42 protein-coding genes, 1 other RNA gene, 2 pseudogenes and 2 riboswitches are annotated in these 50,735 nt (G+C 67.8%); of the genes and pseudogenes, 13 read left to right on the plus strand and 32 right to left on the minus strand.

What is annotated here, in order from left to right; translation table 11 throughout:
• Together RYM47_RS16705 and RYM47_RS16710 are read left to right on the plus strand one after the other, a co-directional pair.
• Window positions 1-476: methionine adenosyltransferase domain-containing protein (locus tag RYM47_RS16705; protein ID WP_315389347.1), on the plus strand; the 476-nt coding region annotated here is incomplete at its 5' end.
• An 84-nt stretch (window positions 477-560) separates the two neighbouring features.
• A complete protein-coding gene (locus RYM47_RS16710; protein ID WP_315389348.1) occupies window positions 561-1,064 on the plus strand; it encodes an acyl-CoA thioesterase in 504 nt (167 codons plus the stop codon).
• 44 nt (window positions 1,065-1,108) lie between these two features.
• Here the strand turns inward: RYM47_RS16710 and ppc are convergent, their stop codons facing one another.
• Both ppc and RYM47_RS16720 read right to left on the minus strand, forming a co-directional pair.
• Window positions 1,109-3,820, minus strand: a complete 2,712-nt coding sequence (ppc, locus tag RYM47_RS16715) for a phosphoenolpyruvate carboxylase (protein WP_315389350.1) — start codon at window positions 3,818-3,820, stop codon at window positions 1,109-1,111.
• 96 nt (window positions 3,821-3,916) lie between these two features.
• On the minus strand, window positions 3,917-6,418 hold the full coding sequence (locus RYM47_RS16720; protein WP_315389352.1) for a prolyl oligopeptidase family serine peptidase: 2,502 nt from the start codon (window positions 6,416-6,418) through the stop codon (window positions 3,917-3,919).
• 127 nt (window positions 6,419-6,545) lie between these two features.
• A riboswitch (S-adenosyl-L-homocysteine riboswitch) is annotated at window positions 6,546-6,633 on the plus strand.
• 30 nt (window positions 6,634-6,663) lie between these two features.
• On the opposite strand from RYM47_RS16720, the gene ahcY reads away from it, so the two are divergent.
• The 3 genes from ahcY to ybaK all read left to right on the plus strand — a co-directional run bounded on the left by ahcY (window position 6,664) and on the right by ybaK (window position 9,153).
• Window positions 6,664-8,109 (plus strand): adenosylhomocysteinase, encoded by a 1,446-nt coding sequence (gene ahcY, locus RYM47_RS16725; RefSeq protein WP_315389354.1) that lies wholly within the window; start codon window positions 6,664-6,666, stop codon window positions 8,107-8,109.
• Window positions 8,110-8,285: 176 nt separating this feature from the next.
• Window positions 8,286-8,552, plus strand: coding sequence for a hypothetical protein (locus tag RYM47_RS16730; protein ID WP_315389355.1), 267 nt, complete (start codon window positions 8,286-8,288; stop codon window positions 8,550-8,552).
• Window positions 8,553-8,682: 130 nt separating this feature from the next.
• Window positions 8,683-9,153 (plus strand): Cys-tRNA(Pro) deacylase, encoded by a 471-nt coding sequence (gene ybaK, locus RYM47_RS16735; RefSeq protein ID WP_315389357.1) that lies wholly within the window; start codon window positions 8,683-8,685, stop codon window positions 9,151-9,153.
• Between the two features lie 14 nt (window positions 9,154-9,167).
• Here the strand turns inward: ybaK and RYM47_RS16740 are convergent, their stop codons facing one another.
• Complete coding sequence (locus RYM47_RS16740) at window positions 9,168-9,725, minus strand: DUF3228 family protein (RefSeq protein ID WP_315389359.1); 558 nt, start codon at window positions 9,723-9,725, stop codon at window positions 9,168-9,170.
• Window positions 9,726-9,850: 125 nt separating this feature from the next.
• Here RYM47_RS16740 and metF point away from each other — a divergent pair, with 125 nt between their 5' ends.
• Both metF and RYM47_RS16750 read left to right on the plus strand, forming a co-directional pair.
• Window positions 9,851-10,678, plus strand: coding sequence for a methylenetetrahydrofolate reductase [NAD(P)H] (gene metF, locus RYM47_RS16745; protein WP_315389411.1), 828 nt, complete (start codon window positions 9,851-9,853; stop codon window positions 10,676-10,678).
• Window positions 10,679-10,731: 53 nt separating this feature from the next.
• On the plus strand, window positions 10,732-11,319 hold the full coding sequence (locus RYM47_RS16750; RefSeq protein ID WP_315389361.1) for a DUF4124 domain-containing protein: 588 nt from the start codon (window positions 10,732-10,734) through the stop codon (window positions 11,317-11,319).
• Between the two features lie 42 nt (window positions 11,320-11,361).
• Here RYM47_RS16750 and RYM47_RS16755 read toward each other — a convergent pair whose 3' ends face one another.
• The 4 genes from RYM47_RS16755 to RYM47_RS16770 form a co-directional block, all read right to left on the minus strand.
• On the minus strand, window positions 11,362-12,315 hold the full coding sequence (locus RYM47_RS16755) for a Nudix family hydrolase (RefSeq protein WP_315389362.1): 954 nt from the start codon (window positions 12,313-12,315) through the stop codon (window positions 11,362-11,364).
• Window positions 12,316-12,384: 69 nt separating this feature from the next.
• A complete protein-coding gene (locus tag RYM47_RS16760) occupies window positions 12,385-16,050 on the minus strand; it encodes an autotransporter domain-containing protein (protein ID WP_315389363.1) in 3,666 nt (1,221 codons plus the stop codon).
• A gap of 252 nt (window positions 16,051-16,302) precedes the next feature.
• Window positions 16,303-19,035 carry a preprotein translocase subunit SecA gene (gene secA / locus RYM47_RS16765; protein WP_315389365.1) on the minus strand — a complete coding sequence of 911 codons (2,733 nt, stop codon included), beginning with the start codon at window positions 19,033-19,035 and terminating at the stop codon, window positions 16,303-16,305.
• A gap of 237 nt (window positions 19,036-19,272) precedes the next feature.
• Window positions 19,273-20,229, minus strand: coding sequence for a M23 family metallopeptidase (locus RYM47_RS16770; RefSeq protein ID WP_049435611.1), 957 nt, complete (start codon window positions 20,227-20,229; stop codon window positions 19,273-19,275).
• Window positions 20,230-20,241: 12 nt separating this feature from the next.
• Between RYM47_RS16770 and RYM47_RS16775 the strand changes: the two genes are divergently transcribed.
• A complete protein-coding gene (locus tag RYM47_RS16775) occupies window positions 20,242-20,670 on the plus strand; it encodes a DUF721 domain-containing protein (RefSeq protein ID WP_315389367.1) in 429 nt (142 codons plus the stop codon).
• Window positions 20,671-20,951: 281 nt separating this feature from the next.
• Here the strand turns inward: RYM47_RS16775 and lpxC are convergent, their stop codons facing one another.
• From lpxC to mraZ, 15 genes and pseudogenes are all read right to left on the minus strand, one after another.
• Window positions 20,952-21,863, minus strand: a complete 912-nt coding sequence (lpxC, locus tag RYM47_RS16780; RefSeq protein ID WP_315389413.1) for a UDP-3-O-acyl-N-acetylglucosamine deacetylase — start codon at window positions 21,861-21,863, stop codon at window positions 20,952-20,954.
• A gap of 170 nt (window positions 21,864-22,033) precedes the next feature.
• Entirely contained in the window at window positions 22,034-23,260 is a 1,227-nt protein-coding gene (gene ftsZ, locus RYM47_RS16785) for a cell division protein FtsZ (RefSeq protein WP_315389369.1), read from the minus strand.
• Window positions 23,261-23,430: 170 nt separating this feature from the next.
• A complete protein-coding gene (ftsA, locus tag RYM47_RS16790) occupies window positions 23,431-24,666 on the minus strand; it encodes a cell division protein FtsA (RefSeq protein WP_005408083.1) in 1,236 nt (411 codons plus the stop codon).
• Between the two features lie 62 nt (window positions 24,667-24,728).
• A pseudogene (locus RYM47_RS16795) lies at window positions 24,729-25,406 on the minus strand (cell division protein FtsQ/DivIB); the annotation flags it as partial.
• Window positions 25,403-26,365: a D-alanine--D-alanine ligase gene (locus RYM47_RS16800; RefSeq protein WP_315389377.1), complete on the minus strand. Its 963-nt coding sequence runs from the start codon at window positions 26,363-26,365 to the stop codon at window positions 25,403-25,405. The pseudogene RYM47_RS16795 and the gene RYM47_RS16800, both read right to left, overlap by 4 nt.
• Window positions 26,362-27,798, minus strand: coding sequence for a UDP-N-acetylmuramate--L-alanine ligase (murC, locus tag RYM47_RS16805; RefSeq protein WP_315389379.1), 1,437 nt, complete (start codon window positions 27,796-27,798; stop codon window positions 26,362-26,364). The genes RYM47_RS16800 and murC overlap by 4 nt, the downstream gene beginning before the upstream one ends.
• 22 nt (window positions 27,799-27,820) lie before the next feature.
• On the minus strand, window positions 27,821-28,906 hold the full coding sequence (gene murG / locus RYM47_RS16810; protein WP_315389381.1) for an undecaprenyldiphospho-muramoylpentapeptide beta-N-acetylglucosaminyltransferase: 1,086 nt from the start codon (window positions 28,904-28,906) through the stop codon (window positions 27,821-27,823).
• On the minus strand, window positions 28,903-30,234 hold the full coding sequence (gene ftsW, locus RYM47_RS16815) for a putative lipid II flippase FtsW (RefSeq protein ID WP_315389382.1): 1,332 nt from the start codon (window positions 30,232-30,234) through the stop codon (window positions 28,903-28,905). The genes murG and ftsW overlap by 4 nt, the downstream gene beginning before the upstream one ends.
• A gap of 1 nt (window position 30,235) precedes the next feature.
• Window positions 30,236-31,321 (minus strand): phospho-N-acetylmuramoyl-pentapeptide-transferase, encoded by a 1,086-nt coding sequence (gene mraY / locus RYM47_RS16820; RefSeq protein WP_068849228.1) that lies wholly within the window; start codon window positions 31,319-31,321, stop codon window positions 30,236-30,238.
• Window positions 31,311-32,705, minus strand: coding sequence for a UDP-N-acetylmuramoyl-tripeptide--D-alanyl-D-alanine ligase (murF, locus tag RYM47_RS16825; RefSeq protein ID WP_315389384.1), 1,395 nt, complete (start codon window positions 32,703-32,705; stop codon window positions 31,311-31,313). The genes mraY and murF overlap by 11 nt, the downstream gene beginning before the upstream one ends.
• A complete protein-coding gene (locus tag RYM47_RS16830) occupies window positions 32,702-34,183 on the minus strand; it encodes a UDP-N-acetylmuramoyl-L-alanyl-D-glutamate--2,6-diaminopimelate ligase (protein WP_315389385.1) in 1,482 nt (493 codons plus the stop codon). Before RYM47_RS16830 ends, murF begins: the two co-directional genes overlap by 4 nt.
• Window positions 34,180-36,027 (minus strand): penicillin-binding transpeptidase domain-containing protein, encoded by a 1,848-nt coding sequence (locus tag RYM47_RS16835; protein WP_315389386.1) that lies wholly within the window; start codon window positions 36,025-36,027, stop codon window positions 34,180-34,182. The genes RYM47_RS16830 and RYM47_RS16835 overlap by 4 nt, the downstream gene beginning before the upstream one ends.
• Complete coding sequence (gene ftsL / locus RYM47_RS16840; RefSeq protein ID WP_068849221.1) at window positions 36,024-36,287, minus strand: cell division protein FtsL; 264 nt, start codon at window positions 36,285-36,287, stop codon at window positions 36,024-36,026. The genes RYM47_RS16835 and ftsL overlap by 4 nt, the downstream gene beginning before the upstream one ends.
• Complete coding sequence (gene rsmH, locus RYM47_RS16845) at window positions 36,284-37,252, minus strand: 16S rRNA (cytosine(1402)-N(4))-methyltransferase RsmH (RefSeq protein WP_315389415.1); 969 nt, start codon at window positions 37,250-37,252, stop codon at window positions 36,284-36,286. Before rsmH ends, ftsL begins: the two co-directional genes overlap by 4 nt.
• 14 nt (window positions 37,253-37,266) lie before the next feature.
• Window positions 37,267-37,713 (minus strand): division/cell wall cluster transcriptional repressor MraZ, encoded by a 447-nt coding sequence (gene mraZ / locus RYM47_RS16850; RefSeq protein ID WP_070207774.1) that lies wholly within the window; start codon window positions 37,711-37,713, stop codon window positions 37,267-37,269.
• A 325-nt stretch (window positions 37,714-38,038) separates the two neighbouring features.
• Here mraZ and RYM47_RS16855 point away from each other — a divergent pair, with 325 nt between their 5' ends.
• Window positions 38,039-38,830 carry an NRDE family protein gene (locus RYM47_RS16855; RefSeq protein WP_315389389.1) on the plus strand — a complete coding sequence of 264 codons (792 nt, stop codon included), beginning with the start codon at window positions 38,039-38,041 and terminating at the stop codon, window positions 38,828-38,830.
• Window positions 38,831-38,968: 138 nt separating this feature from the next.
• Here the strand turns inward: RYM47_RS16855 and rnpB are convergent.
• An RNA gene (gene rnpB / locus RYM47_RS16860) (RNase P RNA component class A) lies at window positions 38,969-39,324 on the minus strand.
• Between the two features lie 52 nt (window positions 39,325-39,376).
• Complete coding sequence (gene rsmI, locus RYM47_RS16865) at window positions 39,377-40,198, minus strand: 16S rRNA (cytidine(1402)-2'-O)-methyltransferase (protein ID WP_315389391.1); 822 nt, start codon at window positions 40,196-40,198, stop codon at window positions 39,377-39,379.
• Between the two features lie 68 nt (window positions 40,199-40,266).
• Between rsmI and RYM47_RS16870 the strand changes: the two genes are divergently transcribed.
• The 3 genes from RYM47_RS16870 to RYM47_RS16880 all read left to right on the plus strand — a co-directional run bounded on the left by RYM47_RS16870 (window position 40,267) and on the right by RYM47_RS16880 (window position 43,787).
• Window positions 40,267-41,985 carry a penicillin-binding protein activator gene (locus RYM47_RS16870; protein WP_315389393.1) on the plus strand — a complete coding sequence of 573 codons (1,719 nt, stop codon included), beginning with the start codon at window positions 40,267-40,269 and terminating at the stop codon, window positions 41,983-41,985.
• 7 nt (window positions 41,986-41,992) lie between these two features.
• Window positions 41,993-42,361 (plus strand): YraN family protein, encoded by a 369-nt coding sequence (locus RYM47_RS16875; protein WP_315389395.1) that lies wholly within the window; start codon window positions 41,993-41,995, stop codon window positions 42,359-42,361.
• A 76-nt stretch (window positions 42,362-42,437) separates the two neighbouring features.
• Complete coding sequence (locus tag RYM47_RS16880; RefSeq protein WP_315389397.1) at window positions 42,438-43,787, plus strand: FAD-linked oxidase C-terminal domain-containing protein; 1,350 nt, start codon at window positions 42,438-42,440, stop codon at window positions 43,785-43,787.
• Here the strand turns inward: RYM47_RS16880 and thiL are convergent.
• The 5 genes from thiL to RYM47_RS16905 form a co-directional block, all read right to left on the minus strand.
• On the minus strand, window positions 43,782-44,753 hold the full coding sequence (gene thiL, locus RYM47_RS16885) for a thiamine-phosphate kinase (RefSeq protein ID WP_315389399.1): 972 nt from the start codon (window positions 44,751-44,753) through the stop codon (window positions 43,782-43,784). The two genes, RYM47_RS16880 and thiL, sit on opposite strands and share 6 nt — an antisense overlap.
• 19 nt (window positions 44,754-44,772) lie before the next feature.
• Window positions 44,773-45,252 carry a transcription antitermination factor NusB gene (gene nusB / locus RYM47_RS16890; RefSeq protein WP_102946377.1) on the minus strand — a complete coding sequence of 160 codons (480 nt, stop codon included), beginning with the start codon at window positions 45,250-45,252 and terminating at the stop codon, window positions 44,773-44,775.
• Entirely contained in the window at window positions 45,249-45,716 is a 468-nt protein-coding gene (gene ribH, locus RYM47_RS16895) for a 6,7-dimethyl-8-ribityllumazine synthase (RefSeq protein ID WP_102946480.1), read from the minus strand. Before ribH ends, nusB begins: the two co-directional genes overlap by 4 nt.
• A 183-nt stretch (window positions 45,717-45,899) precedes the next feature.
• The gene (gene ribB, locus RYM47_RS16900; protein ID WP_315389401.1) at window positions 45,900-47,015 is read right to left on the minus strand and encodes a 3,4-dihydroxy-2-butanone-4-phosphate synthase; all 1,116 of its coding nucleotides are present in this window, start codon (window positions 47,013-47,015) and stop codon (window positions 45,900-45,902) included.
• A complete protein-coding gene (locus RYM47_RS16905) occupies window positions 47,012-47,623 on the minus strand; it encodes a riboflavin synthase (RefSeq protein ID WP_315389403.1) in 612 nt (203 codons plus the stop codon). The genes ribB and RYM47_RS16905 overlap by 4 nt, the downstream gene beginning before the upstream one ends.
• A 76-nt stretch (window positions 47,624-47,699) precedes the next feature.
• Window positions 47,700-47,844, minus strand: a riboswitch (FMN riboswitch).
• A 156-nt stretch (window positions 47,845-48,000) separates the two neighbouring features.
• On the opposite strand from RYM47_RS16905, the gene RYM47_RS16910 reads away from it, so the two are divergent.
• Window positions 48,001-48,633 carry an outer membrane beta-barrel protein gene (locus RYM47_RS16910; protein WP_315389405.1) on the plus strand — a complete coding sequence of 211 codons (633 nt, stop codon included), beginning with the start codon at window positions 48,001-48,003 and terminating at the stop codon, window positions 48,631-48,633.
• A 72-nt stretch (window positions 48,634-48,705) separates the two neighbouring features.
• On the opposite strand, the gene ribD is transcribed toward RYM47_RS16910, so the two are convergent.
• From ribD to glyA, 3 genes and pseudogenes are all read right to left on the minus strand, one after another.
• The gene (ribD, locus tag RYM47_RS16915; RefSeq protein ID WP_315389407.1) at window positions 48,706-49,788 is read right to left on the minus strand and encodes a bifunctional diaminohydroxyphosphoribosylaminopyrimidine deaminase/5-amino-6-(5-phosphoribosylamino)uracil reductase RibD; all 1,083 of its coding nucleotides are present in this window, start codon (window positions 49,786-49,788) and stop codon (window positions 48,706-48,708) included.
• Between the two features lie 62 nt (window positions 49,789-49,850).
• Window positions 49,851-50,372, minus strand: coding sequence for a transcriptional regulator NrdR (nrdR, locus tag RYM47_RS16920; RefSeq protein WP_145481508.1), 522 nt, complete (start codon window positions 50,370-50,372; stop codon window positions 49,851-49,853).
• A 148-nt stretch (window positions 50,373-50,520) separates the two neighbouring features.
• A pseudogene (gene glyA / locus RYM47_RS16925) lies at window positions 50,521-50,735 on the minus strand (serine hydroxymethyltransferase); the annotation flags it as partial.

Below are 50,735 nucleotides of genomic sequence, written 5' to 3' on the forward strand. Positions count from 1 at the left end.
GCCGCAAGATCATCGTCGACACCTACGGCGGCTGGGCCCGTCACGGTGGTGGCGCGTTCTCGGGCAAGGATCCGTCCAAGGTCGATCGTTCGGCGGCGTACGCAGCGCGTTACGTGGCCAAGAACGTCGTCGCGGCCGGCCTGGCCGACCGTTGCGAAGTGCAGGTCTCCTACGCCATCGGCGTGGCCGAGCCGACCTCGATTTCGGTCACCACCTTCGGCACCGGCAAGATCAGCGATGACAAGATCGAAAAGCTGATCCGCAAGCACTTCGACCTGCGTCCGTACGGCATCATCAAGATGCTGGACCTGATCCACCCGATGTACCAGCAGACCGCAGCCTACGGTCACTTCGGCCGCAAGCCGAAGGACTTCAGCTACCTCAACGCTGCCGGTGAAACGGTGAACGCCACGGCCTTCTCCTGGGAGAAGACCGACCGCGCTGCCGCCCTGCGTGCGGATGCGAAGCTGAAATAAGGGTAGAGCCGGGCTCTGCCCGGCATGCCTCAGGAAACGGCCCGCGAATGCGGGCCGTTTCCGTTTGGGCGTTACACTCCGACCATGGCTGACGACATCAAATCCCACCAGCTGACCATGACCGTGCTGATGGCACCGGAAATGGCCAACTTCTCCGGCAAGGTCCACGGCGGCGCCATCCTGCGCCTGCTCGACCAGGTCGCCTACGCCTGCGCCAGCCGCTACGCCGGCCGCTACGTGGTCACCCTTTCAGTGGACCAGGTGACCTTCCGCGAGCCGATCGCGGTCGGCGAACTGGTCACCTTCCTGGCCTCGGTGAACTACACCGGCACCTCGTCCATGGAAGTGGGCGTCAAAGTGGTGGCCGAAGACATTCTCAAGCGCAGCGTACGGCATGCCAACAGCTGCTTCTTCACCATGGTCGCGGTCGACGATGACGGCCGGCCGACGCCGGTACCGCCGCTGGAGCTGGAGAGCAGCAACCAGCGGCGGCGTCATGCGGCGGCGCTGCTGCGCCGGCAGCTGCGCGCGGAGATGGAGCAGCGCCAGCGCGAACTGCTGGCATCCAATCCGCCGACAGCGGAGTAGTGCCGGCCGCTGGCCGGCTCTTCATGATCCTGCCGGCAGCGGGGTCATCCGGTGTTCTGTACGCCTTGCGACACCCCGTTCACGCAGGCCACCAGCGCGCGCAGCACCTCGTCGTCTTCTCCACCACTCTCGCGCCAGCGGCGCAGCAGGTCCACCTGCAGGACGCTGATCGGGTCGATGTAGGGATTGCGCAGGCGGATCGACAGGGCCAGGCGCTGGTCGTGCTGGAGCAGCTCGTCCTGCCCGGTGATGGCCAGGATCAACCGACCGGTCAGCGCAAGCTCGCGCTGGATCTGCGGGAAGAACGTGGCATGCAACGGCCCGGCCAGCTGCGAGAACTGCTCGGCAATGGTGATGTCGCCCTTGGACAGCACCATCGCGATGTCGTCCAGGAACGTGCTGAAGAACGGCCAGTCGCGCGCCATTTCCTGCAGTGTGGCTTCATGGCCGGCATCGATCGCCGCCTGCAATCCGCTGCCCACGCCATACCAGCCCGGAATCACGGCGCGCGCCTGGCTCCACGCGAACACCCACGGAATCGCGCGCAGGTTGCCCAGCGCCGCGTCCTGGCCCAGCCGCCGTGACGGCCGCGAACCGAGTGTCATCCGCTCGATCACGTCGATGGGCGTGGCGCGGCGGAAGTACTGCATGAAGTCCGGCTGGCCGACGAAGGCGCGGTAGGCCTCGGCGCTTTTTCCTGCAACCAGGTCCATCACCGGCCGCCACTGCGCTTCGCGCGGCTCCGCCGCACGCGGACGCAGGCTCGACCGCAGCACCGCGCCGGTGGACTGCTCCAGCGAGCGCAGCGCCAGCGCGCGGATGCCGTACTTGCGGTGGATCACCTCGCCCTGCTCGGTGACCCGCAGGCGGCCGTCGATGCTGCCGCGCGGTGACGCGTCCACCGCGTCGGTGGTCTTGCCGCCGCCGCGGCTGATCGAGCCGCCGCGACCGTGGAAGAAGGTCAGCCGGATGCCGCTCTCAGCGGCCACCTCCAGCAGCTCCACCTGGGCACGCTGCAGGCCCCAGCGCGAGGCGGCGATGCCGCCGTCCTTGCCGCTGTCCGAATACCCCAGCATCACCATCTGCACGTCGTCGCGCGCGGCCAGGTGCGCGCGGTAGACCGGGTCGGCCAGCAGGTCGCGCAGGGTGTCGGTGCCGCGCTGCAGGTCGTCCACGGTTTCGAACAGCGGCGCGATATCCAGCGGCACCCCGCCGGCGTCGTCGACCAGCCCGCCGCGCCTTGCCAGCGCAAGCACCGCCAGCACGTCGCTGCGGTCGTGCGCCATCGAAATGATGTAACTGCCCAGTGCATCGGCACCGTGGCGGCGGCGCGCATCGGCCAGCGCCGCGAACACCGCGTCCAACCGCTGGCCACCCTCTTCCGTGCTGGGCGGCAGGGCCTGTTCGCCACTGGCGTACGGCGCCAGGCGGCGCGCACGGGCCACCGCATCGGCCGCGTCCCACGCGTCCTGCCCGTCCAGTACGCTGGCCAGCGCGCGGCCGTGCACGCTCGACTCCTGGCGGACGTCCAGCCGTGCCAGGTGGAATCCGAAGGTACGCACCCGCCACAGCAGGCGGCTCACCGCGAAGCCACCGGCGTGGTCGCCCTTGTGGGCGTGCAGGCTGTCGAGGATCAGGGTGATGTCGTCTTCCAGCTCCTGCGGCGAGGCGTACGCACCTTCCGCATCGTCGAGCGTGGCCTGCACGCGCGCGCGCATGCGGTCGTTGAGCAGGCGGTACGGCATATCGGCGTGGCGCGGGCGCGACACCACCTTCGGCAGCAGCTGCTGGTAATCCGCGACACGCGCCTGCAGCGCATCGCTGACCGCGATCCGTTCGGTGGACTGGCTGAGCAGGCTGGCCAGCTGCAGCAGGTCCTTCTGGTAGCGGCCGAGCACGGCCTGGCGCTGCGCATCGAGCGTGTTGCGGATGGTGGTGGCATCCACGTTCGGATTGCCGTCCATGTCGCCGCCCACCCAGGTACCGAAGCGCAGCAGTCGCGGCAGTGGGATGCTCTCGCCATAGGTGTCGAGCAGCGCCTGCTGCAGCGATTCGTACAGCACCGGGATCACCCGGTACAGGACCTGCACCAGATAGAAGCCGACGTGTTCGCGTTCGTCGTCAACGGTCGGGCGCACCGGCGACGAATCGGTGGTCTGCCAGGACGCGGTGAGCGCCATGCGGAAGCGCGCGGCATCGGCAGCGGCTTCGCCGGGGGTGCGCTGGCCGTCGAGATTGTCGACCAGGCTGGCCACCATCAGCTGCTCTTTTTCCAGCAGCGCGCGGCGCACCGCTTCGGTCGGGTGCGCGGTGAATACCGGTTCGATGTCGATCCGCGGCAGCCACTGCGCCAGTTCGTCCAGGCCCACGCCCTGCGCCTTCAGCTGCTGCAGCGCGTCCTGCAGGCCGTCGGGCTGCGGCGCAGCGGTGCCGGCACGCTGGTAGTCGCGGCGGCGGCGGATGCGGTGCACGCGCTCGGCGATGTTGACCACCTGGAAGTAAGTGCTGAACGCACGCACCATCGATTCGGCGCGTTCCGGCGGCAGCCCGGCCAGCGCAGCGTTGAGATCGGCGATCGGCGCATCGCTTTCGCGACGCGCGATGGCACGGGTGCGCACCTGTTCCACGTCATCGAAGAACTGCGTGGACACCTGCTCGGCGAGCAGGTCGCCGACCAGTGCGCCGAGACGGCGCACATCGTCACGCAGGGGAATGTCGGGGGTGGCAAAGACGATGCTGCTGCGGTACTCGTTCATCTGCGACGCACTGGCCTCGGGAACGGAATCGCATCAAGCCTAACCCAGAATGCGCGGCGATCCGTGCCGCGCAAATGGTTTCAATTGCATGTGTTGTCAGCGCGGCGCCTTGCCCGGCCCGATGGTCTGCTCCAGCCACCGCTCGCTCTCGGCCAGCATCGTCATCAACGACTCGCGCGCGCGGTAATGGTGCGACTCATTCGGCAGCATCACCAGCCGCGACGTGCCGCCCAACCCCTTCACCGCCGCGAACATGCGCTCGCTCTGCATCGGGAACGTACCGGAATTGTTGTCGTCCTCGCCGTGGATGAAGAGGATGGGATCCTTGATTTTGTCGGCGAAATTGAACGGCGACATCTTCAGGTACACGTCCTGGGCCTGCCAGAAATTGCGCTCCTCGGCCTGGAAGCCGAACGGGGTCAAGGTGCGGTTGTAGGCGCCGCTGCGCGCGATGCCGGCCTTGAACAGGCGGGTGTGCGCGAGCAGGTTGGCGGTCATGAACGCCCCGTAGGAATGCCCACCGATCGCGATGTGGTCGCGGTCGGTCACGCCACGCCGCACCACCTCGTCAACGGCGGCTTCGGCGTTGGCGACCAGCTGCGGCAGGTAGGTATCGTTGGGTTCCTTGTCGCCTTCGCCGATGATCGGCATCGACGGACTGACCAGCACTGCGTAGCCCTTGGCCAGGAAAACCTGCGGTCCCCAGTAGCCTATCGCGTTGAAGCGGTAGGGCGAATCGGTGACCTGGCTGGCCGCGGCGGCGGTCTTGAACTCGCCCGGGTAGGCCCACATCAGCATCGGCAGCGGGCCGTCCTTCTTCACGTTGTAGCCCGGCGGCAGCATCAGCGTGGCGGTCAGGTCGACCCCGTCGTTGCGCTTGTAGCGGATCTGCTCCTTGCTCACGCCGCGCAGCTTCGGCAGCGGATGCTCGAAACGGGTCAGCGCGCGCGGCGCGGCACCGGCATCGGCCAGCGACTGCACGAAGTAGTTGGGCGGCACGTCCGGCGACTCACGAGTCAGCAGCAGCGAGCTCCCTTCCTGGTCGAGCAGCGCCTGCGGCAGCGCGTAGTCCGGTGCCTGCGAATGGAACAGGCGGGTGGCCTGGCGGCTTTCCAGGTCGAAGCGGTCGACGAACGGGCGGTCGCCTTCCGGCGACGCGCCCTGGCCGAGCAGGAAGATGCTGCGCCCATCGCTGCTGGTCTGCAGACGCGCGCGACCGTTCACGTCGCGCACCAGCGCCGGACGCCCCGGGTCGTTGTAGCGGTCCTGCGAGGAGCGCTCGGCGAGCAGCTGCGGCGCCTGGTCGAGCTGGTCCGGCGCAATCCGCCACTGTTTGACCACGCGCGACTTCCACCACGACTCATTGAGCAGGGCCAGGTCGCCGCGGCCCCACTGGATGCCGGCATAGCGGCTGCCGAGCTGGGCCAGCGTTACCGGCGGCGCCTCGAACGGCGCAGCCTGCATCAGCACCGCGTCGCGCACCTTTGCCTCGCGGTTGGGGTCGCCGCCGTCCTGGGCCTCGGCCCAGACCAGGGTGGCCTCTGCATCCGCGCGCCAGCTCACATTGCGCACGCCGGTAGGCACCGCGTCATTGCCGGTCGGCAGGCCTTCCACCAGCGGCAGGTTGGCCACGGTGTGCTCGAGCTTGCCGTCGACCGCATTCCACACTTCGATGCGGCGCGCGAAATCATCGGCCGGCACCAGGTAGGAGTACGGGCGCTGCACGCGCTCGGCCAGCACGTGGCGGCCGTCCGGCGAGACATCCAGGTCGAGGTAGACCCCGGCGCTGGACAGCGCCGTGGTCGCGCCGTTGAGCGCAACGCGCACCGGCTGCGACGTGGCGTAATGGTCGAACAGGCGCGCGTCGGCCTCATTGCTCAACAGGTCCTGGTAGGTGCGGATCGCGCGCACCCCGGCGTCGGCCTGGGTCTGCTGGATCGCCGGACCGGTTGGGATGCCACCGGCCGCCGGTGCCGGACCCTGGCCCTTGGGCTGCAGGGTGACAAGCAGGCCGCGGCTGTCGGGCAGCCAGGCATAGCCATCGCCGAACACGCTGTTGAGGTCGCCCAGCAAGCGCCGCGCGCTGCCGCTGGCCACGTCCACGATCCACAGTTCATTGGTACCGCTGGCCGCATGCACCTGGTTGAAGGCCAGGTACTGCTGGTCGGGCGACCAGGCCAGCGAGGCGATCGACAGCGGCTGCGGCAGCCCGGTGATCTGGCGTTCCTTGCCGTCGGCAATCGTCATCAGCCAGAGCTTGTCGACGAAGCTGAAACGGCTGGCCGAATGGGTGGCCGGATTGATCCGCACCCCGGCCAGTTTCAGTTCCGGCTGGGCGACCGTTTCGATGGACGGCAGCGGCGGGCTCTGCAGCATGGCGGCGAGGTCGCGGCGCGGCGACAGGCTCAGGCTGGGCGCACGCGGCGCGTCGACCACGGCCTGAAGCGCGGCCGAGGGCAGCTGGTAGCCTTGCGCGACCTTGGCGGCGGCCACGGGCTGCGGCGCCTTGGCCGATGGCGTAGCGGCCAGCGCCAGCGGTGCGACCGCCAGCAGGGCCATGCCCACGATCAGTCGTGCGCTGCGGTGTGTGCCTGTCATGTTCGAGCCCCATCCTGTGCAAACCTTGGACCTTAACAGCGGGGCGCGGTTTGCCCCCCTGCCGATGGTTGGGTCGGGGCGCCGATTCATGCCCGGGCGGTGCGCCGCGATATACTGGGCATTCCCCTCCACCGAGGGGCGCTGCGACCGCTGCCGGACCCGATCCGCACGGCCAGGCTCGGTGGCAGGGCTGGTTCCAACGGCGCCCGGCGAAGACGATTCCATCGTCACATACCGGAGCTTTCATGAACGCTGTTGCCAAGACCTTCTCCACCGAAGGCGATTACAAGATTGCCGATATCTCGCTGGCCGACTGGGGCCGCAAGGAACTGGATATCGCCGAGCACGAAATGCCGGGCCTGATGTCGATCCGCCGCAAGCACGCCGCCACCCTGCCGCTGAAGGGCGTGCGCGTGACCGGTTCGCTGCACATGACCATCCAGACCGCCGTGCTGATCGAAACCCTCAAGGACATCGGCGCCGACGTGCGCTGGGCGTCGTGCAACATCTTCTCGACCCAGGACCACGCCGCCGCGGCGATCGCCAAGTCCGGCACCCCGGTGTTCGCCTGGAAGGGCGAAACCCTGGAGGAGTACTGGGACTGCACGCTGGACGCGCTGACCTTCACCCTGCCCGACGGCACCCTGACCGGCCCGGAGCTGGTGGTCGACGACGGCGGCGACGTCACCCTGCTGATCCACAAGGGCTACGAGCTCGAAAACGGCAGCACCTGGGTCGACGAAAAGGCGTCCTCGCACGAAGAGCAGGTCATCAAGAACCTGCTCAAGCGCGTCGCGAAGGAGCGCCCGGGTTACTGGGGCCGCGTGGTCAAGGACTGGAAGGGTGTTTCCGAGGAAACCACCACCGGCGTGCACCGCCTGTACCAGCTGGCCCAGGCCGGCACCCTGCTGATTCCGGCGATCAACGTCAACGACTCGGTCACCAAGAGCAAGTTCGACAACCTGTACGGCTGCCGCGAGTCGCTGGCCGATGGCCTGAAGCGCGCGATGGACGTGATGCTGGCCGGCAAGGTGGCCGTGGTCTGCGGCTACGGTGACGTCGGCAAGGGCTGCGCCGCCTCGCTGCGTGCCTATGGCGCGCGCGTGATCGTCACCGAGATCGACCCGATCTGCGCCCTGCAGGCGGCGATGGAAGGCTATGAAGTCAACACCATCGAATCGACCCTGGGCCGTGCCGACCTGTACGTCACCACCACCGGCAACAAGGACATCATCCGCATCGAGCACCTGAGCGCGATGAAGGACCAGGCCATCGTCTGCAACATCGGCCACTTCGACAACGAGATCCAGGTCGATGCGCTGGTGTCGTTCGCCGGCATCAAGCACGTCAACATCAAGCCGCAGGTGGACAAGTACATCTTCCCGAACGGCAACGCGATCTTCCTGCTGGCCGAAGGCCGCCTGGTGAACCTGGGCTGCGCCACCGGCCACCCGAGCTTCGTGATGTCCAACAGCTTCGCCAACCAGACCCTGGCACAGATCGACCTGTGGGCGAACAAGGACAGCTACGAGAAGAAGGTCTACCTGCTGCCGAAGAAGCTGGACGAAGAAGTGGCACGCCTGCACCTGGAGAAGATCGGCGTGAAGCTGACCACCCTCAGCCAGGAACAGGCCGATTACATCGGCGTGCCGGTGGACGGTCCGTTCAAGCCGGAGCATTACCGCTACTGATGGAGGTGCCGGGCAGAGCCCGGCACTACCGGATGTGCAACGGGCGCCTTCGGGCGCCTGTGTTCGTTAAGGAGCTTTCACCCGTGCTGCACCCGGCACTCACAACGACCTCGGGATCATCGGCGCGCGGGGGTTTCAAATGGATGCGCGTCGCGCGTCCCCAGTGGAGCATTGCCATGAACGGCAAATTCATCCTGTCCGCACTGCTGGCATTGAGCGCTGCGCCTGTCGCCCAAGCCGCCGACTCTACCTACTATTGCCTGGTGCACAACGAAGACGGCCAGATCGTCAATGCAGCTTCGGCCAAGGGTCAACTCTTCGTCATCAAAGCCGCCACACTGGACAAGGCCAAAGACGCGGCCCTTGCTGCGGGAAAGAAGAAGGATGCCAAGGCGGAATCCGCAGAGTGTTCGACCAGCGCCGATAGTTTCATGCATCCGTAACGGCGGCACCTGGAAGGAGAACGGGCACTGGATGTGCCCGTTTTTCTTCATGCACGACGTGACAACCCCGGCAACCCCAATCCGTGCGCCGGGATCGCTACGATGGGATATCCCGACAACGCGGCCTGCCATGACCCCGGCCATCAACCTGCTCAGCAAACACGGCATTGCGCACCGCGTGCTGTCCTATCACCACGATGCCAGTGCCGCCTCCTACGGCGGCGAAGCCGCCCAGCAGCTTGGGCTGGACCCGGCGCAGGTGTTCAAGACCCTGCTCGCCAGCACCGAGAAACACGAACTGCTGGTGGCGATCGTGCCGGTCAGCGGCACGCTGGACCTGAAGGCGTTGGCCGAAGCTGCCGGTTGCCGGAAGTGCGAGATGGCCGACGTGGCGGCCGCGCAGCGCGCGACCGGGTATCTGGTGGGGGGGATCAGTCCGCTGGGGCAGAAGAAGAAACACCGCACCTTCATTGATGCCAGCGCGCAGGCGCTGGACACGATGCATGTCAGTGCCGGGAGGCGCGGGTTGGAGGTGGCGTTGGCGCCGGGGGATCTGGTTGCGTTGACCGAGGGTCAATGGGCGGACGTGGGAAGGCGGTAGAGGCACGTCAGGATTCAGGGCCGCCAGTTCGCATTGTTCTCCCAGAACGCCACCGCCCGCTGGTACGCCTCGCGGTCCAGCGGTACGCCCGAACCGCCCTCCTCCACGCCCAGCGCGTTGCGCATCATCGTGATCGGCGCCATCGGCACCTCTTCCGGTTCAGCGGTGTAGATGCAGCCGACGATGCCCCAGTCCGCGTCGATGGGCGAGCCCTCCTTCGCCAGCTGTTCGGCGCTGTACAGGATCACCACCACGTAGTTCGCGCGCGGCGATTCCACGCCTTCGAACCAACGCACCAGCACCGGCAATTCGTCGCGGTTGCGCGCTTCGTAGCCACTGCGCAGCTGGTGCCGGTTGGCGTCGGTGACCGGCACGGTCAGGCAGCGGGTGCTGGTCCAGTTCTCGTACACGTGCAGCTTGCAGAACGGCGCGTAGCCCTCCAGCACCTTGAACGGCGCGTGCGCGTTGAGGTGCGCCTGGAACTGCTCGGCACTGCAGTCCTGGATGGTGTTGCCGCGCGGCACGCGCGGGAACAGGCGGGGGCGGGCGAAGTCGGTAAGGACGATGGTCATGGGGTCAGTGCTGGAGAACAGGCGCACAGGGTAACCGGTCGACCGCGCAGCGCATTCCGGCCCCCATTTTACATTCATCGCGATGAAGCGATATGATGACCCCACGCCCGCCGCCGCTGCTGCCCATGACCGCCCTCAGCTTCGAGTTCTACCCGCCCAAGACCGACGACCAGCGTGCCCAGCTCGACCGCACGGCCGCCAAGCTGACCGCCTACGCGCCCGAGTATGTGTCCTGCACCTTCGGCGCCGGCGGTTCGACCCTGAGCTACACCTCCGAAACCGTCCGCCACCTCAAGCAGCACCATGGCTTCGAAGCGGCACCGCACCTGTCCTGCGTAGGCGGCAGCCGCGAGGAGATCCGCGAGCTGCTCAAGCTGTACCGGGCGATAGGTTGCCGGCGCATCGTGGCGCTGCGCGGCGACCTGCCCTCGGGCATGGGCCACCCCGGCGACCTGCGCTATGCGAGCGAACTGATCGCCTTCATCCGCGCCGAGCATGGCGACGCGTTCCACATCGAAGTCGGCGCCTACCCGGAAACGCACCCGCAGTCGGACGACGCGCTGCGCGACCTGAAGTACTTCAAGGCCAAGATCGATGCCGGCGCCGATGCCGCCATCACCCAGTACTTCTACAACGCCGACGCCTATTTCCACTTCGTGGATGCCGTGCGCAAGCTCGGCGTGCAGGTACCGATCGTGCCGGGGATCATGCCGATCTCCAACTTCAGCCAGCTGCGTCGCTTCTCCGAACAGTGCGGCGCGGAGATCCCGCGCTGGATCGGCAAGCGCATGCAGGCCTATGGCGATGACGCCGATTCGGTGCGCGCGTTCGGTGCCGAAGTGGTCGCCCAGCTGTGCGAGCGGCTGGTCGCCGGTGGCGCACCCGGGCTGCATTTCTACACCCTCAACCTGGCAAAGCCGACCAGCCAGGTGCTGAAACTGCTGGGGCGCTGAACGCGGCACGCCCAATCGCTTGCAGATAACGCAGGCGCCGCTACGCTGCTGCAATGAAACTGGTCGCCCCGCTGCTGTTGTCGCTGTGTCTGCTGTGCCTTGCCCCTTCGGCGCAGGCACAGGCGCAGCGCGTGAACCGTTGCACCACTGCGCAGGGCGAAACCGTGTTCACCGACCGCAGCTGCGATTCGCTGGGCGCCAGCGCGCGGATGCCGCCGCGTGCGGCGTCGGTGGGCAACACCGGCATCTATCGCGCCGGCTGCGCACGTCGCCTGAGTGAATTGACCGGTCAGATCCGCGATGCGGTCAGCCAGCAGGACGTGAATCGGCTGTCCTCGATCTACCTGTGGGGCAGTGTTTCCGATGCCACCGCCAACAGCATCATCGGGCGGCTGGAATCGGTGGTGCAGCGGCCGCTGATCGATATCGCACCGGTCTATCCGGAGGTGGCGGCAGTGCCGACGCCGATACCGGTGGATCCGAATGCGAGCTTGGCCGAAGCGGTGCCGGCGGTTGCGCCAACCTCCCGCCCGCGACCGGTGGGGCTGCGATTGGAGCAGACGTTGGGGAACAGTGCGACGCCTGCGCGGACCGTGTTTGGGTTGCGGCGGGCGTATGGGTGTTTCTGGATTACGTTGTAGTTCGGTTTTTATGAGGGCCGGGCAGAGCCCGGCGCTACGTCGTCAGGTAGGCCACAGGGCGCTGATCGAGGCGATGCCCTGGGCACCGTGGCGGCGGGCCTGGGTGATGTCGTCGGGGGCCAGGCCGCCGAGGGCGTAGATCGGCAGCGACACCTGGGCACGCAGCGTCTCGAACGCCTCCCAGCCGATCAGAGCAGTGCCCGGGTGGCTGCTGGTGGCCTGGACCGGGCCGAGCACGGCGAAGTCGCAGCCCAGACGCTGCGCGGCCTGCAGCTGCGGCAGGTCATGGCAGGAGGCGGCCACCAGCTGGTCGGCGGGCAACGGCCGCGCCTCCAGCTGCAGCAGCTGCTCGCCGCCCAGGTGCACGCCCACGCCCAGCCGACGGGCCAGCTCGATGTCGCGGTTGAGCAGCCACTGCACGCCGCTGCGGTGGCGCGACACCGCCTGTTCGGCCAGCTGGATGCGCGCCGGGCTGGTCGGAGTACGCAGCTGCACCCGGCGCACGCCGGCGTCCAGCGCGCGCGCCAGGCGCGCGTACCACTCCTGGTGGGCGGCGTCTTCGTCGGTGTCCGGCTCGGGGGTGATCAGGTAACGGTCCGGGTGGCGCAGCGCGGCCACCACCGGCAGGTCGGCCGGCGGCATGGAATAGCGCACCAGCTTGTCCGGGGCCACCCAGGTGATCGCCTGGCCTTCGCGGCCGCGCGGCGAGCCCCTCCAGCTGCGCACATGCCGCACTTCCAGGCGCAGGTGCTTGTCCGGGTAGGCCTGCGGCACGTCCATGATCCAGTCGCCGACCTCGGCTTCGATCCCCAGCTCTTCGCGCAGCTCCCGCACCAGCGCCTGCTCGGAACTCTCGCCGGTCTCGCGCTTGCCGCCGGGGAATTCCCACAGGCCGGCCATGTCGCGGTTCTCGGTGCGACGGTTGAGCAGGATGCGGCCACGGGCATCGGTGATGACGGCAGCCACGACATGGATCGATCGTTTGGGGGATGGCATGCGCTCAGGATGCCATACAAACGAAGGGCCCCTTGCGGGGCCCTTCGGTACTTCAGTTCACCGCTCCGGTCAGAACGCCACGTTCCAGTTCAGCTGGGCCCCTACTTCGCGCTGGCCGTCGCCGGCACGACCCTGCGCGAACATCGACAGGCGGCTGTTGTCGGAGGTGTTGAGCGACACCCCGACCTCGGCGATGCCCACGTTGCGGGCCAACGGCAGGCCCTGCACGGTGAAGCTGTCGCTGCCGGCCACGAAGCGGTTGCGGCTGTCGGCGCGCAGTTCGCCGGCCGCGTTCTGCCAGGCCAGGCCGGCTTCGAAGCGGGCGCCGTCCTGCTGGCCGCCACTGATGTCCCACGAGGCGCGGATACCGGCCGTGGTGGTCCAGACCTCGTCCTTGCTGGACGCGACCGACAGGGAGGCGGTGCCGCCGGTCTCGGTGGCAGCCTCGCTGGACAGGCGGGTGTAGGCCAGGGCCAGGTACGGGCTCAGGGTCAGCGCATCGAACTGCAGGTCCCAACCGCCCTCGGCGAACGCCGACACGGCGTGGGCGTCATGGCGGCTGTCGAGGGCCTGTGCCCACGAGGTGCCGGCACCGATGTCGCGGCGCGTCTCCACCTCGTAATCGGCATAGCTGGCGCCGCCGTTGATCCACGCCTGTTCGCCACGGAAACCGGCGTACAGGCCGCCGTGCACGGCGTCGACCTCGGTGATCGCGCTGCGGTCGCGGATCTGCTGGCGCAGCGACTCCGGGCCGCCGGCCACGCCGACCGTCCAGCGCTCGCCGAAGGTCCAGTCATAGCCCGCGATCAGACCCTGGCGGTGGTCCTGGGTACGCGCGGCATTGCCGTCGCCGTCGCTGCGCTTGGAGGCGCCGCTGCCGGCCACCCACACCGCCGACCCCTCGCGCTTGGCGCTCGGGTCCGGACGCAGGCGCTGCGAGACGCCCTCGCGCAGGAAGCGGTCGTGGAGCAGCAGTGCACGCTTGCTGGCGTGCAGTTCACCGGCCAGGTCGTCGAAGGCGCCCAAGGCGCTGGCTTCATCCAGCATCAGCAGGCCGTTGTACAGGGCGAGTGCGTCGCCGGACTGCTGCAGCGAGTCCAGTGCGGCGGCGGTGGCGCGGTGGTTGCCGGTTACCGCGACCGCACCGAACACGATCGGCGGGGTCACGCCCGGCGTGCCCGGGAAGCCCGGATCGACCGGCGTCACCGGGTCCACCGGCGTGACCGGATCAACCGGCGTGACAGGGTCGACCGGAGTCACCGGAGTCACCGGATCCACCGGCGCCACCGGGGTATTCACCGCGATGGTCAGCAGCACGTCGTTACCGGTCTGGACCAGGGTCGGGGTAATGAACGCAGAGTTGGAAATCACATCGTCGAAGCCGCCATTGAGGCCTTCGGCGGCGTTGAGGATCGTATAGCTGTGGCCGTTCTGATAGCTGGCCAGCGGATCCAGACCGGTCACGCGGACGCCGGTGGCGCCGGTGCTGCCGGCAATCCCCGCACCATGGCCGACGTACGCCTTGCCACTGACTTTGATGAAGTCAGCTTGGCCATTGCCCAGCAGGTCCACGTCGTAGAACGCCTTCTGCGCGACACTGGCCGGCACCGCGCCGCCGGCGTTGACGAAGAGGTCACCGTCGATGCTGATCGTACCCACGCCTGCGCTACCAGGCGACAGCACGCCGCCATTGAACACCTCGGTCCTGCCGACGGTTGCATTGCCGGCGAGCACGCCGCCATCGCGCACCATCACGTTGGAGCTGCGGACCACGCCGGTGGTGCTGCCGTAGTTGATGGTCTGGTTGAAGCCCGAGCTCCCGTTGAGAACCAGGGTGCCGCCGGAGACTTCGATCTGCTGTTGCGGGGCCTGGCTGCCCACGTAGCCCACCCCGCTGTACATATCGCCGTCGATGCGCAGGGTGCCGCCGGTGACGGCAACCTTGCCACCAAACCCGGTCAGGTCACCGGTCAACGCGGTCTCACCCGCCACGTTGGTGATGGCGCCGGCCGTGCCTACGCCGCTGATACCGCTGCGCACCGTGTTGGCCAGACTGATGCTGTCGGTGTGGTTGAACACCAGACCGCCCGAGCCGCCGCCCTGCATGACCACGTTCGCGCTGCCCAGGTCGCCGGCCGCTTCGGCCGCAGCCCAGACCGGGCCGCCGTTGGCCACCGACCAGGTGTCCATGCCGCCGCCGATGACGGCGTAACCGAGTGTCTCCAGGCTGAGCTCGCCACCCGCGGCGATCCGACCACCGTTGGCCACAGTGAGTATCCCGAACGGCTCACCGACCAGGTGGCTGCCCACGGTGATGTTGCCCGTCGCTTCGATCGCCGACCCTGTGCCGCTGACGCGGACCTGCTCGTCGACCTTGCCGATCGCGAAGGTCATCGAGTTGGTGCCGCCGGACACCAGCAGCGTGCCGGTGTCGATCTGCGCGCCGTCGAGTACATCCACGCCGGTGCGAATGTCGAGCTCACCCTGGTTGGTCCAGCGGCTGTCGGTGCCGGTCAGGGTGGCGGTGCCGCTGGAACTGAGCGAATCACGGATGCGTGCCGAGTTGGAGCGGATTTCGCCGCCGTTCTCGAGCAGCAGCTGGGTGCTGGCGATGACGCGGTCGCCGCTTAGCAGCGAGCCGGCGCCGGTGATTTCGATGCGGCCGGTCCGGGCTGCGGTGCTCGGCAGGCCCTGGTTGTCTTCAGCCGTTACGTTGCCGGTGGCCACCACTTGCGCGCCCGCCTCGATGCGCAGCAGTCCGTCACCATTGCCCGATACACGCAGCGCACCGGTGTTGACCGTCGTGCCGGCGCCGTTGAGCAGCAGCGTGCCACCAGAACCCTGCGCCTCTCCGACGCTGACCACCTGTGCGGTGAGGGTGCCGGTGTTGCGCAGGTCGACCGTACCGGTGGCGGTACTGGCACCGCCAATGATCAGGTTACGGCCCACGACGACACTGCCGTCGTTGATGTTGAGCCTGCCCGTGCCGGCTTCGCCGACACGCAGCTCGTTGTCGGTGACCACCAGCTCGCCGCCGGTGGCGACATTGACCGTGCCGCTGCTGCCTGCTGAAGTGGCCACGCTCATGGCAAACGAGTTGCCTGCAATCGGTGCCGCAAAAGTCGTCGTGACCCTCGAGCCATCCAGGATGCTGAGGCCGCCAACGCCTTCTCGGCCAACCAGGATCTGGCGGGCAGTCAGCTGCGAACCCGAGTCCACCTGACCTATGCCGGTGGAGCCGGCGCCGTAGGCAAACGACAGGGTCGAGCCCAGCGTGGCCTGGGCGCCCTCATACAGCCGCAGACCGCCCATGCCGGCCTCGCCCACGCGAACCGCCGCGCCGTTGACGGTCAGCGAAGAGGTCGGGCCAGACAGGTGCAGCTCACCGTTGCTGCCGACGGTGGTGCCCATCGACACCAGGCCATTGGAGGTGAGTTTTCCGCCATCACGAACGTTGACCAGCACCAGTCCGTTGGGACCGACGCGGAAACCATCGACGTAGCCGCGCGTATCAGTAACGGTTTCACTGTTGTCGAAGTCATAGACCGCGGCAAATGCCGACGGCAACGACGCAGCCGACAGGCCCAGCGCGACCAGCATGGCGGCACTGAGCTGCGAACGGCGCCGGATGCCGCCGGTGGTCGCTGCGGAGGAGGAATGGGTGGAGGTGAGTTCGGATGCAACCTGCATCTGGCCGGTGGCGTGGTTGAACACCAGGCGATAAATCCTGTTCATGAAGCTCCATGGATGGCGACTCAGGGGAAACGCGCAGTGGCGCGCTGGCCTGTCGCGAATGCAACGCGATCGCAACAGGGGCTAAAACGATAGATGCATGTCTCATTCGAGCCCGTCGGTCGCATCTGACACGCTTGTGGGGCTGCCCCGCCACTGCGTGTCAGTTTTTTCTGAAACCGGCTGTTGCGTGGTGCAGATCACAAAACCGCTGCGTCATCAAAAAAAAACCCCGCTTTCGCGGGGCTTTCTTCATCAGGTCAGCTGACCGTGGCAGTGCTTGTACTTCTTGCCACTGCCGCAGGGACACGGATCATTGCGTCCCACCTTCGGTTCGTCGCGGGAGACCTGCGCCACGCCATTGCGCTGCGCTTCCACCTCGGCCGCTTCTTCGTCGGCGCCGTAGCCGCCCACGTTCTGGTGCTGGAACTGCGACTGCAGCAGGCGCGCTTCGGCCTGCTGGCGTTCGGCCGCTTCCAGTGCCGCCACTTCCTCTTCGCTGCGGATGCGCACGCGCGCCAGCAGGGTCACCACTTCGCGCTTGACGTTCTCGAGCATTTCCGAGAACAGCTCGAAGGCTTCCTTCTTGTACTCCTGCTTGGGCTGCTTCTGCGCGTAACCACGCAGGTAGATGCCCTGGCGCAGGTAGTCCATGCGGGCCAGGTGTTCCTTCCAGCTCTGGTCGAGCACGGTCAGCATGACGTGCTTTTCCAGCGCGCGCATGGTCTCTTCGCCGACGCCGGCTTCCTTCTGCTCGAAGTGCTCGTCCACGCGCGCCTGCACCTTGTTGGCGATGGCTTCGGCGTCGAGCTCCTCGTGCTGCTTGAGCAGGCCGGTGACGTCCATCTGCAGGCCCAGGTCCGAGGCCAGGGTGGCCTCAAGGCCCGGCAGGTCCCACTGTTCGTCGATCGAGTTCGGCGGCACGAAGCGCGCCACGATGTCGAAGATCACGTCGCCGCGGATGCCGTCGACGTTGTCCTTCACCGACTCGGCGTCGAGCAGTTCATCGCGCTGCGAATAGATGACCTTGCGCTGGTCGTTGTTGACGTCGTCGAAGTCCAGCAGGTTCTTGCGGATGTCGAAGTTGTGGGCCTCGACCTTGCGCTGCGCCTTCTCGATCTGGCGGCTGACCAGGCGGTCTTCGATGACGTCGTCTTCCTTCATGCCCATCATGCGCATGGCCTTCTGCACCCAGTCAGAGGCGAAGATGCGCATCAGGTTGTCTTCCAGCGACAGGTAGAAGCGGGACGAACCCGGGTCACCCTGGCGGCCCGAACGGCCACGCAGCTGGTTGTCGATACGGCGCGATTCATGGCGTTCGGTACCGACGATGTGCAGGCCGCCGGCAGCCTTGACGGCCTCGTGGCGCTTCTGCCATTCGGCCTTGACCGCGGCCTTCTGCTCGTCGGTGGCACCTTCGCCCAGCTCGTGGATTTCCGCTTCCAGCGAACCGCCCAGAACGATGTCGGTACCACGGCCGGCCATGTTGGTGGCAATGGTCACGGCCGCCGGACGGCCGGCATTGGCGACGATGGTCGCTTCGCGATCATGCTGCTTGGCGTTGAGCACTTCGTGCTTCACGCCCGCCTTGCGCAGGTGCTCGGACAGCATTTCCGAGGTTTCGATCGAGGTGGTACCCACCAGCACCGGCTGGCCGCGCTTGGCGCACTCTTCGATGTCGGCCAGCACCGCATTGAACTTGCCCTTGCGGTTGAGGAACACCTGGTCCGGGCTGTCCTTGCGGATGGTTGGGCGGTTGGTCGGAATCACCACCACTTCCAGGCCGTAGATGCTCTGGAACTCGAAGGCTTCGGTATCGGCCGTACCGGTCATGCCGGACAGCTTCTTGTACATGCGGAACAGGTTCTGGAAGGTGATGCTCGCCAGCGTCTGGTTCTCGCGCTGGACCGGCACGCCTTCCTTCGCTTCCACGGCCTGGTGCAGGCCATCGGACCAGCGGCGGCCGGACAGGGTGCGGCCGGTGAACTCGTCGACGATGACCACTTCGCCATCGCGCACGATGTAGTCCACGTCACGCTGGTAGATCGCGTGCGCGCGCAGTGCGGCGTTGAGGTGGTGGACCACGGTCAGGTTCTGCGGCGCGTACAGGCCTTCGGTCTCGCCGTCGAGGATGCCGGCCTCGACCAGCAGCTGCTCGGCGTGCTCCATGCCCGCTTCGGACAGGTGCACCTGCTTGCCCTTCTCGTCGACCCAGAAGTCGCCTTCGCCGTCTTCCACTTCCTGCTTGACCAGGTTCGGCACGACGCGGTTGACGCGGATGTACAGCTCCGGGGAATCATCGGCCGGGCCGGAGATGATCAGCGGGGTACGCGCTTCGTCGATCAGGATGGAGTCGACTTCGTCGACGATGGCGTAGTGCAGGCCGCGCTGGTAGCGGTCGGCCTTGGACAGCGCCATGTTGTCGCGCAGGTAGTCGAAACCGAATTCGTTGTTGGTGCCGTAGGTGATGTCCGAGGCGTAGGCTTCGCGCTTGTCGCTGTGCGGCATGCCCGGGTACACCACGCCCACGCTCAGGCCCAGCCAGTTGTACAGCTTGCCCATCTGCGCGGCGTCACGGCGCGCCAGGTAGTCGTTCACGGTGACCACGTGCACGCCCTTGCCTTCCAGCGCGTTGAGGTACACCGGCAGGGTCGCCACCAGGGTCTTGCCTTCACCGGTGCGCATTTCTGCGATCTTGCCCAGGTGAAGCACCATGCCGCCGATCAGCTGCACATCGTAGTGGCGCATGCCCAGCACGCGGCGACCGGCTTCGCGGCAGACCGCGAACGCTTCCGGCAGCACCTTGTCCAGGGCTTCACCATCGGCGATGCGCTGCTTGAACTCCGGCGTCTTGGCCTGAAGCTGCTCGTCGGAAAGCTTCTCGATCTCCGGCTCCAGCGCATTGATCTTGGCGACGATGCGGTTGAGCTGGCGCAGCTGTCGTTCGTTACGACTGCCAAATACGCGGGTAAGCAGGCTGTTGATCATTGAAGGAACCGGGTTGGATGGACACGACGCCCGGCCTCCCCCTTGGGATCCGTCCGCCGCAAACGAAACAGGGCGCCTGGCGCCCTGTCGATGGCAACACCCATTGTAGCTTGGGACGGCCGGCTGAGGTTTCAAGCGTCGATCCGGTCGCGATCGCCCCGGATTCGGCAAAGAAACACGAATGCGGGGTCGGATCCCTTTCGCCACGGCGAATGGGATCCGCCCCCGGACCGGGGATCAGCCGCGGCTGACGCGGCCGACCGGCGTGTTGCCGCCGTCGCCGAGGAACTTGCGCGGGTTGACCACGTTTCCGTTCTCCCACACCTCGAAGTGCACGTGGGCGCCGGTCGAACGACCGGTGGAACCGGCCTTGGCCACTTCCTGCCCGGCACGGACCAGGTCGCCGACCTTCACCACCAGGCGCGAATTGTGCGCATAGCGGGTGACGTAGCCGTTACCGTGGTCGACGTCGACCACGTTGCCGTAGCCGCCCTTGACGCCGGAGAAGCTGACCACGCCTTCGGCCACGGCCATCACCGGGTCACCGACCTTGGCGTGGAAGTCCATGCCCTTGTGGGTGGCGGCACCGCGGCCGAACGGGTCGGCACGGGTGCCGAAACCAGAGGTCACATAGCTGTTGCGGATCGGCATGCGCGAGGGCACGGCGTTCTGCTGCAGCTGGTGGTCGAACATCAGTGATTCCATTACCGACAACTGGCGGCCTGAAGCAGCGAAGCGCTGCTCCAGCACCTGTAAGTCGGCGTTGACGTCCTTGACCGGGATGTCGCTGGTCGGGCCGCCTGCGTCACCGTCACCGAGACCGGGGGTCTCGTTGAAGTCGAACTCGCCGTCTTCCAGCTTGCCCATCTGGGTCAGCCGTTCGCCGAGGGCGTTGAGGCGGGTGGCCTGGGCCTGCAGCTCGCCGAGGCGGGCCGCCAGCGCGTTGACCTGGGTCTGCGCATCGCGCTTGACCTTGGCCAACTCCGCATCCTGGCGCTCGACCTTGGCCTGCAGCCGGGAATCATTCAGCGCGCTGGCGCCAATGCCGCCAGCAAGGCCGATAATGCAGCCTACCCCGAGCACGCTGCCCAGCAGGGCGCGGGGGCGGTCCTCGAAATAGAACCGCAAACGCGCGATGGGCGACGATTTGGCCTGTCCTTCACGCGTTTTGATTACGATCTTTTTGAATGCCATCAGTGAGTTTTCATGTCTGAGCCGAAATCCAGTGCCCGTCCTGCAACAACACCGAAACCGGCGCTGGATGCAGTCATGGATGGCAAAACCAGCAACCCGCTGCGTCGTGCCTTGTGGCTCGACGCGCTGGACCGTCAGTTGCGCCCCCATCTGCCGCCTACCCTGGCCACCCGTTGCCGGCTGGCGAATGTAAACGGCGAACACCTCATTTTTGTCGTCGACTCCGCCGTGTGGCATGCCAAGGTCCGGCTTGCCGAAGCACAGCTGATCGACGCGGCCCGTTCCATCGGGCTGAAGGTCACCAAGGTGACCGTCAAAACCGCGGCTGCCCCTCCTCCACGCTCCCCAGCGATCGACAACAGGAATGGCCCCCACGCAGTTTCAGCCGCCACGCACAAAGGGCTACGCGACGCGTTGGCTTGTCTGAAGGACGTGGACTGATCCACGACCCGCAGGCATCGGGGCGTCCCGCCCCTTCCCCGTCGTCGTCACAAAGGTGTGAATCTGGCAGGGAGCCGGCGGCCATCGTAGCCGCGCTGGGTCGACCAGTCGTTATTCTTTTATTAAATAAACGTTAAAGTTGGCCGGAAACGCGATCGGGTTCACAAAAATGTGACCACGGTACGTAGACGGTTCATTGACATCAACATCACATCCCGGCGTTGCGCCGGAATGCAGAACGGCGCCCCAGGCGCCGTTCGCATTTCAATACTTTCAACCACTTACGCGTAGGCAGGCACGCCATATACGACCGGGACGTCGCTGCTGGGGGCCTCGTAGCTGACCCACTCCCAGGCAGTGGCGTCGGCCAGCAGGGCGCGCACCAGCTTGTTGTTGAGCGCGTGGCCGGATTTGAAGCCTTCGTAGGCGCCCAGCACCTGGCCACCAGCCAGGTACAGGTCGCCGATCGCGTCGAGGATCTTGTGGCGCACGAACTCGTCGGCGTAACGCAGGCCGTCGTCGTTGAGCACGCGGAATTCGTCGAGCACGATGGCGTTGTCCATCGAACCGCCCAGGCCGAGGTTGCGCTCGCGCATGTACTCCAGGTCGCGCATGAAGCCAAAGGTGCGCGCGCGGGAGATTTCCTTGGTATAGGCCGCGGTGGAGAACTCGATCTCGGCGCGCGACTGCTTGGCCGGGATCATCGGGTGGTCGAACTGGATGGTGAAGCCGAGCTTGTAGCCTTCATAGGGCTCGAAGCGGGCGACCTTGTCGCCGTCGGTGACTTCCACCGTCTTGAGAATGCGGATGAAACGCTTCGGCGCGTCCTGTTCGGCGATGCCTGCCGACTGCAGCAGGAACACGAACGGGCCGGAGGAACCGTCCATGATCGGCAGCTCGGCCGAGGACAGTTCCACGATGATGTTGTCCACACCCAGGCCGGCCAGGGCCGACATCAGGTGTTCGACGGTCTGGATCTTGGCGTCGTTGCAGGTCAGCCCGGTGCACAGGGTCACTTCGGTGACCAGGTCGGCACGGGCGGGCACTTCCACTACCGGGTCCAGGTCCACGCGCCGGAACACGATGCCGTGATTGACCGGCGCCGGGCGCAGGGTCATGTAGACCTTGTCACCGCTGTGCAGGCCAACGCCAGTGGCGCGGATCGTGTTCTTGAGGGTGCGCTGGGGGATCATGGGGGTAACCGGGTAGCGCGCAGTCAGCGCGGCAATGACAAACAAGAATAACACGCACTACCGCGACTCCTTTCTGAACCGGAGGCGGCAGACTGCCGGGCCCATCCTGGCCCGGCAGCAAGGGACATGGAGGCGCTCACCGGGGAGGACAAGACCCCGGCTGGCGATCCTCAGTCCGCCTGGCGGCGCAGGAACGCCGGAATGTCCAGGTAATCGTTGGGCAGTTCAGCCGTGGCCGGACCCGACGACGCCGGTGCCGAAGCACCCACGGTGTCGGCGCTGGGACGACGCAGGCCCAGGCCCATGCCGCCCACGGCCTTGGAAACGGCGTCGCCGCCGTTGTCGAACTCGCCGAACTCCGGCTGGCCGGTGGTGGCGTTGCGGACCAGCTTGATCGGTGCGCGCTCGCCCGGACGCTGGGCCTTGGACGCGGCGACCCGGTTCAGGCCGGTGGCGACCACGGTCACGCGGACCTCGTCCTGCATGTCCGGATCCAGCACGGTGCCGACCACCACGGTGGCGTCTTCGGAGGCGAAGCCGTCGATGGTGCGGCCGATCTCGTCGAACTCGGCCATGGTGAAGTCGGCGCCGGCGGTGATGTTGACCAGGATGCCGTTGGCACCGGCCAGGTTCACATCGTCCAGCAGCGGGTTCTGGATCGCGGCTTCGGCAGCGGCCTGGGCACGGTCATCACCACGGGCGGTGCCGGTACCCATCATCGCCAGGCCCATTTCGGACATGACGGTGCGCACGTCGGCGAAGTCGACGTTGATCAGGCCCGGACGCACGATCAGGTCGGCAATGCCCTGCACGGCGCCCTGCAGCACGTCGTTGGCGGCACGGAAGGCCTGAATCATGGTCGCGTTGCGGCCCAGCACGGTGATCAGCTTCTCGTTCGGGATGGTGATCAGCGAGTCGCAGTGCTGGCTCAGTTCCTCGATGCCCTTCAGCGCCACCTGCATGCGGCGACGGCCTTCGAACGGGAACGGCTTGGTGACCACGGCCACGGTCAGGATGCCCATTTCCTTGGCCAGCTGTGCCACCACCGGTGCCGCGCCGGTGCCGGTGCCACCGCCCATGCCGGCGGTGATGAAGACCATGTCCGCGCCCTGCAGCGCGTCCATGATGCGCTCACGGTCTTCCAGCGCGGCCTGGCGGCCGACTTCCGGATTCGCGCCTGCGCCCAGGCCCTTGGTCACGTTGGTACCCAGCTGCAGCTGCAGCTTGGCACCACAATTCTTGATGGCCTGCGAGTCGGTGTTGGCGGTGATGAATTCCACGCCATCCACCGCCGAGTTGACCATGTGCGCCACGGCATTGCCGCCGCCGCCGCCCACGCCAACCACCTTGATCACCGCATTGGGTGCCATCTTTTCGATCAGTTCAAAATGCGCCATGTCCGTGTCCTCGTTGTATCCGCTTTGGCTGGCATGGGCATTCGGGCGTCCTGCCGTCCTGCTGCATGCCAACGTTGCGGCTGTGTGGGTTGTGTGTTGCCGGTGTTGCGTTGTGATGCGGGTACTGCGGGTACTGCGACCGGGCCAGGCCCAGTATTACGGGTTCCGCGTCAGAACTCGCCGCGGAACCAGGTCTTGAGTTTCTTGAACATGCTTCCAGCGCGCCCGGTCGGCAGCGACGGCCGGCGCGGATGCTCGATCTGGCTGCCCATCAGCAGCAGGCCCACGCCGGTGGCATGCACCGGGTTGCCCACCACTTCGCCGAGGCCGGTGACGTGCTGCGGAATGCCCACGCGCACCGGCATCTGCAGCATTTCCTCGGCCAGCTCGACCACGCCTTCCATCTTCGAAGCGCCACCGGTCAGCACCATGCCGGCGCGCACCAGTTCCTCGAAGCCGGAGCGGCGCAGTTCGGCCTGCACCATCTCGAAGATCTCCTCGTAACGACCCTGCACCGCCTGCGCCAGCGAGTGGCGCGGCATGCGACGCGGCGGGCGGTCGCCCACCGACGGCACCTGGATGCTTTCCTCGGCGGTGGCCAGCTGGGCCAGGGCGCAGGCGTAGCGCACCTTGATCTGCTCGGCTTCCGGGGTCGGCGTGCGCAGCATGTGCGCGATGTCGTTGGTCACGTGGTCGCCAGCGATCGGCAGCGAGGCGGTGTGGCAGATCGCACCCTGCACGAACACCGCGATGTCGGTGGTGCCAGCGCCCATGTCGACCAGCACCACGCCCAGCTCGCGCTCGTCGGCGGTCAGCACCGCCACGCTGGAGGCCAGCGAGGACAGCACCAGATCGTCCACCTGCAGGCCGCAGCGCTGCACGCACTTGCTGATGTTGGCCGCGGCCGACTGCGCGCACACCACCAGGTGCGCGTGCACCTCCAGGCGCACGCCGGTCATGCCGACCGGGTTGCGGATGCCTTCCTGCGAGTCGTCCAGCACGTATTCGCGCGGGATCGCATGCAGGATCTTCTGGTCGGCCGGGATCGCCACCGCCTTGGCCGCATCCAGCACGCGGTCGAGGTCGCCCCAGGTCACTTCGCCGTCGCGGATCGGCACGATCCCCGGCGAGTTCTTGCACTGCACGTGGTTGCCGGAGATCGAGGCATACACCGAGCGGATCTCGCAGCCGGCCATCAGCTCGGCCTCTTCGACCGCGCGCTGGATCGACTGTACGGTCGATTCGATGTCCACCACCACGCCGCGCTTGAGTCCGCGCGACTCATGCGAGCCGATGCCGATCACCTCGATCGGATTGCCCGGCGAGTACTCGCCGACCAGCGCGACCACCTTGGAGGTGCCGATGTCCAAGCCGACGATCAGCGATTTGTCACCCTTGCGATTCATGTCCTGTCCTGCGTGCTGTGCGCCACATTGGCCGGCGCGGCCGCGGCCGGGGTACCCCAGCTCAGCGTGAAACCATTGGTATAGCGGAGGTCGGCGCGTTCGATCGGCACCTGCTGGTTGGCCAGCTGCGGCAGCACGCGCACGAAGCGCTGCAGGCGCGAGCGCGCGTCATCGCGACCGACCACCAATTCGGTGCCGTTGCTCAACTGCAGCGACCAGCTGCCGCGCGCGTCCATGCTGACCCGGGTCACGTCGACCCCGGCCGGTGCGAACAGCGCGCGCGCGTCGTTGTACAGCGCGACCACTTCCTGGGTCTGGGTGTCCGGGCCGTCCAGGTCGGGCAGCTTCAGGTCCTGCAGCTTCTGCGGGGTGGCGAACAGCTTGCCCTGCTCGGACAACAGCCGGTCCTTGCCCCAGCGCGCGAACGGCTTGTGCTCGACCAGGGTGATTTCCAGCACGTCCGGCCACTGCTTGCGGACCTGTGCGCTCTCTACCCACGGCAGCGTTTCGATCGCGTCCTGGGCGTCCTGCAGCTTCACCGCGAAGAAGCCCGAGCGCGCATACGGCAGCACCACCTGCTGCAGCTGTTCGGCCGGGACACGCTTGAACTCGCCGTGCACGCGCAGCTTGGCCAGCGGCCAGCGTTCGGCACCAACCCAGCCGTTGAGCACCGCCACCACGGGCAGCGCTACCAGCGACAGGGCCAGCAACCAGACGAAGATGCGCAGCGCCGCGTTCATGCGTGGGCGCTCTCCACGGTCTGTTCGAGCACGCGCCAGACCAGCTCTTCAAAGCCGATGCCGGCCTGCCCGGCCGCCTTCGGCACCAGCGAATGGCTGGTCATGCCCGGCGCGGTGTTCACTTCGAGCAGGTAGAAGCGGCCGCTGGCGCGGTCGCGCATCACATCGACGCGGCCCCAGCCGCGGCAGCCGGCGGCGCGGAACGCCTCCAGCGCGATGCGGCGGATCTCGGCTTCGTCATCGCCGTCCAGGCCCGGGCACAGGTACTGCGTGTCGTCGGCAAGGTACTTGGCGTTGTAGTCGTACCACTGGCCCTTGGGCACGATCCGGATCGACGGCAGCGCCTGGTCGCCGAGGATGCCCACGGTGAGTTCATCGCCGACCACCATCTGCTCCATCAGCAGCTGGCCGTCGTAGCGCGCGGCCAGGGCCACCGCCTCGTCCAGGCCGGCTTCGTCGGTGACCCGGCTGATGCCCACGCTGGAGCCTTCGTTGGCCGGCTTGACCACCACCGGCAGGCCGAGCTCGGCCGCCTGCGCATGCACGGTTTCCGCAGTGACCTTCCGGTACTGCGGGGTCGGCAGGCCCAGCGACAGCCAGACCTGCTTGGTACGGATCTTGTCCATGCCCAGCGCCGAACCGAGCACGTCCGAACCGGTGTACGGCACGCCGAAGGCTTCCATCAGCCCCTGCACGATGCCGTCCTCACCGCCACCGTTGTGGCCGTGCAGGATGTTGAAGACGCGGTCGAAGCGCTTCTCGACCAGCGCCAGGGTCAGCGCCGGGATGCCGTCCACGGCGATCGCGTTGACGCCGCGCGCGCGCAGCGCCTCGATCACGTTGCGACCGGAATCCAGCGAGACTTCGCGTTCGCTGGAGGTGCCGCCCAGCAGCACGGCGACGCGGCCGAACAGGGCCGGGTCGGTGACGCGCAGCGGCGGGAAGACGAGCGTGCTCATTCGGTCGGACCCTCGCCAAAACCTTCAGTGGACACCAGATGGGCGACGTGGCCGATATCGCCGGCGCCCATCATCAGCAGCAGGTCGCCGTCCTGCAGGACGTCGGGCAGCACGTTCTGCAGCTCCGACGCCTGGCCGACCACGACCGGTTCGCTGCGGCCGCGCGCGCGGATGGCGCGGGCCAGCGAACGCGAATCGGCACCGGGGATCGGTGCTTCACCGGCCGGGTAGACCTCGCTCAGGACCAGCGCGTCCACTTCGGACAGCACCGCGGCGAACGCGTCGAACTGGTCGCGGGTACGGCTGTAGCGGTGCGGCTGGAAGGCCACGACCAGGCGCTGGTCCGGCCAGCCGCCACGGGCGGCGGCAAACACCGCTGCCAGCTCGCGCGGATGGTGGCCGTAGTCGTCGATCACCCGCACCTTGGCACCGGTCTTCGTGGTGACGATGCCCAGGTCATTGAAGCGGCGGCCGATGCCGGCGAAGCTTTCCAGCGCGCGCGCGATGGCGTCCGGCGCCACGCCCAGCTGCCAGCCCACTGCGGCAGCGGCCAGGGCATTGAGCACGTTGTGCGCGCCCGGCAGTGCCAGCGTCACCGGGTAGCTGCTGCCCTCCGGCAGGCGCAGCGTGAAGCGCATGCGCGGGCCGTCCTGGACCACGTCTTCGGCGCGCACGTCGGCGTGGCTGCTCATGCCGTAGCTCATCACGTGGCGCGGCGTCTGCGCAGCCAGCGCGGCCACTTCCGGGTCGTCGATGCACAGCACGGCCAGGCCGTAGAACGGCAGGCGCTGCAGGAATTCGGCGAAGGCGGCCTGCACGCGACCGAAGTCGTTGCCGTAATTCTCCAGGTGGTCGGCATCGATGTTGGTGATGATCGAGACCAGCGGGTTCAGGCGCAGGAAGCTGCCGTCGCTTTCGTCGGCCTCGGCCACCAGCCACTGGCCGCCGCCGAGCTTGGCGTTGGCGCCGGCCGCCAGCAGCTGTCCGCCGATCACGAAGGTCGGATCCAGCCCGCCTTCGCTCAGCACCGCTGCGGTGAGGCTGGTGGTGGTGGTCTTGCCGTGGGTACCGGCCACCGCGATACCGCGGCGGAAGCGCATCAGTTCGGCCAGCATCGCCGCGCGCTGCATGATCGGAATGCGCTGGCTGCGCGCTTCCATCAATTCCGGATTGTCATCGCGGATTGCGCTGGACACCACCACGCAGTCGGTACCGAGCACGTTGGCCGCCGAGTGGCCGCGCATCACGCGCGCACCCAGGCTGGCCAGGCGACGGGTCGCGGCGTTGTCGGCATTGTCCGAGCCGGACACTTCATAGCCCAGGGTCAGCATCACTTCGGCGATGCCGCTCATGCCGGTGCCGCCAATGCCGACGAAGTGCACGCGCGGGAAGGCGCGCACCAGGTCATTGGTGTCGTGAAGGCGGCGGATCATGCCCGGCCTCGCAGTGCGGTGTTCATTTGCATTCCTCAAGGATGATGTCGGCGATGCGCTCTGCGGCATCGACCTTGGCCAGCGCACGCGCGGCCACGGCCATCTGCATGCGGCGGCCGGGATGTGTGGCGAGGTCGCGCAGCACGTCCTGCAGTGCAGGGGCGAGCGTGTCGTCCTGCTTCAGCAGCACGGCCGCGCCACGCTCGACCAGGTATTCGGCGTTGCGGGTCTGGTGGTCGTCGACCGCAGCGGCAAACGGCACCAGCACGCTGCCCACGCCGACCGCGCACAGCTCGGCCAGCGTGGAGGCACCGGAACGGCACACCACCAGGTCGGCCCAGGCGAAGGCCTCGGCCATGTCGGCGATGAACGGTTCCACCTGCGCGCTGACAGCCGCGTCCTGGTAAGCCTTCAGCGCTTCGGCATGCAGCTTTTCGCCGCTCTGATGGCGCACCTGCGCGGGCACGCTGTCGCCCAGCGCGGCCAGTGCCTGCGGCACTGCGTTGTTCAGCGCGCGTGCGCCCTGGCTGCCACCGAGCACCAGCAGCCGCAGCGGACCCTGGCGGTCGGCCAGGCGCTGTTCGGGTGCGGCGATCGCGGCGATTTCGGCGCGGACCGGATTGCCGACCGCTTCCTCGCGCTGCGCGAAGCTGCCCGGGAAGCCGGTCAGCAGGCGCCGCGCGAAGCGCGACAGCACGCGATTGGTCAGGCCCGGCGCGCGGTTCTGTTCGTGCACCAGCAGCGGCAGGCCGTGCAGGCGCGCGGCCAGGCCACCGGGACCGGAGGCGAAGCCGCCGAAGGCGATCACCGCCCGCGGCTGGCGGTCGCGGATCAGGAAGCCGGCCGAGCGCACCGCGCGCAGCAGGCGCCCGGGTGCGGTCAGCAGGGCCAGCTTGCCCTTGCCGCGCAGGCCGCTGATCGCCAGCGTGTCGATATGGATGTCGTGCTGCGGCACCAGCCGGGTCTCCATGCCGCCGTCGCTGCCCAGCCAGGTCACCGGAATGCCACGCGCACGCAGCACCCGGGCCACGGCCAGGCCGGGGAAGATGTGCCCGCCGGTGCCGCCGGCCATGATCATCACCGGGCGCTGCGAAGTCGGGGCGTTCATCCCATCCTCCCCAGGGTCGGCTCAATGCGCTGCTGCATGCGGCTGGTGCCCCGCGGGGCGCTGTCGCGCTGCGACGCGGCGCGCGGGTCGCGCTCCTGCATCGCCGCCGCCACTGCGCTGGCGCTCGCACTGGCCGGCGCTTCGGTCGGCGCTGCCTCGTCCAGGTCGGCGGCGCCCATGCGCACTGCCTGGCGGCGCTCGGCCCGGTCCAGTTCATAGGACACGCGCAGCAGCAGGCCCATCGCCACGCAGGTCATCAGGATGCTCGAGCCACCCGACGAGATCAGTGGCAGGGTCAGGCCCTTGGTCGGCAGGATGCCCAGGTTCACGCCGATCGAGACGAAGGTCTGCATGCTGATCCACAGGCCGATGCCGAAGGCGATATAGCCGGAGAAGTGGCGCTTCATTTCCACGCAGCGCATGCCCAGCCAGAAGGTGCGGCCGACCAGCAGCGCGTACAGCGCCACGATCACGCAGGTGCCCAGGAAGCCGAATTCCTCGGCGGTGACCGAGAAGATGAAGTCGGTGTGCGCTTCAGGCAGGTAGTACAGCTTCTGCACCGAGTTGCCCAGGCCGACGCCGGTCCACTCGCCACGGCCCACCGCCATCAGCGCGTTGGACAGCTGATAGCCGTCGCCCTGCTGGTCGGCCCACGGGTCCAGGAAGGAGGTGATGCGGCGCATGCGGTACGGCTCGATGATCGCCAGCGCACTCATGCCGACCAGGCCGATGATCACCGGCATCGACATGCGCGGCATGTTCACACCGCCCAGCACCAGCATGCCGGCGGTGATCGCCAGCAGCAGGGTGGACGAACCGAAGTCCGGCTGCAGCAGCAGCAACAGCACCAGCGCACCGGCCACGCCCAACGGCTTGAGCATCGCCGGCCAGGTCGCGTTGACCTCGTCGCGGAAGCGCACCAGGTAGCTGGACAGCCAGACGATGTAGAGCACCTTCACCGCTTCCACCGTCTGGAACTTGGAGATGCCCAGGTTGATCCAGCGGCGTGCGCCGTTGACCGTGCTGCCCAGGCCCGGTGCGAACACCGCCAGCAGCAGCACGAAGCAGCCCAGCAGCAGCATCTGGTTGTACTGCTCGATGGACTTCAGTTCAGTGCGGGCGGCAACGACTGCCAGCACGATGCCCACCGCCAGGAAGATCAGGTGGCGGTTGAGGTAATAGAACGGGCTGCTCATCAGCGCGATCGAACTGGACGCCACCATCACCACGCCAATGCCCGTGAGCGCGATGATCGCGCCCAGCAGCCACTTGTCGTAGCTGCCTTCGATGGCTTCAAGGCGTGTTGCCTGGCGGGACAGGTCGTTCATCTCAGCGCACCTTCAACGTAGCCAGGCCGATCAGCACGAGCACGACGGAGATGATCCAGAAGCGCACGATCACGCGCGGCTCCGGCCAGCCCTTCAGTTCGAAGTGGTGATGGATCGGCGCCATGCGGAACACGCGCTTGCCGGTCAGCTTGAACGAGGCGACCTGGATCATCACCGACAGCGTTTCGATCACGAACACGCCGCCCATGATCACCAGCACCAGCTCCTGGCGGGTGATCACGGCGATGGTGCCGAGCACCGCACCCAGCGCCAGCGCGCCGATGTCGCCCATGAACACCATGGCCGGGTAGGTGTTGAACCACAGGAAGCCCAGGCCCGCGCCGGCGATCGCCGCGCAGATGATGACCAGTTCACCGGCGCCCGGAATCTGCGGGATCTGCAGGTAGTTGGAGAACACCACGTTGCCCGAGGCATAGGCGAACACGCCCAGCGCGCAGGCGACCAGCACGGTCGGCATGATCGCCAGCCCGTCCAGGCCGTCGGTCAGGTTGACCGCGTTGGAGAAGCCGACGATCCAGAAGTAGGCGATGGCCACGAAGCTGATCCCGGCCAGCGGCAGCGCCACCGACTTGAACATCGGGATATAGAAGGTCAGCGCCGCCGGCACGTCGGCGGTGTAGAACAGGAACAGGCCGGCGGCCAGGCCGAAGATCGACTGCAGCAGGTACTTCCAGCGCGACTTCAGGCCATTCGGATCGCGGCGCACGATCTTGATCCAGTCGTCGTACCAGCCGATCGCGCCGAAGCACAGCATCACTGCCAGCACCACCCACACGTAGCGATTGCGCAGGTCGGCCCACAGCAGCACCGACAGGGTGATCGTGAGCAGGATCAGCGAACCGCCCATGGTCGGCGTGCCGGCCTTGGAGAAGTGGGTCTGCGGACCGTCGGTACGGATCGGCTGGCCGCCCTTGAACTGGGCCAGCTTGCGGATCATCGCCGGGCCCAGCCACAGCGACAGGAACAGCGCGGTGAGCGCGGCGAGAATGCCGCGCAGGGTCAGGTAGCCGAACAAGCCGAACAGGCTCTCCAACTGCTGCAGCCATCGAGCCAGTTCAAGCAACATGGGGGGTTTCCTCTCCTCGCGCCAGCAGCGCTTTCACAATCTTGTCCATGGCGCTGCCGCGCGAGCCCTTGACCAGGCAGCGCACGCCAGCATGCAGTTCGTCGGCCAGCGCCGCGGCGAGCGCGTCGTGGCTCTGGAAGTGGCGGCCGCCCTCGCCGAACGCCTGCGATGCCGCAGCGCTCAGGGCGCCCAGGGTGTACAGGCGCTTCAGCCCGGCCTCGCGTGCACGGCGACCGGCCTGCGCGTGCAGGGCCTCGCCATCCGGGCCGAGTTCGCGCATGTCGCCCAGCACCAGCCAGGCTTCGTCCTTCGACGCGGCCAGCGCGTCGATGGCGGCGGCCAGCGAACCGGGGTTGGCGTTGTAGCTGTCGTCGATCAGCACCGCGCCGCTGGGCAGGCGGTGCGCGATCTGGCGGCCCGGCACCGGTTCGGCACGGGCCAGGCCGGCGGCGATGCTGTCCAGGCCAATGCCGGCGGCCAGCGCCAGCGAGGCCGCGGCCAGAGCGTTGCTGATGTTGTGGCGACCCGGCAGGGCGAGCGCAATGCTGACCGCGCCGGTCGGGGTGACCAGGTTGAACTGGCTGCCGTCGGCGGTCGGCCGGATCGCCTGGGCCGTGACGTCGGCACTGTGGTCCAGCGCATAGCGCAGCACACGGCTGCGCGGCGGTTGGCCAACCACGTGCTGTTCGAACCAGGCGCCGAAGGCGTCGTCGGCATTGATCACCGCCACGCCGTCGGCCGGCAGGGCGGCGTAGATCGCACCCTTGGTGCTGGCCACACCCTGCAGGCTGCCCATCCGCTCCAGGTGCGCCGGGGCGATGTTGTTGACCAGCGCGTATTGCGGGCGGGCGATGTCGGTCAGGTAGGCGATGTCGCCCGGCTTGCCCGCGCCCATCTCATAGATGGCGAAGTCGGCGTCTTCCGGGGCGTCGATCACCGCCAGCGGCAGGCCGATCTCATTGTTGCGGTTGCCCGGGTTGGCGTAGACGACCGCGCCACGTTCGCGCGCGACCTGCTCCAGGATCGCCAGCAACAGGCTCTTGACGCTGGTCTTACCGTTGCTGCCGGTGATCGCGAACACCGCGGCGCTGCGGTCGCGCTGCATGCCGGCCGCGATGCGCCCGAGTGCATGTTCGCTGTCGCCGACCAGGATCTGCGGGACGGCGACGTCGAGCAGGCGTTCGACCAGCATCGCGCTGGCGCCGCGCGCAACCGCGTCGGCAGCGAAGTCATGGCCGTCGAAACGTTCGCCACGCAGGGCCACGTACAGGCTGCCCGGTGCGAGGGTGCGGGTGTCATTGCTGATGGCGTCGATGGCGGTGTCTTCGCCATGGATCTCGCCACCGGCCCAATGCGCGATCAGCGACAGCGGGGTGCGCTTCATCGTGCGCCCTCCTGCCGCTGCGACAGCACGCGGGCCGCCACCTCGGTGTCGTTGAACGGGTACTGCACACCGCAGATCTCCTGGTAGGGCTCGTGGCCCTTGCCGGCGATCAGCACGATGTCGCCCTCGCCCGCCTGGCCGATCGCCGTGGCGATCGCTGCGGCGCGATCGCGCTGCACGGTGGCTGCGGTGGGGTTGGCCAGGCCGGCCACGATGTCGGCAACGATGACGTCGCCGTCTTCGCCGCGCGGGTTGTCGTCGGTGACGATCACGACATTGGCCAGGCGCTCGGCGATGGCGGCCATCTGCGGGCGCTTGCCGGTATCGCGTTCGCCACCGCACCCGAACACGCAGAACAGGCGCCCGGCCAGGTGGCCATGCAGGCTGTCCAGCGCCTGTTCCAGCGCGTCGGGGGTGTGCGCGTAGTCGATGACCACGGTCGGCTGGCCGTCCGTGCCGCCGAGCCGGTTCATGCGCCCGGCGATCGGCTGCAGCTGCGACAGCAGCGCGGCGAGGTCGGCCGGTGCGTGGCCCAGCGCGAACAGCGCACCGGCCACGCAAAGCAGGTTGTCCACGTTGAAGCGGCCCAGCAGCGGCGACTGCACCGGGTGGCGCGCGCCGTCGACCACCAGGTCGAAGGCGATGCCGCGGCCGTCCAGGCGCAGCGAGTCCGCACGCAGGGTGGCGTGCTGCGCGCCGCGCGAGCTGACCCCGATCTGCTGCACGCCCGCGTCGACAGTGCGCAGCAGTTCGCTGCCGAAGCTGTCGTCCAGGTTCACCACCGCCGCCTTCAGGCCGGCACGGTGGAACAGCTTGGCCTTGGCCGCACCGTACCGGGCCATGTCGCCGTGGTAGTCGAGATGGTCGCGGGTGAGGTTGGTGAACACCGCCACGTCGTAGTGCACGGCATCCACGCGGCCCTGGTCGAGCGCGTGCGAACTGACTTCCATCGCCACCGCGCGCGCACCCTGGTCGCGCAGCTGCGCCAGCACTTCATGCATCTGCAGCACCAGCGGGGTGGTGAAGCCGGTCGGCACCACGTTGCCGTACAGGCCCACGCCGAGCGTGCCGATGCTGCCACTGGCGGTGCCAAGCAGGTGCCAGGCCTGGGCCAGCAGCTGCACGGTGGAGGTCTTGCCGTTGGTGCCGGTCACCCCGACCATCGTCATCGCGCGCGACGGATGGCCATGGAACTGGTCGGCCATGCCGCCCATGCGCTGGCGCAGCCCCGGCACGGCAATGGCGTCGGCCGGCGCCGGCAGCTCGGCCGGGGCCGGCGGGTCGAACAGGATCGCGGCCGCACCGGCGGCGCGCGCCTGGTCGACGAAGCCCAGCCCGTGCGCGCCGAAACCGGCAATTGCCACGAAGGCGTTACCGGGGCGTACCGCGCGGCTGTCCAGCACCAGGCCGGTGATCGACGGGTCGTGGCTGAGCACCACATCGGGAAGCAACTGCGAAAGCAACATCATCTGGCTCATTGCGTGCCTCCCTGCGCGGGCGGCAACGTGGCGTGCGCGCTGGGCAGCGCGGCATCGAATTCGGCGGCGGCATCGGGGGCGACCACGGCCTCGGCCGGCGGCGGACTCGGCAGCGAGGCAGCGGCGTGGCCCATCTTCCCGGACTGCTGCGCGGCCAGCCAGGAATCGATATCGTCCGGCGGCACGTCCATCAGACGCAGCGCGCCTTCCATGACGTTGTGGAACACCGGCGCCGAGACCAGGCCACCGTAGTACTTGCCGGCCTGCGGGTCGTTGATGACGATCACCGTGGCGAAGCGCGGGTTGCTGGCCGGCACCACGCCGGCGAACAGCGCGTTGTAATGACCACGCTCGTAGCCGCCGGGGCCTGCCTTGCGCGCGGTACCGGTCTTGCCGGCCACGTGGTAGCCCAGCACCGCGGCCTGCTTGGCGCCGCCCTGGGTGACCACGGTTTCCATCATCGCCACGACTTCCTTGGCGACGTTCTCGTCGATGATCTGCTTGCCTTCGTTGCGCTGGCCCTTGACGAAGGTCGGGGCGATCAGCTTGCCGCCGTTGCCCAGCGCCGAATATGCGGTGGCGATCTGCAGCGGGGTGACGTTCAGGCCGTAGCCGTAGGACATGGTGGTCTTGGACGAACCGCTCCAGCGCGCCGGGCGCGGGAACACGCCGGCCGATTCGCCGGGGAAGCCGCTGTGCGGCGACGAGCCGTAGCCGAAGCTGTGCACATGGTCGTAGAACACCTGGTCGGGCATCTTCGCGGCGATCTTGGCCGCGCCGATGTTCGAGCTGCGGGTGATCACGCCGGTCACGTTGAGCACGCCGTTGTTGCGCGGCACGTCCTTGATCGTATAGCGACCGATCGCCATGTAGCCCGGGTTGGTGTCGACCGTGGTGTCCTTGGTGACCACGCCGGACTGCAGCGCCGAGGCGATGGTCAGCGGCTTCATGGTCGAACCGGGTTCGACCAGGTCGGTCACCGCGCGGTTGCGGCGGGTATCGGGCGCGGCGCCGCCCACCGAATTGGGGTTGTAGGTCGGCAGGTTGACCATCGCCAGCACTTCGCCGGTGGCCACGTCCATGATCACCATCGAACCGCCAGCGGCCTTGTTCTCGATCAGCGCGTTGCGCAGCTCCTTGAACGCCAGGAACTGGATGCGGCGGTCGATGCTGAGGGTGAGGTCCTTGCCCGGCTCCGCGGCGCGCAGCAGGTCGCTTTCGACGGTGTCGCCCTTGCGGTTGCGGATCACGCGCTTGGCGCCGGCCTTGCCGCGCAGCCATTCGTCGAAGGCCAGCTCCAGCCCTTCCTGGCCGCGGTCGTCGATATTGGTGAAGCCGAGCACGTGCGCCATCGCCTCACCCTGCGGGTAGAAGCGACGGAACTCGCGCTGCGAGGCCACGCCCGGAATCTTCAGTGCCACCACTTTCTCTGCATCGTCCGGGTTGATCCGGCGGCGCAGGTACATGAATTCCTTGTCGGCCTTCTGGCTGAGCCTGGTGGAGAGCTCATCCAGCGGCATGCCCAGCGCGGTGGCCAGCTCCGGAATGCGGTCCGGGGCGCGCATCAGTTCCTGCGGATTGACCCAGATCGAGGCGACCGGGGTCGACACCGCCACCGGTTCGCCATTGCGGTCGGTGATCATGCCGCGCGAGGTGTTGATCGGCAGTTCGCGCAGGTAACGCGCTTCGCCCTGGCGCTGGTAGAAGTCGCTGTTGACCAGCTGCACGTAAGCCGCGCGGCCGACCAGCGAGACCGAGCACAGGCCCAGCGCCAGTCCGACCCACTTCAGGCGCTGGCGCAGGTTGAAGCTGTTGCGGGCACGGTTGCGGCCGGTCTTGTTCATGGCCGCACCACCACGACATCGGCCGCTTCCGGGAACTTCATGCCCAGCCGCTCGCGGGCCACGCGGTCGACGCGGGTGGCTTCGGCCAGGGTCGCCTGCTCCAGCTGCAGCCGGCCGAATTCAATGTTCAGTTCGTCGCGGGCGCGCTCCACGCGCGACAGCTCGACGAAGGTCTGCCGGTGACGGTGGCGCATGAACACCACACCGATCGCCGAGGCGATGGTGCAGGCCAGCAGCACGACCAGCAGCAGGCGGCTCATGCAGCCACCGCGCGCTTTTCGGCCACGCGCAGCACCGCGCTGCGCGAGCGCGGATTGACCGCCAGCTCGTCGTCCTCGGCCTTGATGGCACCGCCGACCAGGTCCAGCGTCGGCACGAACGCGGCCAGCTCGGGCAGCCGGCGGTTGCTCGGCGGCGCCTTGGCGTGGCGGTTCATGAACTGCTTGACGATGCGGTCTTCCAGCGAATGGAAGCTGATCACCGCCAGCCGGCCACCGGGCTTGAGCCGCGCCATCGCCGCGTCCAGGCCGGCTTCAAGGTCGGCCAGTTCGCGGTTGATATGGATGCGGATGGCCTGGAAGCTGCGCGTGGCCGGGTGGATCTTGTCCTTGCCACGCGGCATCACCGAGGCGATCAGCTCGGCCAGTTCGGCGGTGCGGGAGAAGGGCTGCTTGTCGCGGCGCGCGATGATCGCACGGGCAATGCGGCGGCCCTGGCGCTCTTCGCCGTAGGTCCACAGCACATCCATCAGCTCGCGCTCTTCCACGCGGTTGAGCCACTGCGCCGCGCTTTCGCCGCTGTCCGGGTCCATGCGCATGTCCAGCGGACCGTCCTTGCCGAAGCTGAAACCGCGCTCGGCCACGTCCAGCTGCGGCGAGGACACGCCCAGGTCGAACAGCACCCCGTCCAGGCCCTCGGCGGTTTCGTTCCAGTGCAGCAGGTCGGCGAAGCTGCCACGGAAGATCGCCACGCGCGGGTCCGGCGCGAAATCGCGCTCGGCTACCGCAATCGCTTCGGGATCCTTGTCCATGACCAGCAGCCGGCCTCCGGGACCGAGTTGCTCGAGCACGCCGCGGGCATGGCCGCCACGACCAAACGTGCCATCGAGATACGTTCCGTTTTCGATCACCTTCAGGCCATCCAGGACCTGCGTGTACAGGACCGGCAGGTGGCCCGCCGGCGACTGCGACACCGGAAGGTGACCGGTCTGCGCGCCTCCGCGCACCCGGGCACCCCGGCTCACAACTTCAAATCGAGCAACCCGTCGCCCAGATCCGTGTCAGACAACGTCTGCTGGATCAATGCGCGATGAGCCTGCTCGCTCCACAATTCGAATTTGTCGCCCATGCCGAGCAACACCGCCTTCTTTTCAATGCCAACGGCACCACGGTGGCTGGCCGGAATACTGATGCGACCGTTGCCGTCCAGCTCCAGATGCGCGGCCGAACCGACCAGCTTCTGTTGCAGCAGGCGCACGACGCGCTGTGTGTTGGGCTTGGCCATGACGTCGTCGCGGACCCGCTCCCACTCCTGCTCGGCGTACAGCCACAGGCAGCCGGACTCGAAGGGGTTGTAGGTCAGGACCAGCCGGTTGTTGCTCACGCGCGCGACCAGGTCACGATGCGCGGTCGGAACCGCCATGCGCCCTTTGTCGTCAACTGTGATGGCCGTCTCGCCCTGAAACACGACGCGTGCACCTTTCCTTCGCCCGGATGAAACATTGAACCACGAAAAACCACAAAAAACCCGGTTTCTCCTCTGTTGCCCACCTTAGCAGCGGTCATGGGGTTGTCAACAGTTTTGCGGACGGGAAATCGCCTTGGACATCAAGGGCTTGCAGCAATGTTTAGAGACTTGTTCAAGGCTTATCCACAAGTTGCTGTTTCGTCTCAATTTTTGAGATTGGGTCGAAGTTCAGGCCTGTGGAGGCCGCGTGAAACCTCCATGCGCATTCAGTCGGCACCTCGTCGCAACCAACCCGTTTCTGCGCAGATTCGGCACAATGCGGGCCATGTGTCTGCTCGCCCTGGCCTGGAAGGTCCACCCCCGCTGGCAGTTGCTGATGGCCGGCAACCGCGATGAATTCCACCAGCGCCCGACCGCGGCGCTTGCCGCCTGGCCGGCGCCGGACCGTGGTGTTCTGGCCGGTCGCGACCTGCGGTCGGGCGGTACCTGGGCCGGCGTGGGTGCAGACGGCCGCATGGCCGTGGTAACCAACGTGCGCGACCCCCTGGCGCTGCAGGTTGGGCCGTCGCGTGGCGCACTGGTGGCCGACTACCTGCGCGCGACCACTCCGGCCGCCGACTTCATGGACATCCTCACCCGGGATGCGGCGTCCTTCGCGCCGTTCAATCTGTTGCTGGCCGACCGCGACAGCTGCCAGTTCCTGGGCAACCACCCGTTGCTGAAGCAGGGGCTGGCACCCGGCGTCCACGGCATGTCCAACGGACCACTCGACGCGCCCTGGCCGAAGACACTGCGCCTGAACGCCGCGATGCAGGCCTGGATCGACGCCGGCCGCGAGGACCTTTCCCCCCTGTGGGCGGCCCTGGCCGACGAAACGCGTGCCGACGACAGCACCCTGCCCGACACCGGGATCGGTGTGGAACGCGAACGCTGGTTGTCCTCGGCGTTCATCCGCAGCCCGGAGTACGGCACCCGCGCCAGCACGGTGATCGCACTGGACGCGGACGGCCATGGGTTCATCCGTGAGCGTCGGTTCGACCCCTCCGGTGCGTGCATCGGCGAAACCGCACTGACCGTCGGCCCCGACGCGCCGGTGCCGATGCCCGCTGGCGGGTAAACGGGAAGCCCCCCGCGCGTCAGCATCCGCATCCGCATCCGCTGACCTGTCGTTCGAGGCCAAAATTCCGACGTTTAGACGTATCGAAGCCACCCGTCCGGCATTCAAGACGCCGGACGGGTGATATCGAAAGAAGAGCGACGAAGCAGGCCGATAAGCCGGGTTTTGTCGTGGACAGTCATTCTTCTAGGCGCCACGTCACCGTGACGCTCAAGCAACCTACCCGGTCCCGACGCGGGCCGCGCCATGAGGACCCTATTTGGTCTTGCTCCAGGTGGGGTTTGCCGTGCCGGTCTGTTGCCAGACTCGCGGTGCGCTCTTACCGCACCATTTCACCCTTACCGGCTCCCCGAGGGGAACGTAGGCGGTATCTTTCTGTTGCACTTTCCGTCGGCTCGCGCCGCCCAGGCGTTACCTGGCACCTTGCCCTGCGGAGCCCGGACTTTCCTCGGCATCCCGTTTGACCGGAATGACGCGACTGCCTGGCCTGCTTCGTCGCACTCATCTTAACACCGTTCGGAGTGCGGCTCCTGAAGCACCTGGCGCTTACGACCCGTACAACGCCTTGCGCGGCGCGCCGGTCAATTCTGCCGCCAGCTTGGCCGCCGTCGACGGCGGCAGGTGTTCGCTGAGCTTGGCGTACACCCTCCGACCTTCGGCCAGCTGCGCGTCTTCATCGTTCGCTGCGCCCTGCACCATCACCACGAATTCGCCTTTGCGCTGGTTATCGTCGGCTTCCACCCGCTGCAGCAGGCTGGCGAGGTCACCGTCGAGCACGGTTTCGAACAGCTTGGTGAGCTCGCGTGCGAGCACCGCAGGACGGTCCGCGCCGAATGCGGCAACCATGTCCGCGAGCGACTCCGCGATGCGGTGTGAGGATTCGTAGAACACCAGGGTGCGGGTTTCCCCCGCCAGGGCCTGCAGGCGTTCGCGGCGACCCGAGCCCTTGGCCGGCAGGAACCCTTCGAACGTGAAGCGGTCGCTGGGCAGGCCGGCCACGCTGAGCGCAGCAATCGCCGCACAGGCGCCCGGCACCGGGCTGACCCGGATGCCCGCCGCGCGCGCGGCCCGCACCAGCCGGTAGCCGGGGTCGCTGACCAGCGGCGTACCGGCATCGCTGACCAGGGCCAGCGACTCACCGGCCTGCAGGCGCGCCACGATGCGCTGCGCGAGCACCTCCTCGTTGTGATCGTGCAGGGCCACCAGCGGCTGCTGGATGCCGAAGTGGCCCAGCAGCTGACCGGTGCGGCGGGTGTCCTCGGCGCAGATCGCGGCCACCGAGCGCAGGACCTCCTGGGCCCGGGGCGTCAGGTCGGCCAGGTTGCCGATCGGGGTGGCAACGACATACAGCGTGGGGACAGCACTCATCGCTACGGCACTCACAGGTCAAGGGTAGAATCCTAACGTGTACGAGACCCCATCGAATGGACCTGATCATGAACAAGCCCGCCGCACGGATCTCCGCCCTGTCGTTGTCGCTGCTGCTGCTCGCCGGCTGCGCCACGACCAGCCTGACCAGCGCCCCGGATTCGCCGGCGCAGAGCCAGGCCTTGGCGCTGATCGACCAGGGCAAGCCGCGTGACGCGGCGGTGCAGCTCGAAGCGCTGGCCAACACCCTGCGCGGCAACGCACGCAGCGCGGTGCTTGCCGACGCGGCCTTTGCCTGGCACGAGGCCGGCGACAACGCCCGCGCGCGCACCCTGCTGACCCAGGTCAGCGCGCGCCAGCTCAGCGGCGCCAGCCTGCAGCGCTTCCACCTGACCAGCGCCGAGCTTGCGCTGGCCGACAAACAGCCGGCGCAGGCGCTGACCTTCCTGAAGGAATCTTCGGATACCGTGGCCGCCCCGCTGCGCACGCGCTGGCAGCTGGCCCGCGCCAACGCGCTGCAGGCCACCGGCGATGCAATCGGCGCAGCCACCGAGCGCGCCCGTGCGCATGCCGCGCTCAGCGGCCAGGCCCGAGCCGACAACCAGCAGGCCATTGCCGGCCTGCTCGGCACCCTGGATGACGCCACCCTGCGCGCACGCGCCGCCGCGCTGCCGGCCAACGAGCCGCTGTACAACTTCGCGGGCCGTGCGCTGATCGCACGCGGCTTGCCGCTGCCGCGCCCGTTCGACCGCGACGGCGTGGCCCAGTTCGATACCAGCAAGCGTGCGCCGGCAATGTCCGACGGCTACCGGCCGCCGGTGAAGATGGCGGTGCTGCTGCCGCTCAGCGGCCGCCTCGCGACCGCGGCGCAGCCGGTGCGTGACGGCCTGCTCAGCGGTTACTACGGCGAAAGCCGCCAGCGCCCGGACATCCAGTTCATCGACACCGCCGGGACCCCGGACGGCGCCATTGCCGCGTATGACAAGGCGGTCGGCGCCGGCGCGGACTTCATCGTCGGCCCACTCGGCCGCGACGAAGTGGACGCGGTGTTCGGTCGCGCCCAGCTGCCGGTACCGGTACTGGCCTTGAACCGCGGCAAGAGCAGCCCGCCGGCCGGCAGCGCCGGTTTCTCGCTGGCGCCGGAAGACGACGGCATCATCGCCGCCGAATTCCTGCGCAGCCGCGAGCGCAGCAAGGTGCTGGTGCTCCACAGCAATGACGACAATGGCCGGCGCACCGCCGCCGCCTTCCGCGAACGCTTTACCCAGCGCGGTGGCCAGGTGCTGGCCACGGTGGGCGTGAACGATGCGGTCGGCGATATCAGCGCGCAGGTGCGTGCCGCCGGTGCGGTGGACGGCGTACTGCTGGCAGTGAAGGCACCGCAGGCGCGCGCGCTGGCGCCGCAGCTGGCCCTGGCCGGCGTGGGCGGCGCCACCCGCGTGGGCACCTCGCAGCTCACCCTGGGTACCGGCAAGCCGGAAGAAGACATGGCGCTGGACGGCATCGTCTATCCGAACGAAGCCTGGAACGTCCGTGGCGTCGCCGGCCTACCCTCGGCCGCTACCGCCGGGCAGATGCTGCCGACCGCGCGCGGTGCCGCCGGGCGCCTGTTCGCGTTCGGCTTCGATGCGTGGAAGATCAGCGCGTACCTGGACAAGGTCGCCAACGAAGGCGGCCTGGCCGGCGCCACCGGCACCCTGTTCCTGGACAGCAACGGCAACGTGCTGCGGGTGCCGGCGTGGTCGACGTTCAGCGGCGGCCGCCCGATGCCGGTGGCCAGCAACTGAGTGTGGCGTGCCCACCGAACGGGCACAGCGGGGCGCGGCGGTGGAGACCGCGGCGCTCGATCACCTGCGTAGCGCCGGATTACGGCCGCTTGCGCGCAACGTGCGCTACAAGGGCGGTGAGCTGGACCTGGTGATGCGCGATGGCGGCACCACGGTGTTTGTTGAAGTCCGCTACCGCGCTACCGACAGCTTTGGCGGCGGTGCGGCGTCGGTGGACCTGCGCAAGCGGCGCAAGCTGGTGCTGGCGGCGCAGCTGTTCCTGATGTCGCATCCGGAGCTGGCGCGCGGGCCGTGCCGGTTTGACGTGGTGGAGGCCGGTGGCGAGCCACCGCGATTGAATTGGCTGCGCGACGCGTTCCGGTTGGAGGATTGTTGATGATCATTCGAATGATGGGGGGCTGCGCGGGACACGCGTGGCGTGTCGCTACGTGAACGGTGCGTTTGTCGCGTTGATGCGGACGTTGCTTGGTGAGGACGGTTGGCGCACCGATGACGCCGCACTGGCCGCGCATGCGCAGGACAATTCGTGGCGGCATGCGCTGCCGGCCGGCGTCGCACTGCCCACCACGCGCGAGCAGGTGGTGGCCATCGTGCAGGCCTGCCGCGCCCACGCGGTACCGATCGTCGCGCGCGGCGCCGGCACCGGTACCACCGGTGCCGCCGTGCCAGTCACTGGCAGCATCGTGCTGTCGCTGGCGCGCATGAACCGCATTCTCGAGATCCAGCCGGGCAACCGCTGCGCGGTGGTGGAACCGGGCGTGCTCAACGGCGACCTGCAGCACGCGCTGGTGGAACACGGCCTGTTCTGGGCGCCGGACCCGTCCAGTGCGGACATCTGCAGCATCGGCGGCAACCTGGCCTGCAATGCCGGCGGCCCGCGCGCGGTCAAGTACGGCACCAGCCGCGACAACGTGCTCGGCCTGGTGGCGGTGACCGGTACCGGTGAGCTGATCCAATGCGGCGGCGCCTACACCAAGGACGCCACCGGCTACGACCTGACCCACCTGCTGGTGGGCAGCGAGGGCACGCTGGCCGTGATCGTCGAAGCCACGTTGAAACTGACCCCGTTGCCGGTCACCCAGGCCGGGTTGCGCGTGCTCTACCGCGATGCCGATGCGGCGGCCGCCGCCGTGTCGCGGCTGATGGCGCAACCGGTGGTGCCTACCCGCCTGGAATTCATGGATGCGCGCAGCCTGGAGCTGCTGCGCCGGAACGGCGCCGAGGTGCCGCCCGCCGGCGCGATGCTGCTGGTCGAAGCCGATGGCGACCACGACACCCTGCCCTACCTGCTGCAGGCGCTGGCCACTTCGGCCGAAGGCGACGGCATGCTGGCGCTGGACGTGGCGATGGAAGGCAGCGCGCGCGAGAAACTATGGGCGGCGCGCAAAGCGCTTTCGCCGGCGCTGCGCAGCATCGCTCCGGGCAAGATCAACGAAGACGTGGTGGTACCGGTGTCGCGCATTCCCGACCTGGTTGCCGGGGTGCAGGCCTTGGCGCAGCAGCATGCCCTGACCATCGTCACCTTCGGCCATGCCGGCAACGGCAACCTGCACGTCAACATCCTGTACCACCCCGACGACGCCGACGAGAACGCGCGCGCGCACGCCGCGCTGCCGAAGATCTTCGAACTCACGCTGGCGTTGGGCGGTACGCTGTCGGGCGAACATGGGATCGGACTGGCCAAGCGCGATTTCATGGCGCAGGCGTTTACGCCGGCTACGCTCGGGGCGATGCGGGCGATCAAGCAGGCGCTGGATCCGGACGGGATCCTCAATCCGGGAAAGGTGTTGCCGCCCTCATAGCTCGTTGAAGTGTTCGTAGCCGCTTGGGCCACTGGGTTCGCTGCCGGTGCTTACGCCCTGCCCGGCCACGATCGCGCCGACCCGCGTGAGCGGCAGCGCCAAACGACTGGCCAGGTCAGCCAGCGCTGCGCGTTGTGCAGGCGCGGCGGTGAAACACAGTTCGTAGTCGTCGCCACCGCGCAGCGCGGCGTCGCGTGCATGGGTCAGGCCGATGCGGGCGCGCGCGGCTGCGGAGATGGGCAGCAGTCCGGGATCGATCAGCGCGCCGACGCCACTGCGCTCGCAGATGTGGCCGAGATCGGCCAGCAGGCCGTCGGAGATATCCACCGCGGCATGCGCCAGTCCCGACAACGCGGTGCCCAGCGCTACCCGTGGCGTCGGCCGTGCCAGGCGTTGGCGCAGGAAATCCACCTGCGCATCGCCGGCCGGGGTGCGCACATCCAACGTACCGCCCTGCCAGGCGCGAAGCGCGACGGCGGCGTCACCCAGTGTGCCACTGACCCAGATGTCGTCGCCGACCTGCGCGGCATCGCGGCGAAGCGCGGTGCCCGCCGCCACCTGCCCCATCGCGGTGACCGACAGCGACAGCGGGCCGCGCGTGGTGTCGCCGCCGACCAGCACGATGTCATGCAGGTCGGCAAGGGCGAAGAACCCATCGGCAAACGCATCCACCCACTCTGTTTCTGCGTCGGGCAGCGACAACGCCAGAACGCACCAGGACGGGCGCGCGCCCATCGAGGCCAGGTCGGACAGGTTCACCGCCAGGGTTTTCCAGCCGATGTCGTACGGCGGGGTTTCGGCCGGAAAATGCACGCCGCTGTTGAGCGTGTCGGCGGTCACCACCAGCTGCTCGCCGGGGCGCGGCTGCAGCAGCGCGGCATCGTCGCCGATGCCGAGCACCACGTCGGCACGCGCGCGGGTGCGCGTGCGGATGCGTTCGATCAGGGAGAATTCGGCAAGGGACATGGCATGCCCGGGCCGCGGCTCAGTGTCCGCTTTCGGTCTTGCGCCACTCGACCGCCGCGCGGTCCAGCACACCGTTGACATAGGTGTGGCCGTGTTCGGAACCGAAGCGCTTGGTCGACTCGATCGCTTCGTTGATCACCACGCGGTACGGCACGTCCTGGCGGTACAGCAGTTCATAGGCGGCCACGCGCAGCGCGGCGCGCTCGATCGCATCGACTTCGTCGATGCCGCGGTCCACGAACGGATCCAGCGCTTCGTCCAGGCTCTTGCGGTGGTCCAGCACGCCGTGCACCAGCGCCTCGAAATAAGCCAGGTCGGCGATTTCGCGGGCCTGTTCGTGGGCGAACTGGGCGATCACCGACTGCGCATTGCCGCCGGAGATCTGCCACGCGTAGATGGCCTGCAGGGCACGACGGCGCGCGCGCGAGCGCAGCACGGGGTCGATGCCATCGCGGCGGACCGGCTTGCCGGAGGGCTTGCCCGGGTTTGGTTTGTTCACGGCAACTGCTCCAGAAGATTGACCATTTCCAACGCCGTCAGTGCGGCTTCTTCACCCTTGTTGCCGTGGCTGCCGCCGGCGCGCGCTTCGGCGTCCTCGGCACGTTCCACCGCCAGCACGCCATTGAGCACCGGCACGCCGAAGTCCAGCTGCACGCGCATCAGGCCTTCGGCGCAGCCATCGGCCACGTGTTCGTAGTGGCGGGTGTCGCCGCGGATCACACACCCCAGGGCGATGATCGCGGCATGTTCATGCGCGGCGGCCAGGCGGGCGGCCACCAGCGGCAGTTCCCAGGCGCCCGGGACGCGGATCACGTCGATGGCCGCTTCCTCGATGCCGTTGCCGGCCAGGCTCTGGCGCGCGCCGGCCACCAGCACGTCGGTGATGCGGGCGTTCCAGCGGCTGGCAAGGATGGCGAAACGGGCCTGTTCCGGTGTCCGGAGATCGCCTTCAAAGTGGCTCATGGTCGGCGTGGGGTCCATTTAATAGATGAATATTCTAGCGCATGGCCGCGTGTGGCCGGGTTGTCGCGCGTCAAGGGAGAGGTCTGGTGGAGAAGCCCCCTGAGTCAGGGGGCTGCCGCGAAGCGGCGGGGGTCTGGGTGATGGTAAGAGGGGCCCGCGATTTGCAAAGCAAATCGTGGGGCGTCAGCGCGCATGCGGTGACGGGTTCCCCACGGTGTCGATGATTTCCAGGCCGTAGCCGGCCAGGCCGATCTGGCGGCGCGGGGTGCCGAGCACGCGCAGCTTGCCCAGACCCAGGTCGGACAGGATCTGGGCGCCGGCACCGTTGCGGCGCCACTGGCTCACGTCCTTGTCCTTGCCCGGGGTGACCGGCTGCGGTTGCTGGCGCAGGCGGGCCAGCAGGCTGTTGCTGTCGCGCGGGGCCGACAGCACCACCATCACGCCACGCTCGGCGGCCGCGATGGCACGCAGGGCGTCGGTGGCGGCCACACCGAAATCATCGCGGCGCCAGTGCAGCAGGTCGGCCAGCGGGTTCTCCACCTGTACCCGGACCAGGGTCGGCTCGGTGTCCGGCGTGCCGCGCACCAGGGCGAAATGCAGGTCGTGGGCGATCCGGTCGCGGTAGGTGACCAGCTTGAACGGGCCGAACTCGGTGTCGATCTCGCGCTCGTCAACGCGTTCGACGGTCTTTTCGGTGGCCAGGCGGTGGGCGATCAGGTCGGCGATCGAGCCGATCTTCAGGCCGTGCTCGCGGGCGAACACCTCCAGCTCCGGGCGACGCGCCATGCTGCCGTCGGGGTTGAGGATCTCGACCAGCACGCCGGCCGGTTCCAGCCCGGCCAGCATGGCCAGGTCGACGCCCGCTTCGGTGTGGCCGGCACGGGTCAGCACGCCGCCCGGCTGGGCGATCAGCGGGAAGATGTGGCCCGGCTGGTGCAGGTCGGCCGGCTTGGCGTCGGGTTTCACCGCGGTGCGGATGGTATGCGCGCGGTCGTAGGCGGAGATGCCGGTGGTGACGCCCTCGGCGGCCTCGATGCTCACCGTGAAGTTGGTCTGGAACTGCGCGGTGTTGGCTTGGACCATCGGCGCCAGGCCGAGATCGGCCGCCCGCTCGCGGGTCAGCGGCAGGCACACCAGGCCGCGGCCGTGGGTGACCATGAAGTTGATGTCCGACGGCTTGACCAGCTCGGCGGCCATGATCAGGTCGCCTTCGTTCTCGCGGTCTTCGTCGTCGACGATGACCACCATGCGGCCGAGGCGGATGTCCTCGAGGATCTCCGGGATGGGGGCGAAATTCATGCGCGGGCTTCCTGTGCCGGGAGGGCGATCAAGCGTTCGACGTAACGGGCGACCAGGTCGATTTCCAGGTTCACCGCGCTGCCCACGCCGGTGCCGGCAAAGGCGGTGTTCGCCACGGTGTGCGGGATCAGTGCTACTTCGAAGCCGGCATCGTCCACTTCGTTGACGGTCAGGCTGACCCCGTCCACGCAGATAGACCCCTTCTTGGCGATGTAGCGCAGCAGCCCGGCCGGGGCGGCAAAGCGCCAGCGTTGGGCGCGCGCGTCCTCATGGATGGACAGCACCTGGCCCAGGCCGTCGACATGGCCGCTGACCAGGTGGCCGCCAAGGCGGTCGGTCGGGCGCATCGCGCGTTCCAGGTTGATCACCGCACCGGGGGCGAGCTGGCCTAGGGTGGTCAGGCCGAGCGTCTCGGTCGAGGCATCGGCCTGGAACGAGGTCGCGTCGAAGGCGACCACGGTCAGGCACACGCCGTTGATGGCGATGCTCTCGCCCATCTGAACGTGCTCGAACGGCAGGCTGCCGACATGGAAGGTGAAGCGGACATCGCCGCCAAGGGGATCGCGAGCGGCCAGGTGGCCGACGCCTTCGATGATTCCAGTAAACACTAACGTTCTCCGCGAAAAGTGAGCGAAAAACGCCGCAAGGCAAACAGGCGGGCGCAGGGCCGCGAAGGCCCTGTAGCACCGTCTTCTCTCATCCGGACTATACCGTCGGCTCCGGCATCGGACCGGATCTGCTGACCTTCCGGCGGAACCGGAAGCGCTCGCGGGCTCGTGCTTGCGCACCTACCGCCGGTGGGGAATCGCACCCCGCCCTGAAGACGTTTGTATACCGGCGAACCGGCGCGGCCATTGTAGCAGCGCTGGCTGAGCGGCTGCTTTCTGTGAACTTTTTGTTAAGATGCGCCCCGCACGGCGATGACCGCCGCGCTGCCGCCCGCAATGGGTCGGCTGAAATGGACCTCACTTTCCAAGGAATTCGAATGCGCAAGATCATCGCCCTGGCCGCCGCCCTGCTGGCTGCCGCCCCGCTCTCCGCCGTTGCGGCCGACAGCATGAGCTACACCTGGGTCGAAGGCGGCTGGACCCAGCAGCAGATCAGCAACCCGGGCAGCAATCCCAAGCTGGACGGCGGCTACATCCGCGGTTCGTTCGCGATCGCCGAGCAGGTCTACGTGTTTGGTGGCTACAGCACCACGTCCAAGACCTACCACCTCGAAGACGACATCGGCGAGTTCCGCCTCAAGAACACGCTGGAACAGCCCGAGCTGGGCATCGGCTACCACATGCCGCTGACCGACCGCCTGGACTTCACCGCAGACGCTGCCTGGACCCGCATCAACAACGAGGTCAAGTTCGATGACGGCATCGAAACCGACACCGTGAAGTTCCACACCAATGCAGGTCGCGGCTCGCTGGGCCTGCGCGGCAAGCCCTCGCGCGCCACCGAAGCCTGGCTGAAAGCCGGCTACATCGACGGCAGCGACATGGACGGCGTGTGGATCGGCACCGTGGGCGGCCAGGTCAGCTTCAACCGTAACTGGGGCATCGTAGGCGAAGTGCAGTACTACGACGACGTGACCCAGTACTCGGTAGGCGTGCGCGCGAGCTTCTGAGTTACTGATCGGGCTGCGCTCAACCGCGCCATGATCGACGGGCCCCGCAAGGGGCCCGTTTTTTTTTGCCGCTCAGCCGCGCAGCAGCAACCGCAGGTCTTGACCGACCTGGCGCTGGTCCACCACACGCAATCGACGCTGCTGCTCCATGGCGTGGATGCCCAGTCCGCCCAGCAGCGGCCTGCCGTGCTCGCCCAGCAGGGTCGGTGCCTGGTAGAGAAGCAGTTCGTCTACCCAGCCACCGGCCAGCAGCGCACCCGACAGGGTGGCGCCGGCCTCGGTATGTACTTCGTTGATGCCGCGGTCGGCCAGCAGGGCCAGTACCGCAGTCAGGTCCAGGCGGCCGTCAACGCTGGGCACGCTGGCGAATTCGGCATCGGCGGCGTCCGGCGCGCTGACCGATGCGTCATGCAGGTACAGGGTGGGCGCCCCACCCTCGCGGACCCGGGCGCATTCCAGCGAACGCAACCGGGAATCCAATACCACCCGCAGCGGCGGGATCACCTCGGTGTCGACCAGGCGAACGGTGAGCTGAGGGTCGTCGGCGAGCACGGTGTCGGCGCCGGTGAGGATCGCGCCCGCGCGCGCCCGCCAGCGCTGCACGTCTTCGCGGGCTGCGTCGCCGGTGATCCACTTAGAGGTGCCGTCGGCCATTGCCGTGCGCCCGTCCAGGCTGGCGGCCAGCTTGACCCGCAGCCAGGGGCGGCCGCGCTCAAAGCGCGACAGGAAACCGAGGTTGAGCTCGCGCGCCTGCGCCGCCATCAGCCCTTCGGCGACGGCGATGCCCGCTTCGCGCAGCAGGTTGAAACCGCCACCGTCGACCTTCGGGAACGGGTCGCGCATGGCCGCTACGACCCGTGAAACGCCGGCCTCGATCAGGGCCAGCGCGCACGGCGGCGTGCGACCGTGATGCGCGCAGGGTTCCAGGGTGACGTAGGCGGTGGCGCCCCGCGCTTCGGCGCCGGCCTGGCGCAATGCGAATACTTCGGCATGCGGCCCGCCGGTGCGCTGGTGCCAGCCCTCGCCGACCACGCGGTCGTCGTGGGCGATGACGCAACCCACCACGGGGTTGGGCCGGGTGGTGAAGCGGCCGCGTTCGGCCAGGCGCAGGGCGCGCGCCATGTGCAGGTGGTCGAGGGTGGTGAAGGTGGTCATTACCGGATGGTAATGCAGGAGGCTGCAGTAGGCCGCGAGGAGCAGCGGGGCAGAGCCCCGCTCTACCCTTTCTTTTTCTTGGTGAGGGCGATCACGTCGCCCAGCAGCTGCAGCTGTTCGGTGCTGGAGGGCAGCTCGCGTTCGAGCTTTTCGATTTCTTCGCGGAAGTCGGCGACGTCTTCGAAGCTGCGGTAGACCGAGGCAAACCGAACATAGGCGACGTGGTCGAGCTTGCGCAGTTCGTTCATGACGAACTCGCCGACCTTGATCGAGGGAATTTCGCGTTCGCCGCACATGCGCAGCTGCTGCATCACCGCGCGTACTGCCAGTTCAATCTTGTCTTCGGGGACCGGGCGCTTCTGCAGGGCGCGATCGAAGCCGACCCGCAGCTTGCGCGCGTCGAACTGCTCACGGCTGCCATCGCTTTTGACGATGGCCGGCAGCTTCAGTTCGATGGTCTCCAGGGTGCTGAAGCGCTCGTTGCATGCCTCGCACTCGCGCCGACGGCGGATCGTCGCGCCGTCTTCGGAGACGCGCGAGTCGATCACCCGGGTATCGGCATGCTGGCAGAACGGACAGTACATGGAACGCCTTGCATCAGGAAAACGTCATGCCGTGGTCACGGCAGCGTCGCAACGGTACCTGAGAAGACTTCAGCGTACAAATCGGGACGTGGTTCATGGTTCAGCCCCAAGGCAACGGCGGCAGGCGCCGCTGCCCCGGGGTGCTGCATCAACCGTAGACCGGGTACTTGCGGCACTGGGCGCTGACCGCGTCGCGGACGCGGGCGATCACCGCCTCATCGGCCGGCGCGTCGAGCACATCGGCGATCAGGGTGGCCAGTTCCACGCAGTCCTGCTCGGTATAGCCACGGGTGGTCACCGCCGGGGTGCCCAGGCGCAGGCCCGAGGTCACGAACGGCGAACGCGGGTCGTTCGGCACCGAGT

Origin of the sequence: uncultured Stenotrophomonas sp. (assembly GCF_963519125.1) — a bacterium.
GTDB lineage: Bacteria > Pseudomonadota > Gammaproteobacteria > Xanthomonadales > Xanthomonadaceae > Stenotrophomonas.

What these genes read in the sequence shown, in the direction of transcription:
- RYM47_RS16870 (WP_315389393.1), top strand. Translation starts at nt 40,267, where the DNA reads ATGAACAAGCCCGCCGCACGGATCTCCGCCCTGTCGTTGTCGCTGCTG.
- RYM47_RS16730 (WP_315389355.1), top strand. Translation starts at nt 8,286, where the DNA reads ATGAACGGCAAATTCATCCTGTCCGCACTGCTGGCATTGAGCGCTGCG.
- RYM47_RS16855 (WP_315389389.1), top strand. Translation starts at nt 38,039, where the DNA reads ATGTGTCTGCTCGCCCTGGCCTGGAAGGTCCACCCCCGCTGGCAGTTG.
- RYM47_RS16775 (WP_315389367.1), top strand. Translation starts at nt 20,242, where the DNA reads ATGTCTGAGCCGAAATCCAGTGCCCGTCCTGCAACAACACCGAAACCG.
- ftsL (WP_068849221.1), bottom strand. Translation starts at nt 36,287, where the DNA reads ATGAGCCGCCTGCTGCTGGTCGTGCTGCTGGCCTGCACCATCGCCTCG.
- RYM47_RS16720 (WP_315389352.1), bottom strand. Translation starts at nt 6,418, where the DNA reads ATGACAGGCACACACCGCAGCGCACGACTGATCGTGGGCATGGCCCTG.
- RYM47_RS16770 (WP_049435611.1), bottom strand. Translation starts at nt 20,229, where the DNA reads ATGGCATTCAAAAAGATCGTAATCAAAACGCGTGAAGGACAGGCCAAA.
- RYM47_RS16800 (WP_315389377.1), bottom strand. Translation starts at nt 26,365, where the DNA reads ATGAGCACGCTCGTCTTCCCGCCGCTGCGCGTCACCGACCCGGCCCTG.
- RYM47_RS16710 (WP_315389348.1), top strand. Translation starts at nt 561, where the DNA reads ATGGCTGACGACATCAAATCCCACCAGCTGACCATGACCGTGCTGATG.
- RYM47_RS16740 (WP_315389359.1), bottom strand. Translation starts at nt 9,725, where the DNA reads ATGACCATCGTCCTTACCGACTTCGCCCGCCCCCGCCTGTTCCCGCGC.
- metF (WP_315389411.1), top strand. Translation starts at nt 9,851, where the DNA reads ATGACCGCCCTCAGCTTCGAGTTCTACCCGCCCAAGACCGACGACCAG.
- RYM47_RS16755 (WP_315389362.1), bottom strand. Translation starts at nt 12,315, where the DNA reads ATGCCATCCCCCAAACGATCGATCCATGTCGTGGCTGCCGTCATCACC.
- ribB (WP_315389401.1), bottom strand. Translation starts at nt 47,015, where the DNA reads ATGAATTTCGCCCCCATCCCGGAGATCCTCGAGGACATCCGCCTCGGC.
- RYM47_RS16835 (WP_315389386.1), bottom strand. Translation starts at nt 36,027, where the DNA reads ATGAACAAGACCGGCCGCAACCGTGCCCGCAACAGCTTCAACCTGCGC.
- ftsW (WP_315389382.1), bottom strand. Translation starts at nt 30,234, where the DNA reads ATGAACGACCTGTCCCGCCAGGCAACACGCCTTGAAGCCATCGAAGGC.
- RYM47_RS16760 (WP_315389363.1), bottom strand. Translation starts at nt 16,050, where the DNA reads ATGAACAGGATTTATCGCCTGGTGTTCAACCACGCCACCGGCCAGATG.
- RYM47_RS16750 (WP_315389361.1), top strand. Translation starts at nt 10,732, where the DNA reads ATGAAACTGGTCGCCCCGCTGCTGTTGTCGCTGTGTCTGCTGTGCCTT.
- ribH (WP_102946480.1), bottom strand. Translation starts at nt 45,716, where the DNA reads ATGAGCCACTTTGAAGGCGATCTCCGGACACCGGAACAGGCCCGTTTC.
- ftsZ (WP_315389369.1), bottom strand. Translation starts at nt 23,260, where the DNA reads ATGGCGCATTTTGAACTGATCGAAAAGATGGCACCCAATGCGGTGATC.
- ybaK (WP_315389357.1), top strand. Translation starts at nt 8,683, where the DNA reads ATGACCCCGGCCATCAACCTGCTCAGCAAACACGGCATTGCGCACCGC.
- RYM47_RS16830 (WP_315389385.1), bottom strand. Translation starts at nt 34,183, where the DNA reads ATGAGCCAGATGATGTTGCTTTCGCAGTTGCTTCCCGATGTGGTGCTC.
- ribD (WP_315389407.1), bottom strand. Translation starts at nt 49,788, where the DNA reads ATGACCACCTTCACCACCCTCGACCACCTGCACATGGCGCGCGCCCTG.
- secA (WP_315389365.1), bottom strand. Translation starts at nt 19,035, where the DNA reads ATGATCAACAGCCTGCTTACCCGCGTATTTGGCAGTCGTAACGAACGA.
- ftsA (WP_005408083.1), bottom strand. Translation starts at nt 24,666, where the DNA reads ATGAATCGCAAGGGTGACAAATCGCTGATCGTCGGCTTGGACATCGGC.
- RYM47_RS16880 (WP_315389397.1), top strand. Translation starts at nt 42,438, where the DNA reads ATGCGGACGTTGCTTGGTGAGGACGGTTGGCGCACCGATGACGCCGCA.
- lpxC (WP_315389413.1), bottom strand. Translation starts at nt 21,863, where the DNA reads ATGATCCCCCAGCGCACCCTCAAGAACACGATCCGCGCCACTGGCGTT.
- mraY (WP_068849228.1), bottom strand. Translation starts at nt 31,321, where the DNA reads ATGTTGCTTGAACTGGCTCGATGGCTGCAGCAGTTGGAGAGCCTGTTC.
- murC (WP_315389379.1), bottom strand. Translation starts at nt 27,798, where the DNA reads ATGATCCGCCGCCTTCACGACACCAATGACCTGGTGCGCGCCTTCCCG.
- murG (WP_315389381.1), bottom strand. Translation starts at nt 28,906, where the DNA reads ATGAACGCCCCGACTTCGCAGCGCCCGGTGATGATCATGGCCGGCGGC.
- ahcY (WP_315389354.1), top strand. Translation starts at nt 6,664, where the DNA reads ATGAACGCTGTTGCCAAGACCTTCTCCACCGAAGGCGATTACAAGATT.
- thiL (WP_315389399.1), bottom strand. Translation starts at nt 44,753, where the DNA reads ATGTCCCTTGCCGAATTCTCCCTGATCGAACGCATCCGCACGCGCACC.
- ppc (WP_315389350.1), bottom strand. Translation starts at nt 3,820, where the DNA reads ATGAACGAGTACCGCAGCAGCATCGTCTTTGCCACCCCCGACATTCCC.
- murF (WP_315389384.1), bottom strand. Translation starts at nt 32,705, where the DNA reads ATGAAGCGCACCCCGCTGTCGCTGATCGCGCATTGGGCCGGTGGCGAG.
- nrdR (WP_145481508.1), bottom strand. Translation starts at nt 50,372, where the DNA reads ATGTACTGTCCGTTCTGCCAGCATGCCGATACCCGGGTGATCGACTCG.
- RYM47_RS16910 (WP_315389405.1), top strand. Translation starts at nt 48,001, where the DNA reads ATGCGCAAGATCATCGCCCTGGCCGCCGCCCTGCTGGCTGCCGCCCCG.
- rsmI (WP_315389391.1), bottom strand. Translation starts at nt 40,198, where the DNA reads ATGAGTGCTGTCCCCACGCTGTATGTCGTTGCCACCCCGATCGGCAAC.